This is a genomic window from Alteromonas sp. ABE4_545, from assembly GCF_056161325.1.
In genome coordinates, this window is sequence record NZ_JBSWYY010000007.1 from 1 (window position 1) to 57,462 (window position 57,462).

58 protein-coding genes (1 of these 58 only partly in view) are annotated in these 57,462 nt (G+C 46.2%); 20 read left to right on the forward strand and 38 right to left on the reverse strand.

Annotated elements, in window-relative coordinates; genetic code table 11:
• Positions 1–147: 147 nt before the first annotated feature.
• The 3 genes from ACXAH6_RS08540 to ACXAH6_RS08550 all read right to left on the reverse strand — a co-directional run bounded on the left by ACXAH6_RS08540 (position 148) and on the right by ACXAH6_RS08550 (position 2,100).
• Positions 148–831, reverse strand: a complete 684-nt coding sequence (locus ACXAH6_RS08540) for a ChrR family anti-sigma-E factor (RefSeq protein WP_474876243.1) — start codon at positions 829–831, stop codon at positions 148–150.
• Entirely contained in the window at positions 824–1,435 is a 612-nt protein-coding gene (locus ACXAH6_RS08545) for a sigma-70 family RNA polymerase sigma factor (RefSeq protein ID WP_474876244.1), read from the reverse strand. Before ACXAH6_RS08545 ends, ACXAH6_RS08540 begins: the two co-directional genes overlap by 8 nt.
• A gap of 89 nt (positions 1,436–1,524) precedes the next feature.
• A complete protein-coding gene (locus ACXAH6_RS08550) occupies positions 1,525–2,100 on the reverse strand; it encodes an LON peptidase substrate-binding domain-containing protein (protein WP_474876245.1) in 576 nt (191 codons plus the stop codon).
• 126 nt (positions 2,101–2,226) lie between these two features.
• On the opposite strand from ACXAH6_RS08550, the gene ACXAH6_RS08555 reads away from it, so the two are divergent.
• The 5 genes from ACXAH6_RS08555 to ACXAH6_RS08575 are packed head-to-tail and all read left to right on the forward strand — an operon-like array spanning position 2,227 to position 6,657.
• On the forward strand, positions 2,227–2,685 hold the full coding sequence (locus ACXAH6_RS08555; protein ID WP_474876246.1) for a nuclear transport factor 2 family protein: 459 nt from the start codon (positions 2,227–2,229) through the stop codon (positions 2,683–2,685).
• A complete protein-coding gene (locus ACXAH6_RS08560) occupies positions 2,682–3,392 on the forward strand; it encodes an SDR family NAD(P)-dependent oxidoreductase (RefSeq protein ID WP_474876247.1) in 711 nt (236 codons plus the stop codon). The genes ACXAH6_RS08555 and ACXAH6_RS08560 overlap by 4 nt, the downstream gene beginning before the upstream one ends.
• 18 nt (positions 3,393–3,410) lie before the next feature.
• Positions 3,411–4,673 (forward strand): NAD(P)/FAD-dependent oxidoreductase, encoded by a 1,263-nt coding sequence (locus tag ACXAH6_RS08565; protein WP_474876248.1) that lies wholly within the window; start codon positions 3,411–3,413, stop codon positions 4,671–4,673.
• Positions 4,673–5,392, forward strand: coding sequence for a DUF1365 domain-containing protein (locus ACXAH6_RS08570; RefSeq protein ID WP_474876249.1), 720 nt, complete (start codon positions 4,673–4,675; stop codon positions 5,390–5,392). Before ACXAH6_RS08565 ends, ACXAH6_RS08570 begins: the two co-directional genes overlap by 1 nt.
• 11 nt (positions 5,393–5,403) lie before the next feature.
• Entirely contained in the window at positions 5,404–6,657 is a 1,254-nt protein-coding gene (locus tag ACXAH6_RS08575; protein WP_474876250.1) for a class I SAM-dependent methyltransferase, read from the forward strand.
• A gap of 82 nt (positions 6,658–6,739) precedes the next feature.
• On the opposite strand, the gene ACXAH6_RS08580 is transcribed toward ACXAH6_RS08575, so the two are convergent.
• Both ACXAH6_RS08580 and pomA read right to left on the reverse strand, forming a co-directional pair.
• Complete coding sequence (locus tag ACXAH6_RS08580; protein WP_474876251.1) at positions 6,740–7,675, reverse strand: flagellar motor protein MotB; 936 nt, start codon at positions 7,673–7,675, stop codon at positions 6,740–6,742.
• 5 nt (positions 7,676–7,680) lie between these two features.
• Entirely contained in the window at positions 7,681–8,442 is a 762-nt protein-coding gene (gene pomA, locus ACXAH6_RS08585; protein ID WP_474876252.1) for a flagellar motor protein PomA, read from the reverse strand.
• Positions 8,443–8,731: 289 nt separating this feature from the next.
• Between pomA and xseB the strand changes: the two genes are divergently transcribed.
• The 4 genes from xseB (at position 8,732) to ACXAH6_RS08605 (ending at position 13,084) form a co-directional block, all read left to right on the forward strand.
• Positions 8,732–8,977: an exodeoxyribonuclease VII small subunit gene (xseB, locus tag ACXAH6_RS08590; RefSeq protein WP_474876253.1), complete on the forward strand. Its 246-nt coding sequence runs from the start codon at positions 8,732–8,734 to the stop codon at positions 8,975–8,977.
• Between the two features lies 1 nt (position 8,978).
• Positions 8,979–9,869, forward strand: coding sequence for a (2E,6E)-farnesyl diphosphate synthase (gene ispA, locus ACXAH6_RS08595; protein WP_474876254.1), 891 nt, complete (start codon positions 8,979–8,981; stop codon positions 9,867–9,869).
• A 36-nt stretch (positions 9,870–9,905) separates the two neighbouring features.
• Positions 9,906–11,792, forward strand: a complete 1,887-nt coding sequence (gene dxs, locus ACXAH6_RS08600; RefSeq protein WP_474876255.1) for a 1-deoxy-D-xylulose-5-phosphate synthase — start codon at positions 9,906–9,908, stop codon at positions 11,790–11,792.
• A gap of 65 nt (positions 11,793–11,857) precedes the next feature.
• Positions 11,858–13,084, forward strand: coding sequence for a GGDEF domain-containing protein (locus ACXAH6_RS08605; RefSeq protein WP_474876256.1), 1,227 nt, complete (start codon positions 11,858–11,860; stop codon positions 13,082–13,084).
• Between the two features lie 12 nt (positions 13,085–13,096).
• Here ACXAH6_RS08605 and ACXAH6_RS08610 read toward each other — a convergent pair whose 3' ends face one another.
• The 10 genes from ACXAH6_RS08610 to lpxD form a co-directional block, all read right to left on the reverse strand.
• On the reverse strand, positions 13,097–13,579 hold the full coding sequence (locus ACXAH6_RS08610; protein WP_474876257.1) for a phosphatidylglycerophosphatase A family protein: 483 nt from the start codon (positions 13,577–13,579) through the stop codon (positions 13,097–13,099).
• Positions 13,579–14,547 (reverse strand): thiamine-phosphate kinase, encoded by a 969-nt coding sequence (gene thiL, locus ACXAH6_RS08615; RefSeq protein WP_474876258.1) that lies wholly within the window; start codon positions 14,545–14,547, stop codon positions 13,579–13,581. The genes ACXAH6_RS08610 and thiL overlap by 1 nt, the downstream gene beginning before the upstream one ends.
• Before the next feature lie 57 nt (positions 14,548–14,604).
• Positions 14,605–15,024 (reverse strand): transcription antitermination factor NusB, encoded by a 420-nt coding sequence (gene nusB / locus ACXAH6_RS08620; protein ID WP_474876259.1) that lies wholly within the window; start codon positions 15,022–15,024, stop codon positions 14,605–14,607.
• 2 nt (positions 15,025–15,026) lie between these two features.
• Positions 15,027–15,509, reverse strand: a complete 483-nt coding sequence (gene ribH / locus ACXAH6_RS08625; protein ID WP_474876260.1) for a 6,7-dimethyl-8-ribityllumazine synthase — start codon at positions 15,507–15,509, stop codon at positions 15,027–15,029.
• Positions 15,510–15,571: 62 nt separating this feature from the next.
• Positions 15,572–16,672 (reverse strand): bifunctional 3,4-dihydroxy-2-butanone-4-phosphate synthase/GTP cyclohydrolase II, encoded by a 1,101-nt coding sequence (gene ribBA / locus ACXAH6_RS08630; RefSeq protein WP_474876261.1) that lies wholly within the window; start codon positions 16,670–16,672, stop codon positions 15,572–15,574.
• Between the two features lie 28 nt (positions 16,673–16,700).
• Positions 16,701–17,366 (reverse strand): riboflavin synthase, encoded by a 666-nt coding sequence (locus tag ACXAH6_RS08635; RefSeq protein WP_474876262.1) that lies wholly within the window; start codon positions 17,364–17,366, stop codon positions 16,701–16,703.
• 4 nt (positions 17,367–17,370) lie between these two features.
• On the reverse strand, positions 17,371–18,540 hold the full coding sequence (gene ribD / locus ACXAH6_RS08640) for a bifunctional diaminohydroxyphosphoribosylaminopyrimidine deaminase/5-amino-6-(5-phosphoribosylamino)uracil reductase RibD (protein WP_474876263.1): 1,170 nt from the start codon (positions 18,538–18,540) through the stop codon (positions 17,371–17,373).
• Between the two features lie 5 nt (positions 18,541–18,545).
• The gene (gene nrdR, locus ACXAH6_RS08645; RefSeq protein WP_474876264.1) at positions 18,546–18,995 is read right to left on the reverse strand and encodes a transcriptional regulator NrdR; all 450 of its coding nucleotides are present in this window, start codon (positions 18,993–18,995) and stop codon (positions 18,546–18,548) included.
• A gap of 61 nt (positions 18,996–19,056) precedes the next feature.
• Positions 19,057–20,313, reverse strand: coding sequence for a serine hydroxymethyltransferase (gene glyA / locus ACXAH6_RS08650; RefSeq protein ID WP_474876265.1), 1,257 nt, complete (start codon positions 20,311–20,313; stop codon positions 19,057–19,059).
• Between the two features lie 136 nt (positions 20,314–20,449).
• Positions 20,450–21,469 (reverse strand): UDP-3-O-(3-hydroxymyristoyl)glucosamine N-acyltransferase, encoded by a 1,020-nt coding sequence (gene lpxD / locus ACXAH6_RS08655; protein WP_474876266.1) that lies wholly within the window; start codon positions 21,467–21,469, stop codon positions 20,450–20,452.
• A 179-nt stretch (positions 21,470–21,648) separates the two neighbouring features.
• Here lpxD and ettA point away from each other — a divergent pair, with 179 nt between their 5' ends.
• The 3 genes from ettA (at position 21,649) to ACXAH6_RS08670 (ending at position 25,386) form a co-directional block, all read left to right on the forward strand.
• On the forward strand, positions 21,649–23,316 hold the full coding sequence (gene ettA / locus ACXAH6_RS08660; RefSeq protein WP_474876267.1) for an energy-dependent translational throttle protein EttA: 1,668 nt from the start codon (positions 21,649–21,651) through the stop codon (positions 23,314–23,316).
• A gap of 114 nt (positions 23,317–23,430) precedes the next feature.
• The gene (locus ACXAH6_RS08665; protein WP_474876268.1) at positions 23,431–23,835 is read left to right on the forward strand and encodes a PilZ domain-containing protein; all 405 of its coding nucleotides are present in this window, start codon (positions 23,431–23,433) and stop codon (positions 23,833–23,835) included.
• A 162-nt stretch (positions 23,836–23,997) separates the two neighbouring features.
• A complete protein-coding gene (locus ACXAH6_RS08670) occupies positions 23,998–25,386 on the forward strand; it encodes a hypothetical protein (protein WP_474876269.1) in 1,389 nt (462 codons plus the stop codon).
• A gap of 72 nt (positions 25,387–25,458) precedes the next feature.
• Here the strand turns inward: ACXAH6_RS08670 and radA are convergent, their stop codons facing one another.
• Positions 25,459–26,820 (reverse strand): DNA repair protein RadA, encoded by a 1,362-nt coding sequence (gene radA / locus ACXAH6_RS08675; protein WP_474876270.1) that lies wholly within the window; start codon positions 26,818–26,820, stop codon positions 25,459–25,461.
• A 192-nt stretch (positions 26,821–27,012) separates the two neighbouring features.
• Between radA and ACXAH6_RS08680 the strand changes: the two genes are divergently transcribed.
• The gene (locus ACXAH6_RS08680; protein WP_474876271.1) at positions 27,013–29,493 is read left to right on the forward strand and encodes a PilZ domain-containing protein; all 2,481 of its coding nucleotides are present in this window, start codon (positions 27,013–27,015) and stop codon (positions 29,491–29,493) included.
• A 61-nt stretch (positions 29,494–29,554) separates the two neighbouring features.
• Here ACXAH6_RS08680 and serB read toward each other — a convergent pair whose 3' ends face one another.
• Positions 29,555–30,574: a phosphoserine phosphatase SerB gene (gene serB, locus ACXAH6_RS08685; protein WP_474876272.1), complete on the reverse strand. Its 1,020-nt coding sequence runs from the start codon at positions 30,572–30,574 to the stop codon at positions 29,555–29,557.
• A gap of 182 nt (positions 30,575–30,756) precedes the next feature.
• On the opposite strand from serB, the gene ACXAH6_RS08690 reads away from it, so the two are divergent.
• Positions 30,757–31,374 carry an AhpA/YtjB family protein gene (locus ACXAH6_RS08690; RefSeq protein ID WP_474876273.1) on the forward strand — a complete coding sequence of 206 codons (618 nt, stop codon included), beginning with the start codon at positions 30,757–30,759 and terminating at the stop codon, positions 31,372–31,374.
• A gap of 158 nt (positions 31,375–31,532) precedes the next feature.
• On the opposite strand, the gene ACXAH6_RS08695 is transcribed toward ACXAH6_RS08690, so the two are convergent.
• The 11 genes from ACXAH6_RS08695 to rpoE all read right to left on the reverse strand — a co-directional run bounded on the left by ACXAH6_RS08695 (position 31,533) and on the right by rpoE (position 41,280).
• The gene (locus tag ACXAH6_RS08695; protein ID WP_474876274.1) at positions 31,533–32,096 is read right to left on the reverse strand and encodes a hypothetical protein; all 564 of its coding nucleotides are present in this window, start codon (positions 32,094–32,096) and stop codon (positions 31,533–31,535) included.
• 313 nt (positions 32,097–32,409) lie between these two features.
• On the reverse strand, positions 32,410–33,207 hold the full coding sequence (locus ACXAH6_RS08700; protein ID WP_474876275.1) for a TatD family hydrolase: 798 nt from the start codon (positions 33,205–33,207) through the stop codon (positions 32,410–32,412).
• Positions 33,208–33,229: 22 nt separating this feature from the next.
• Complete coding sequence (pdxH, locus tag ACXAH6_RS08705; protein WP_474876276.1) at positions 33,230–33,868, reverse strand: pyridoxamine 5'-phosphate oxidase; 639 nt, start codon at positions 33,866–33,868, stop codon at positions 33,230–33,232.
• Positions 33,869–33,901: 33 nt separating this feature from the next.
• Entirely contained in the window at positions 33,902–34,813 is a 912-nt protein-coding gene (gene era / locus ACXAH6_RS08710) for a GTPase Era (RefSeq protein WP_474876277.1), read from the reverse strand.
• Positions 34,803–35,489: a ribonuclease III gene (rnc, locus tag ACXAH6_RS08715; protein ID WP_474876278.1), complete on the reverse strand. Its 687-nt coding sequence runs from the start codon at positions 35,487–35,489 to the stop codon at positions 34,803–34,805. Before rnc ends, era begins: the two co-directional genes overlap by 11 nt.
• Positions 35,489–36,400, reverse strand: a complete 912-nt coding sequence (lepB, locus tag ACXAH6_RS08720) for a signal peptidase I (RefSeq protein WP_474876279.1) — start codon at positions 36,398–36,400, stop codon at positions 35,489–35,491. Before lepB ends, rnc begins: the two co-directional genes overlap by 1 nt.
• Entirely contained in the window at positions 36,400–38,196 is a 1,797-nt protein-coding gene (lepA, locus tag ACXAH6_RS08725; protein WP_474876280.1) for a translation elongation factor 4, read from the reverse strand. Before lepA ends, lepB begins: the two co-directional genes overlap by 1 nt.
• A gap of 194 nt (positions 38,197–38,390) precedes the next feature.
• Positions 38,391–38,855 carry a SoxR reducing system RseC family protein gene (locus tag ACXAH6_RS08730; protein WP_474876281.1) on the reverse strand — a complete coding sequence of 155 codons (465 nt, stop codon included), beginning with the start codon at positions 38,853–38,855 and terminating at the stop codon, positions 38,391–38,393.
• Positions 38,848–40,005 carry a MucB/RseB C-terminal domain-containing protein gene (locus ACXAH6_RS08735; RefSeq protein ID WP_474876282.1) on the reverse strand — a complete coding sequence of 386 codons (1,158 nt, stop codon included), beginning with the start codon at positions 40,003–40,005 and terminating at the stop codon, positions 38,848–38,850. The genes ACXAH6_RS08730 and ACXAH6_RS08735 overlap by 8 nt, the downstream gene beginning before the upstream one ends.
• The gene (locus ACXAH6_RS08740) at positions 40,002–40,607 is read right to left on the reverse strand and encodes a sigma-E factor negative regulatory protein (RefSeq protein WP_474876423.1); all 606 of its coding nucleotides are present in this window, start codon (positions 40,605–40,607) and stop codon (positions 40,002–40,004) included. Before ACXAH6_RS08740 ends, ACXAH6_RS08735 begins: the two co-directional genes overlap by 4 nt.
• A gap of 94 nt (positions 40,608–40,701) precedes the next feature.
• The gene (rpoE, locus tag ACXAH6_RS08745) at positions 40,702–41,280 is read right to left on the reverse strand and encodes an RNA polymerase sigma factor RpoE (protein WP_474876283.1); all 579 of its coding nucleotides are present in this window, start codon (positions 41,278–41,280) and stop codon (positions 40,702–40,704) included.
• A gap of 213 nt (positions 41,281–41,493) precedes the next feature.
• Between rpoE and nadB the strand changes: the two genes are divergently transcribed.
• Together nadB and ACXAH6_RS08755 are read left to right on the forward strand one after the other, a co-directional pair.
• Positions 41,494–43,158, forward strand: a complete 1,665-nt coding sequence (gene nadB / locus ACXAH6_RS08750; RefSeq protein WP_474876284.1) for an L-aspartate oxidase — start codon at positions 41,494–41,496, stop codon at positions 43,156–43,158.
• Positions 43,159–43,308: 150 nt separating this feature from the next.
• Positions 43,309–45,963 (forward strand): DUF2339 domain-containing protein, encoded by a 2,655-nt coding sequence (locus tag ACXAH6_RS08755; RefSeq protein ID WP_474876285.1) that lies wholly within the window; start codon positions 43,309–43,311, stop codon positions 45,961–45,963.
• A 29-nt stretch (positions 45,964–45,992) separates the two neighbouring features.
• On the opposite strand, the gene ACXAH6_RS08760 is transcribed toward ACXAH6_RS08755, so the two are convergent.
• The 5 genes from ACXAH6_RS08760 to ACXAH6_RS08780 all read right to left on the reverse strand — a co-directional run bounded on the left by ACXAH6_RS08760 (position 45,993) and on the right by ACXAH6_RS08780 (position 49,307).
• Positions 45,993–46,466, reverse strand: a complete 474-nt coding sequence (locus ACXAH6_RS08760) for an NADAR family protein (RefSeq protein ID WP_474876286.1) — start codon at positions 46,464–46,466, stop codon at positions 45,993–45,995.
• A 98-nt stretch (positions 46,467–46,564) separates the two neighbouring features.
• Positions 46,565–47,731, reverse strand: a complete 1,167-nt coding sequence (locus tag ACXAH6_RS08765) for an AAA family ATPase (protein ID WP_474876424.1) — start codon at positions 47,729–47,731, stop codon at positions 46,565–46,567.
• Positions 47,731–48,609 carry a MaoC/PaaZ C-terminal domain-containing protein gene (locus tag ACXAH6_RS08770; protein WP_474876287.1) on the reverse strand — a complete coding sequence of 293 codons (879 nt, stop codon included), beginning with the start codon at positions 48,607–48,609 and terminating at the stop codon, positions 47,731–47,733. The genes ACXAH6_RS08765 and ACXAH6_RS08770 overlap by 1 nt, the downstream gene beginning before the upstream one ends.
• Positions 48,610–48,625: 16 nt before the next feature.
• On the reverse strand, positions 48,626–48,907 hold the full coding sequence (locus tag ACXAH6_RS08775) for a hypothetical protein (protein ID WP_474876288.1): 282 nt from the start codon (positions 48,905–48,907) through the stop codon (positions 48,626–48,628).
• Between the two features lie 148 nt (positions 48,908–49,055).
• The gene (locus tag ACXAH6_RS08780) at positions 49,056–49,307 is read right to left on the reverse strand and encodes an FAD assembly factor SdhE (RefSeq protein WP_474876289.1); all 252 of its coding nucleotides are present in this window, start codon (positions 49,305–49,307) and stop codon (positions 49,056–49,058) included.
• A 170-nt stretch (positions 49,308–49,477) separates the two neighbouring features.
• On the opposite strand from ACXAH6_RS08780, the gene ygfZ reads away from it, so the two are divergent.
• Both ygfZ and ACXAH6_RS08790 read left to right on the forward strand, forming a co-directional pair.
• Positions 49,478–50,452 carry a tRNA-modifying protein YgfZ gene (ygfZ, locus tag ACXAH6_RS08785; RefSeq protein ID WP_474876290.1) on the forward strand — a complete coding sequence of 325 codons (975 nt, stop codon included), beginning with the start codon at positions 49,478–49,480 and terminating at the stop codon, positions 50,450–50,452.
• A 64-nt stretch (positions 50,453–50,516) separates the two neighbouring features.
• Complete coding sequence (locus ACXAH6_RS08790) at positions 50,517–51,002, forward strand: FKBP-type peptidyl-prolyl cis-trans isomerase (protein ID WP_474876291.1); 486 nt, start codon at positions 50,517–50,519, stop codon at positions 51,000–51,002.
• A 59-nt stretch (positions 51,003–51,061) separates the two neighbouring features.
• On the opposite strand, the gene ACXAH6_RS08795 is transcribed toward ACXAH6_RS08790, so the two are convergent.
• From ACXAH6_RS08795 to nadE, 3 genes are all read right to left on the reverse strand, one after another.
• On the reverse strand, positions 51,062–51,556 hold the full coding sequence (locus tag ACXAH6_RS08795) for an HAD family hydrolase (protein ID WP_474876292.1): 495 nt from the start codon (positions 51,554–51,556) through the stop codon (positions 51,062–51,064).
• Positions 51,557–51,622: 66 nt separating this feature from the next.
• Positions 51,623–51,961, reverse strand: a complete 339-nt coding sequence (locus ACXAH6_RS08800) for a P-II family nitrogen regulator (protein ID WP_474876293.1) — start codon at positions 51,959–51,961, stop codon at positions 51,623–51,625.
• Positions 51,962–51,967: 6 nt separating this feature from the next.
• Complete coding sequence (gene nadE, locus ACXAH6_RS08805; RefSeq protein WP_474876294.1) at positions 51,968–52,801, reverse strand: ammonia-dependent NAD(+) synthetase; 834 nt, start codon at positions 52,799–52,801, stop codon at positions 51,968–51,970.
• A gap of 293 nt (positions 52,802–53,094) precedes the next feature.
• Between nadE and ACXAH6_RS08810 the strand changes: the two genes are divergently transcribed.
• Together ACXAH6_RS08810 and ACXAH6_RS08815 are read left to right on the forward strand one after the other, a co-directional pair.
• A complete protein-coding gene (locus tag ACXAH6_RS08810; RefSeq protein WP_474876295.1) occupies positions 53,095–53,598 on the forward strand; it encodes a GspH/FimT family pseudopilin in 504 nt (167 codons plus the stop codon).
• 88 nt (positions 53,599–53,686) lie between these two features.
• Positions 53,687–54,235 (forward strand): GspH/FimT family pseudopilin, encoded by a 549-nt coding sequence (locus tag ACXAH6_RS08815; RefSeq protein ID WP_474876296.1) that lies wholly within the window; start codon positions 53,687–53,689, stop codon positions 54,233–54,235.
• A gap of 31 nt (positions 54,236–54,266) precedes the next feature.
• On the opposite strand, the gene ACXAH6_RS08820 is transcribed toward ACXAH6_RS08815, so the two are convergent.
• Positions 54,267–54,728: a type IV pilin protein gene (locus ACXAH6_RS08820; RefSeq protein WP_474876297.1), complete on the reverse strand. Its 462-nt coding sequence runs from the start codon at positions 54,726–54,728 to the stop codon at positions 54,267–54,269.
• A gap of 58 nt (positions 54,729–54,786) precedes the next feature.
• Positions 54,787–57,462 carry the 3' portion of a PilC/PilY family type IV pilus protein gene (locus ACXAH6_RS08825; RefSeq protein ID WP_474876425.1) on the reverse strand. Its footprint extends 1,398 nt past the window's final position, so only the last 2,676 of its 4,074 coding nucleotides appear in the window; its start codon lies beyond the right edge, outside the window — the gene reads right to left on this strand; its stop codon occupies positions 54,787–54,789.

Sequence of the window (57,462 nt, forward strand, 5' to 3'; positions counted from 1 at the left end):
ACCATGTGATGAGACTCGTACTTCCATCTTCGTAGCATACAGGCCTCGGACTCATTCATCCACGGGTAAACCCGTGGTGTTCTGTCGCTTCGCGACCGGTCACATAAAAAACCCGCGAAACGCGGGTTTTAAGCATTACCTATCAATTTATCGAAAGAAGAGATGACTAAAGGGGTTCAATAACCTTGCTAGCCCAGAAGTGAAATGCAAAGGTTGATCAACAATACTAAAAACCAAGCACCCTTCGTTTGAATCTGAACGTGGCGCATGGGTGTGCTCACCGTTCATATACAGAAAATCGCCGCTATCGTAGTTGTTCAGGCCATCGCTGAATTCACCGTTAATCACTAACGTCAGCTCAGAACCTCGATGTGTATGCTCCGGCACACCACCGCCCTGGCCCATGTAAATAAAATGCCCGACGCAGTCGTCACCAATTTCAACTGGGGCCTGCCACAGCTTGCCAACCATACTAGACCAATTGCCGGTTTTAGCCGCAAACCGTTGAAGTGTTCTTGGCAACGCGAATATTTTTCCGTCGAGCTCTATATGTTCGATACGCTGTGACGGCACAGCAATCGCTTCTGCCGCTGGCGTTTGTGTAATGTTGGCCATCATCACATCCAGCGCTTGCTTGTCGATAACGCTGTGATCAGGCACAACCTCTTCTTCAAATACGACCTTGGCTAATTGTTCGGTTTCTTGCTGCAAGCGATGGCTACAGTGACTACACATGTCGCAGTGCGCTGAAATAACCAACGACTCGGTCGCAGATAAACCCCCCATAGCAAAATGCTTGAGTTGCTCCGGTGTGGGATGAAACTTAATCATGGTCTTGCAACATACCTTTCAAACGTTGTAGGGCAAGTCGGGTCCGCGACTTCACCGTACCAAGAGGGATCGCCAGTTCGTCTGCGACTTCTTGTTGCGACTTACCGTCTATGTAAATCGCTTCTATCACCACTTTTTGTTTATCGGGAAGACTTTCAAACAAGTGCCCAATTTGCTCAAGCGTGACCTGTTCGTCCAAACTCGTCTCATTAGCGTCGGCTGTTTGTTCACACAATACTGGCCACAAATCGTCAGAAGCAATATCTTCCTTACGATTTTGCTGTTTGCGCAGCATATCAAAACGAATGTTCCGTGCAATCGTGAAAATCCATGTTGAAGGCGAACCTTTCTCCGCATTGAACAAATGCGCTTTCTGCCACACATTTGACATGGTGTCTTGCACTAGCTCCATCGCCAGTGCTTCGTTACCCATTTGCTTGAGAGCATAAGAGCGTAAACGAGGCGCGAAGTAACCAAAAACGCGTGCGAAGGCCACTTTACACCTGTCTTCTGCTACACGTACCAGATGCGCGGACATTTCGTCTGCACAGTCTTTAGGCTTGACTACACTGTTACTCTCTTCCAAAGGAATTCCAACTAGCATTTATTGAGTCCGTTTTGCCCGACATACACACTATTACGGGCCCTGTTGCAGTTTGGATCAGTTTTTTGCTAAAAAAGCGAATGAAACAACTAGTCGACCAAACTCAATAAGTAGTTTAGCACTTTGTGAGAGTCACTTTGCTGAAGAAATTCTTGTTTTAGGCCAGATTCAATCGGCACTAGCTCTAACCATCTATAAATAATCCACAGCGGGTCTTCAAACTGAGGGTGGTTGTGCAGTTTATTGAGTTCAGGATAACGTTCAAATATTTCCTTCAGTCGTTGTTGTAACAAACGAATATCGCCCAATGTGATATTGCAACACCAAGGAGGGATGGCTTCAATCCTACCAACCCGCAATTCATCGGCTTCAGTCTGAATGTGACTAATAGACACCGCATATTCGCCCGCCACTGTCACGCCAAGCAAGCCATCTTCCAGCAAATCGAAGTCTACGATAGTCGCATAGGTACCCACAGAGTGAATATGGGTATTGTGTGCTTTGCTGCCTTTTGCATTGAGCATACACATCACAAAGCCAGACCCGGCCGCACAGGCTTCTTTGATCATACGCGTGTAACGAGGTTCGAAAATACGCAATGCCATGCGGCCCCCCGGAAGGAGGTGCGCAGATAGTGGAAAAAGAGGTACGTTAGATTGCTGCATACTTCTCATGGTCTGACGGATAAAATCAATTATCAAACATTACGAATAAAAAAATGCATTGGATCTTCGTCTGTGAAATATTTATTTAATTCAATGTGATCTTCACAATTAGTAAAGGAGTACTGTATGAGAAACAACAATGCCACTTGCATTATGACTACAATCGAGCGCTTCTCTCTATTTTATCAAGAACTTGCCCACGCTGATTTGGACGAACTCAGTTCCATCTACGCCCAAGACGTAGAGCTTATCGACCCTGTTGGCACACACAAAGGCCTGCCCGCTTTACGCGCCTACTTCGAAAACTTACTCACCAATACAGAACAATGCCAATTTACTATTCATAACCTGCATCAAACCCAAATAGGAGTCGACACAGAGTCGGCGTTTTTGACCTGGACCATGAATGTACGTCACCCCAAATTTGCGCGACCTATCGTGTTAGACGGTTCCAGCGAACTTAGGTTGAGCAAAGATCGCATTGTATATCACCGAGACTATTATGATTTGGGTCAAATGGTTTATGAACACATTCCTCTGCTCGGCCGTATTATCAAAAAAATTAAAAGTAGGTTGAAAGGATGACGCGTTTATTGATCACAGGGGCAACCTCCGGAATTGGTAAAGCACTGGCAATAGCCGCTGCCCAGCAAGGCTACAGCGTGGTTGCTTGTGGTAGAAATGAAGCGGTGCTTAACGAACTTTGTGCGCACCCTCTGATTACATCGTTATGTTTTGACGTGACAAATAAGTCAGACACACAATCGGCACTGGCAACGGCCGATTGTGACGTAGTTGTGTTGAATGCGGGCACTTGTGAATATGTCGACACTGATAGTATTGAACCAGAAATGTTTGAACGCGTTTTTGCAACTAACTTTTTTGGCATTGTGAATTGTGTAGCCGCGCTGCTACCAAATTTGAAAAATGGATCACAACTTGTCATTGTAGACAGTATGGCAAGATTACTGCCGTTTACTCGCTCTCAGGCTTATGGCGCAAGCAAAGCCGCCCTGCATTATTTTACCAAGAGCATGGATGTAGACCTAAAAGCAAAGGGAATTATTGTGCAATCTGTATCTCCGGGTTTCGTAGAAACGCCATTGACCGACAAGAACGACTTTGAAATGCCGATGAAAATCTCTGTCGAACAAGCGGCGAATGCGATGCTTAAAGGCATACAACAAAAGCGTACGAGTATTTATTTCCCAATGCGATTTGGGCTAATGCTGCGTACCCTCAACCTTTTACCTGACGCGCTGAAAACCTGGCTTTCCAGTCGTATGATCTAGCTTGATTAGAGAGTAATAATGAAAAAAAACATCGCCATCATAGGGACGGGTATTTCAGGGTTAACCTGTGCGCACCTTCTCAGTAAAAAACATGCTGTTACTGTTTATGAAGCGAACGACTACATTGGAGGGCACACTGCCACCAAAGACGTGATCGTAGATGGAAAATCTTATGCTATCGACACGGGCTTTATCGTTTTTAATGACTGGACATACCCCAACTTCATTAAGCTCATGGAGCAACTCGGTGTAGCAAAACAAGCAACAGAAATGAGTTTTTCGGTGACTCACTTGGGCACCAACATCGAATACAACGGCCACAATATCAATACCTTGTTTTCCCAACGACGCAACTGGTTGCGCCCCCGTTTTTGGCGAATTGTGAAGGATATTCTAGCGTTCAACAAAGCCTGTAAGGCACTCGTTGATACCCATACCGAAGTGCCTGCCGTTACCCTCTATGAATTTATACAACAACAAAAGCTAAGCGAGGATTTCAGTCAACACTATATTTTGCCAATGTGTGCCGCCATATGGTCTGCAAGCATAGAGCAAACCAAACAATTCCCGTTGGCGTTTTTCTTGAAATTCTTCAACAACCACGGGCTTCTTAATATCAAAGACCGTCCACAATGGTATACGTTAATAGGCGGCTCTCGTAGCTATATTCAGCCCTTGGTCGCGAACTTTAAAGACAACATTCGCTTAAATACCGCGGTGACCAAAGTAAAACGTGTGAATGGCCAGCTTGAAGTGACTGATAACCAAGGTCAACAAACCCTATTCGACGAAGTGATTTTTGCGTGCCACAGTGACCAAGCTCTTGCAATGCTAGACTCACCTTCACCACAGCAACGCTCTATCCTCAGCGCTATTCCATACGCTCAAAACGACGTAGTACTGCACACAGATACCACACAACTACCAAAGCGTAAATTAGCGTGGGCGAGCTGGAATTACCGAATTAATGGCGCAAAAGATGAACAACAAAAACCCGCCACAGTCACGTATGACATGAACATATTACAATGTATCGATGCACCGGTTACCTTTTGTGTCAGTTTGAATAACGACGACATTGACAACAGCAAAGTGTTGGGCCGATATCAATATAGTCACCCCCAGTTCAGCGAAACGATGGTGGCGGCGCAACAAGCGCGCTCGCAAATTTGTGGTGTTGACCAACTGCATTTTTGCGGTGCTTATTGGTATAACGGCTTCCACGAAGACGGAGTACGCAGCGCGTTGGATGTATGTGCAAGGTTTGGGGTGAGCTTGTAATGGAAAGCGGTATATATACAGGCACCGTTTTTCATGAGCGGTTTTATCCAACCCAACACGCGTTTGATTACCGTATTGTGATGCTGTGGTTACACCTTGACGAGATAGATGAGGTGAACCAAAACGTTCGTGGTTTTTCGACATCGGGGTTTGCGCCTATTCAATTTAAACGCTCAGATTACCTTGGCCCCACCACTCTGCCGTTAAAAAAATGCGTTCTCGACAAGATGTCCGAACTCGATGGGACTACACTTGAAGGAGATGTGTTTTTTCTTGGTCAAGTACGTAACTTTGGTATTTATTTTAGTCCGGTGAACTTTTATTTTTTAAGACAACAGCACACTTTTACGCATATGCTCGCCGAAGTGAGCAACACGCCATGGAATGAGCGCCACTATTACTTGGTTGACTTAGACGCTCAGACAGATAGCGAAAAAGTCTTTCACGTATCACCGTTTAACCCCATCGACATGACCTATAAATGGCGTATTGCCCAGCCCTCGTCGCATTGCAACATAGCACTTGAATGCCATAAACAAGGCAAACATTTCTCCGCTGGCGTAAATTTAGTTCTGCAAGAAATGAACTCAACGAATTTAAAACGCGTAATAACACGCATACCCGTTATGACAGTAAAAACCATAGTGGGGATTTATTGGCAAGCCCTAAGACTATGGCTTAAACGCACACCAATTTATGCGCACCCGAAAAACAGCTAGGAATAAAAATAATGTCACACGGTGAAACCACGTTAACCACTACCTCACAAGCAGCAGGCTTAGACAAACTATGTCGCGCCCTTTTTATTCGACTAGTATCTCACCTTCCCGATGGTCACTTAATTATACGTGAGCAAGGTGACGTAATAGCAAAATGTGGCAACAGTCATAGCGAACTCGTAGCTGAGGTTAATGTGCTCTCGCCCTCCGCTTATAAACATTTGTTATTCGGGGGGAGCGTAGCTGCCGGTGAGAGTTTTACCAATGGATTATGGACAAGCCCCGAGTTAACAAACGTTATTCGATTATTTGCGCGTAATTTGCCCACGCTCGACCGCTGGGAAGCGCGCCTTAAATGGTTAACTTACCCCACCACCAAACTTCAACATTTGGCGCGACGCAATACCCAAGTACAAGCGAAAAAGAATATCTCGGCGCATTACGACCTTGGAAACAAGTTGTACACTCGCTTTCTCGACAATAGCATGATGTATTCATCTGCCATTTATCCCGATCCTAATTCTTCGCTTGCAGATGCCCAGTCACATAAATTAAAAACAATTTGTGACAAGCTACAATTAAACCCAAACGACCATTTGATGGAAATTGGCACCGGCTGGGGTGGGCTGGCAGTGTTTGCAGCGAAAAACTATGGCTGCAAAGTAACCACGACGACTATTTCTGAAGAGCAATTTGCTTATGCAAAAGCATGGGTAGAAAAAGAAAACTTGTCCGACAAAATCACCCTATTGAAAAAAGACTATCGCTTATTGGAAGGGCAATATTCAAAGTTAGTGTCTATCGAAATGATTGAAGCGGTTGGTAAGGAGTTTATGGGCAACTTCTTCCAAAAGTGTAACAGTTTACTCAAGCCCGATGGGCTAATGTTATTGCAGTCGATCACAATTGATGATCGCCGATACGACAAGTACGCACGCGGAGTCGACTTTATTCAGAAACACATTTTCCCCGGTGGTTTTTTACCCTCTCAACTGGTACTCAATCAGTCGTTGAAAAAACACACCAATATGATGATCCGAGATTTGCAGGATATAGGCCTCGACTATGCGCGAACATTACGAGATTGGTATGAGGCATTTGTGTCAGCGAAAGAGCCGTTATTGCACGATGGCTACGACGAACGTTTTATGAGAATGTGGGAATACTACTTAAAATATTGTGAAGGCGGGTTTTTAGAGCGGACAATCTCCACCGTGCAATTGCTTCTGAGCAAGCCACGTTTTATTCAAGATATTGTCAGATAACCCTTTACCTCGCTGAAGCACACATGCCAGTCAACCCGACTGGCATGATAATGTACGAAGTATTGAGGTTTAGTGTCGTTGATTACTCTTCTTCAACAACCGAGATAGGATTCGAGCGAATTGGCTCACCTTGATTGATGTTAATTTCAACCCTGCGATTACGCGCGCGCTCTTCGGCAGTTTGTGGATTTTCAACCAAAGGATCGGAAGACGCCTTACCCACCACAGACATACGACTTTCATCAAACCCTGGCGCTAGACGTAATTCTTCGGCCACCGCCACGGCTCGTTGAGCCGACAAGTCCCAATTGGAGCGATACAACTCATTTGAAATATTCTGACTGTCGCTATGGCCCGAGATTTCCAATTTTCCCGGCATATCGACGAGTAACTTCCCTATTTTAGCTAAAATGGGTTTGAATTGCGGCTGCAAAAACGCAGACCCCGCAGAAAACGAACCATTTTCTCTAATTCGAATCGTGATTTGTTGGCCTAACGATTCCATTTCAATTGAGCCATCGAGAATTTCTTTTTGCAGTTGTTGGGCGATCTTCTTCATCATTTCGTTGTCTTGCACTTGATCTGAGCTTTGCGAAGCTGAAGATGCTTGTTGCTGTGCCGTTTGTTGACTTTGCCCACCACGTTGTGTACCACGCTGTTTCTGACGCCCCCCAGCAGAGTCTTCGTCGCCGGCTTGAAACTCCAGCATTTGCTGGGTCATTTCTATTGTTTGTTGCTGAATCGTCTCGATAGGCGTTGGGTCTGGGCGACCAGGGCGAAACTCCATTGCGATAACACTTGTGCCTTTTGGAATGTCTTTTACTTCAATTTTATTTTGCACACCAAAGGCAAATTTCATCGACCCGGCTATCTGCTTAAATTTAAGCACATCCATTTCAGAGAAGGCGAGCAGAAGTACGAAGAAACACATCAATAGTGACATGAGATCCGCAAAGGTCCCCATCCAAGCAGGTAAGCCCTCTGGGGGGCACTTAGGACATTCTTCCTGTTGTGCCATTGCGATTACTCTTCTTCGCCTGTACCGCGTTTACTCGCAGCAAGGTAGTTTTTCAAAATCCCTTCAATAACACGGGGGTTTTGGCCATCTGCAATGCCCACGATGCCGTCGAGTACTAATGATTGATTTAACTTTTCTTGCTCTTTGCGATTGGCGAGTTTTGCCGCGATAGGCAAACAAATTACGTTGGCAAGAAAGGCACCATACAGCGTAGTTAACAAAGCAACTGCCATTGCTGGACCAATCGCCTTAGGGTCATCCATGTTTGACAACATCGCCACCAGACCAATCAAGGTGCCAATCATTCCCATTGCGGGCGCAACGTCACCAAAGCCTTTGAAAATGCCAATACCAAACTCGTGACGCTCTGTGGTCATAGTGATGTCTTTGTACAGAGTTTCGCGTACAACTTCTATGTCGTGGCCGTCAACCAACATGTCGACGCCTTTTTGCATAAACTCATTACTGATCTCGGCCTCTTCCAGTGCTAAAAAGCCACCTTTACGTGCCGCATCAGCCATTTCAACAATTTTGTCGATTAGCTCTTCTGGCCCTTCAATCTTAAACATGAAGGCTTTGCCAGCAATTTTACCTGCGCCGAAAAACTGCCCGAGGGTAAATTGAGAAAGTACGACGAATAAACTGCCGCAAAATACGATGAGTACTGATGGCACGTCGATAAACATGCCCATTTCACCACCCAGCATCATGGCCATGACAACAAAGCCTATCGCACCTAACATGCCTATGACGGTAGCTAAATCCACCTGTTCTTCCTCATCCTCTGTGTATCGCCAGTAACGTTAACGCTAGCGCAACGCGTTGATTTTCGCCAGATTAACCTACATTTACTTGCGAGTCATTGTAGTCTGTCTCACATTTTATCGACAATTTTTAAGATTTCTACAGCTTAAAAACACACTCGTCGCTATTCAACGTGCGGTTCTGCGCTATAAAACAGGGAAATTCAGGGGATAACCCACAAAGCATTTGACCCTGTTTACCCCCTCAGTTAATGTGCGACCATTCAAGAAATTCAAACTTAAAGAGAACTACGTGAGCGATAAATCAACTTCTGACACGCCCTCATTCGAAGCCTCTCTCGCCGAACTCGAAACCTTAGTTAGAGAAATGGAATCTGGCGATTTACCACTCAATGTTGCTTTAGAAAAATTTGAGCGCGGTATTAAACTCTCTCGAGTCAGCCAGCAAGCTTTGCAAGACGCAGAGCAAAAAGTAAAAATACTGCTCGAGCAAAATGGCCAAGCGAATTTAGAAGATTTCGTGAGCGACGAGGATTGATATGGACTTTACGTCCTTACACAACAGCATTAAACAAGACACAGATGCCGCACTGCTCGCGCTAGTAGAAAGTTTGCCTGATCATGCCTTGCGCTTAAAGCAGGCGATGCAACACGCATTATTAGCAGGTGGCAAACGAATGCGCCCATTGCTCGTACACCTAGTGGGCAATGCGTTGGATGTGCCTAAAAAAGATCAGCTGGCTATCGCCGTTGCCATTGAATGCATTCACGCTTACTCGCTGGTTCATGATGATCTGCCAGCAATGGATGACGACGATTTACGTCGCGGGCAACCCACTTGTCACATCGCATTTGACGAGGCCACAGCGATTCTTGCTGGCGATGCATTGCAAACACAAGCATTTACTGTACTTGCTGAATTCCCAATGAGTGATTTTGCTCATGGGCAGCGACTTGAGCTCGTTAAGATTCTGGCTAAAGCCAGTGGTTACCTAGGAATGTGTGGTGGCCAAGCGATTGATCTCGCCGCAACGGGTAAATCAATTGATGTTGATCGATTAACACAATTACACCGTTTAAAAACTGGCGCATTGCTAGAGGCGTGTGTGTCTATGTCTGCCGCGGTATGCCCAGATATTAGTGATAACGATTTGAACACGTTAAAAACATTCGCTCGTAGTATTGGGCTTGCGTTCCAAGTACAGGACGACATATTAGATGTAACCGCCAGTACCGCACAGCTAGGTAAACCAATGGGTTCAGATGAAGCTCAAGGTAAAAATACTTACCCCGCTTTACTCGGTTTAGACGGTGCGCGTGAAGAATTAACAAGATTACACACACAAGCGCTTCAAGCGCTGGCCGCTTTCCCCTACAATACGGAATATCTGATCGCATTTACCGATCTCATGGTCAATCGAGACCATTGATAGTGATATCGTAAAGAGAAAATAGAATAACAAGTAATGACTTTAGATTTAGCGCATTATCCCACATTGGCACTCGCGCAAACACCAGAAGACCTAAGGCAACTTCCTCAAGATAAGCTAAAAACCTTGTCTGATGAATTGCGCCAGTATTTACTGACTTGTGTGAGCCAAAGTAGCGGTCATTTCGCCTCGGGGTTGGGCACCGTTGAGCTGACCGTTGCTTTACATTATGTGTATAACACACCATTCGACCGTTTAATTTGGGATGTGGGGCATCAAGCCTACCCCCATAAGATTTTGACGGGTCGAGCCGAACGTATGGGCTCTATTCGCAAGAAAGAGGGCTTGCACCCGTTTCCTTGGCCGCCAGAAAGTGACTTTGATACCTTTGCGGTCGGTCACTCTTCTACATCTATCAGTGCTGCTCTCGGTATGGCTGTGGCAGCAGAAAAAGAAGCGGAAGGTCGAAAAGTCGTTGCCGTTATCGGCGATGGTGCAATGACAGCTGGCATGGCGTTTGAAGCCTTGAATCACGCTGGCGACATCAAGAAAGACATGGTCGTTGTGCTCAACGACAACGAAATGTCGATCTCTGAAAATGTGGGGGCGTTGAATAGTCACCTTGCCCGTCTTCTTACTGGCAATTTATTTAATAGCATCCGCGACGGCGGTAAAAAGCTGCTCAGTAACGTGCCACCGATAAAAGAATTTGCCAGCCGTGCAGAAGAGCACATCAAAGGCATGGTAGTACCGGGTACAATTTTTGAAGAATTAGGGTTTAATTACATTGGCCCTATTGACGGCCACGACGTGAATGGTGTGGTAGATACACTGCGAAATATGCGAAAAATAAAAGGCCCGCAAATTCTTCACGTTGTCACTAAAAAAGGTAAAGGTTACCCGCAGGCGGAAAAAGACCCAATTAAGTTCCACGCGGTGCCTAAGTTTAACCCTGAAGACGACACGCTTCCGGTTTCACCACCGTCGAAGCCCACTTTTTCTGCGATTTTCGGTCAATGGTTGTGTGACATGGCCGCGGTCGATCCAAAGCTCATGGCAGTGACTCCGGCCATGCGCGAAGGCTCAGGTATGGTGGCATTTTCGCAACAATACCCCGACCAGTATTTTGACGTTGCAATAGCCGAACAACACGCTGTGACCTTTGCTGCAGGTTTGGCAAAAGAAGGTTACAACGCCGTTGTAGCCATTTATTCCACGTTTTTGCAACGCGCCTACGATCAGTTAATTCACGATGTGGCACTGCAAAACCTTCCCGTGTTATTTGCCGTTGACCGTGCTGGTATTGTCGGCGCTGATGGCCCTACTCACCAAGGTGCATTTGATATTGCCTATCTTCGCTGCATCCCTAATTTAGTGATTATGGCGCCAGCGGATGAAAACGAATGTCGTCAAATGCTATACACGGGCCATAAGGCACAAGTACCAGCGGTGGTGCGCTATCCCAGAGGTACAGGTGACGGCACCGAAGCTCAGCAAACTATGAGCGCAATGACGATTGGTGAAAGCCGTACAATTAAGCAAGGCCGCAAAGTGGCGATCTTAAACTTCGGCACGTTACTTCCTTATGCCAAAGAAGCGGCTGAAACACTAGACGCCACAGTCATCGACATGCGTTTTGTGAAGCCGCTCGATACTGCAATTATCGATAAATTAGTATTTGACCACGACTATTTCGTTACCCTTGAAGACGGCTGTGTAATGGGCGGAGCGGGCTCGGTGGTCGGCGAATACCTGATGTCTAAACAGTATAGCAATAAGCTGCTACAGCTTGGTTTACCAGACAGCTTTATCGCGCAAGGAACGCAAACCGAAATGTATGCTGAGCACGGTTTGGACACTGCGGGAATTGTTGCACGTGTCAATGCATTTACCGGCAGTCAATCGAAAGACTCGCACAAATAATGCAAAAGGCGCGTACCCACTAGGTTCGCGCCTTTTTCGATTGAATCGCCTCATAAAAGGTCACTATGTTTGCGATTACCTCTTTTATTCGAGCCTTGTTAATTCCGCTGTTATTTGCCTTTCTCGGATTGGCTGCCACGTGGCTTCAACCGCCAATTTTGGCCCCCTTAGGGCTACATTTTGAGTCAGTATTAAGCTGTGCATGTATTCTGGCTATTTTGCTGTCAGCAGGGTTTGGGCGCGCTCGCGTCATATTACCCAATATGGGTTTACTTCTCTTAGTGTGGTTATTGCCACTTCTACCGTTTATTCAAGCAGACCAGAGCTATATCGCCCTTGCCGGAGCAATAACGGCATTGCTCGTACTACGCGAAAAAGGGTTAAGAATAACAAGCTTACTGCAACGAGTTGTGTTATTCGGTGCTATCGCCGCATTCATCTATACAGCGCTTAAATATGGCAACCCTTTGGCCAACCCAGTTTTGTCTCAGGTCTATGAAGGGTTGAATCAATTATCCTCAACGCTTGCCGCCTCATACACGGCATTAGAAGCAGTAGTAGTTGGCGTATTACTGTTTAGCAGTACCTTAATGGTGTTCATACGAACAACGGCCATTCATGTTAGTACACTGGCTTGCGTATGGGTGTTTGCACTTTCTCCAGCGTTTATGTACTGGGTAGACCATTATCACTATACCCCCTACTACTGGCTCATTGTGCCTGTGGTAGCATGCTTTGCCGTGGTAAAAGATGCATTTCATATGGCTTATCGAGACGAACTTACTGGTATTCCTTCGCGACGTGCATTAATGCAACTTGTTCAAGGGCTTGGCCGCAAGTACACCTTGGTTATGTGCGACGTAGACCACTTTAAAAAGTTTAACGACACCTGGGGCCATGATACAGGCGACGAAGTACTCAAGCTCGTTGCCAGTCGTTTAAGCCGTGTGTCTGGCGGTGGCAAGGCATATCGTTATGGCGGCGAAGAATTCACGCTTGTGTTTGCAGGAAAAACCCCCGACCAAGTATTGCCGTTTGTTGAACAAGTCAGAGAAGAATTAGCCAACTACCCGTTGGTGATTAGGAAGAAACCGCGCCCATCAAAAGCACCAAAGAAACAAGCCAATCCTAAAACCGAATTGAAGCGCGTGCATATTAGTTGTAGCTTCGGTATGGCACAGCGTACTGCTGATATTAAAACCTTTCCGGCTATCTTAAAACAGGCTGATATTGCGCTCTATGATGCAAAAAAAGCGGGAAGAAACTGTGTAAAGATATCGCGTTTTGCTTGAGTAATTACGCGATTACAGAATGCTGAAAAGCAACAGGTGCATAACGGCACAAGACATGATGCCTGCAATGATATCGTCAAGCATAATCCCTACGCCACCGTGAACATGCTTATCGACATAGCGTATGGGCCAGGGTTTGAGAATATCGAACAAGCGGAACAACACAAAGCCCACAACGAGGTTTGTCGCCGTTAACGGCACAAAACAAAATGTGATGAACATACCTGCGATCTCATCCCAAACAATAGAACCATGATCATGCACTTTCATATCGTTGGCGGTTACGTCACACAGGTAATTACCAATCCAGCTCGCTAAAACGGCTGCTACCACCAGTGCCCAAGGGCTTAATGGGATGAACAATAGCAACAACGGAATGGCAGCTAACGAACCAAACGTACCAGGCATCAAAGGAATAAGGCCACTACCGAAGCCCAGCGCTAAAAAGTGTATCGGGTTGCGTAGGCTTACCCGTTTCCTCAACGCGGCGTCCATTAAAAGTTATGCTCGTAGCCTTTACCCTCTCCCGGCAGTGTGTAGGGAGAATCATAAAGGCGAAAGTCGCACTGGCCATTGTAGCCATTCACTTGACCGATACAGGTAGCCTGTACATTGGCACTGGCAAGAGAGGTTTCTAAATTACCGCGTTGCTCTTCGCTCACGGTAAAAATTAACTCGTAATCGTCACCGGCGGTCAATGCCATTTCATACGCTTTTTTGGCGCCAACGGTTTTGAACAACTCAGTGGATATAGGTAAACGGTCGATATGGATTTGCGCACCACAGCCCGACGCTTTTAAGATATGACGAATATCAGAGGCCAAACCATCTGAAACATCGATACAGGCATTCGCAGTGCGTCGAAGCGCTGTGCCCGCCATCACTCGTGGCGTGGGATACAGGTGTCGGTTAACTAAAAACTCGCGATTTTCGTCGGCGACTTCAAGTTGGTTTTGCAAAATTGCCAATCCCGCACCAGCATCGCCTAATGTGCCTGTAACGTAAATCCAATCGCCTGGCTTTGCGCTGCTGCGTTTAAGTGCATTGTCTGGGGGGATAAAGCCTTGTGCCGTAATGGTTAACGACAACGGGCCAGAAACGGTATCGCCACCGATCAGTTGAACCGAATAGTACTCGGTGAGTTCATACAAGCCTTTGGCAAACTCACTTAACCAGGCTTCATCACAGAATGGCATCGATAGCGACAAGCTGATCCACGCAGGTTCGGCTCCCATGGCGGCGAGGTCGCTAAGGTTTACCGCTACAGCTTTGTAAGCAACCGAACGGGCCGGTGCTTGCTTTAAGAAGTGTACGCCTTCTACCAGCGTATCTGTGGTAATAGCGAGTTGTTGGTTCGCAGGCATCTGCGTCACCGCACAATCGTCACCTATGCCAACAAGTACATCTTTGCGATGATGCCCTCCCTGGGCAAAGTATCGACTTATTAGGTCAAATTCTTTCACGGTATACTTAACGCTTTACTCGTTGATCCACTACGCTGGTTGACTGTCGAAACGATATTAAGCTTCGTTTTGACGAAGTTTTCTCACGGCTTTGTCGAGCGCACCATTAACAAACTTGTGGCTTTCTTCAGCACCGAAAGATTTAGCTAGCTCAATGGCTTCGTTGATCACCACTTTAAACGGCACATCAATACAATGAACAAGCTCGTATGTTGCCAATCGAAGGATTGCTTTTTCGATAGGGTCTAGCTCTTCTGGCAAGCGGCCTAGATAAGGTTTAATTGCTGTATCAAGCTCGCTAGCGTTTTTAGCTACACCGCGCAATAAACTTTGGAACAACGACATATCAACGCCGTCCATGTTATTGCTTGTTGCCAATGCCAGTTCAACTTGAGCGATATCGTTACCGCTCATTTGCCAAGAGTAAATCCCTTGAACTGCTAGTTCTCTAGCACGATGTCTTGGAGATACCTTCACGCTTAGGCTCCGATTACTGAATCAAGCTCAGCCATTACGTTCACCATTTCTAGCGCACCTAATGCTGCTTCTGACCCTTTGTTACCGGCTTTTGTGCCAGAGCGCTCAATGGCTTGTTCGATAGAATCTGTGGTGATGACACCGAAAGAAACAGGGATAGAATATTCAAGTGATACTTGAGCTAGGCCTTTGTTGCATTCGCCAGCGACGAAATCGAAGTGAGGTGTACCACCGCGAATTACTGCACCCAATGCAATGATGGCATCAAATTTACCGCTTTCTGCCAATTTTTTCGCAGCAACCGGTAGCTCATAAGCTCCAGGTACACGTACCAAAGTGATATTCTCATCACTGACTTCGCCGTGTCTTTCCAACGTATCTAATGCGCCTTCTAACAGACTCTCAACAACAAAGCTGTTAAAACGAGACACTACAATTGCAAATTTTTTACCTGTGGCTCTGATATTGCCTTCAATTACCTGCATCACTTAAACCCTATTTTCAAAACGGCGCGAAGTATAGCACACCTTCAACGAAACCCAATGTATTAGTCGTGGATATACTCAACAACTTCCAGTCCAAAACCCGATAAAGCGTGATACTTAATCGGTTTGCTCAGCAAGCGCATCTGTTTAACGCCCAAGGTAGCCAAAATTTGACTACCAACACCCACTGTACGCGATGAACCCTGCCAGTTTTTACCTGTGGGTTGCTCGCCACGATCTTCCGCAGCAAAGCGTTGCACTTGCGTTTCAATGTCTTCGTCTTTGCCAAGCAGCACTAAAACTCCGCCTTCTTTCGCAATGCGCTCCATCGCTTGGGGAAGCGTCATAGACCGATTAATCGCACGCGTAGAGCCCAACAAATCACTCAGTGTATTTTGTAAGTGAACCCTAACTAATGTGGGTGAGTCCTGTTTAATCTCACCGCGCTTCAATGCAAAGTGTAGTTGATTGTCGATGACATCTTTGTAGGTGTGTAATTCAAATTCACCAAATTCTGTGGGCAAGGTACATTCGGCCACTTTTTCAATTGTGGTTTCATTGAGGTTACGGTATTCAATCAAATCGGCAATCGTACCAATTTTCAAATCGTGTTGTTTAGCAAACGACTCCAGTTGAGGGCGACGCGCCATAGAGCCGTCTTCATTCAGTATTTCCACGATAACCGCGGCCGGTTCGCAACCCGCTAACCGCGCTAGGTCAACGCCAGCTTCGGTATGACCGGCTCGGTTGAGTACACCACCGTCTTTGGCGATCAACGGGAAAATATGGCCCGGCTGAACGATGTCTTCCGCCTTCGCGTCTTTGTTAACGGCGGCTAAAATTGTGGTGGCTCGGTCGGCCGCCGAAATGCCTGTTGTCACGCCTTCTGCCGCTTCAATCGATACGGTAAAGTTCGTAGAAAACTGCGCTTGGTTTTTATCTACCATCAAGGGTAATTTCAACTTACGGCAGCGTTCTTGTGTCATAGGCAAACACACTAAACCGCGAGCGTGCGTTACCATAAAGTTGATCGCTTCAGGCGTCACGTGCTCAGCCGCCATGATTAGGTCGCCTTCATTTTCGCGGTCTTCATCATCCATCAGGATAACCATTTTACCCTGGCGAATATCTTCAATAATTTCTTGGCTTGTATTAAATGTCATATTTTCTTATTCAATCGTAGGGTGGGGTTTAACGTTTTAAAAAACCATTTTCGGCTAAAAAAGCCAAATCAATATTCGACGTTTTTTCTGCTTGAGCAGCTTTATCACCGAGCATTAAACGCTCTAAGTAGCGGGCGATAACATCAACTTCTAAATTGACCTTTGACCCCACTTTATATTCACTCATGATAGTTTCTTGCAAAGTATGCGGGATAATCCACAGCATAAACTCCGCACCATTCACTTTATTCACGGTTAAGCTAATACCGTCAACGGTAATACTGCCTTTGTGAGCAATATATTTAGCTAATTCGTCAGGCGCTTTAACCCAAAATTCGATGTAATCGGTATGATGAATAACTTGGGTGATTTTACCCACGCCGTCAACGTGGCCAGACACAATATGACCACCAAAACGGCTGTTAACCTGCATGGCTTTTTCCAGGTTAACAGGCATGCCCGGTTGATAATCGGCAAACCCCGTTAAACGAATGGTCTCTGCTGATACGTCAACACTGTAACTTGATTGGTCAAAATCCACCACGGTGAGACACACACCATTGGTCGCAATACTGTCTCCTAGCGCGACATCAGACATATCCAGCTTTCCTGCTGATACGGTTAATCGAATATCTTCGCCCCGGCGATCCATCGATTTGATGGTACCCAAGGCTTCAATAATGCCGGTAAACATACGTCTACTCCGGTTGAGAAATATGTTGGTGAGCGTGAGGGGTTAAGTAGGTCATTTTTATATCTTGCCCTACCTGTACAACCGTTTGAAGCGACAGTGACAGGACACTATCCATGGTTTCACGCTTATCAATTAAAAACATGTCTTGTGCATCAGGCCCCATTATCTTGGCCGCTTGATACACAATCACTTCATCCACTAACCCTTGCTCCAGCAAGGCGCCAGTGAGGCCTGAACCTGCTTCTACCCACACTTCATTATGGCTAGCACGGCCGAGTTCATCCAATAATGCTGAAAGAGAAATGTGGGCGTGTTCGTCAGAATCAAGCGCTAAATGCTTCACCGACGGGGAAAATACCTGATTAGGTGGCTGATTCGACACTAGGGTAACGGGATGACCGTCGTTGAACATCTTCAATGTGGGTGACAATACCCCCTTGCTATCTATTACCACACGCTCGGGTTGTCGCAATTCGGTTAGGGGATAATCGGTTAGATCAAATTCTGTGGCGCGAACTAACAAGCTTGGATTGTCATACTTCGCCGTACCACTGCCAGTTAACACGACACATGACGCTGCGCGATGACGTTGCACATCTTTTCGGGCAGCAGGGCCTGTAATCCATTGGCTCACACCATTTTGCAATGCCACCTTGCCATCAACTGAGCTTGCCATCTTCACCGTCACCCACGGTTGTCCTTGGACCATGCGCTTGATAAAGCCTCGATTGAGCGCTATTGCCTCTTGCTCCATCACCTGCGTAGTAACGGCAATACCCGCATCTGTTAGCATTTTAAGGCCTCGACCACTCACTTGAGGATTGGGGTCGGTCATGGCGACCACCACACGAGCAACCTTAGCTTTAATCAGCGCTTCGGCACACGGAGGTGTGCGGCCATAATGGCTACAAGGTTCTAAAGTGACGTAGGCGGTTGCACCTTGTGAGTGTGATTTTGCTTGCGCCAAAGCATGGACTTCAGCGTGCGGAGTGCCAGCTTGAATGTGAAAACCTTGGCCCACTATTTCATTATTGGGCGCTACAATCACGCACCCTACTCGTGGATTAGGCGAAGTGGTATACCGGCCTTTACTGGCAAGTTGAATGGCCAATGCCATATAGCGGTAATCTTGCGCACTGGCGGTTTGACTACCCACCAAAAACGATGCTGTCATGGTGATTAATCACCTAATTTTGCTATTTCTTCACCGAACTCGCGAATATCTTCAAATGAACGATAAACCGATGCAAAGCGCACATAGGCAACTTTGTCGAGTTCCTTGAGGGCATCCATAATGAGGCTGCCGAGCAATTCACTCTCTACTTCTCGCTCTCCGGTGGCACGGAGTTTAGACTTCAGAGAAAGAATGCATTGCTCGACACTTTCTGTATTTACAGGGCGTTTTTCTAACGCACGCTGTAAACCTGCGCGGAGCTTTTCTTCGTTGAAAGGTTCGATAGTGCCGTCGCGTTTGATCACTCTTGGCATGACCAGCTCGGCACTTTCAAACGTGGTAAAACGTTCATGGCACTGAGCACATTCGCGACGGCGACGCACCTGATGCCCTTCCGCCACCAACCTAGAGTCGATAACTTTTGTTTCCTGTGCGGAGCAAAATGGGCAAAACATAGTGAGTCCTCTCTATCTGTGGCCTGTGGTATCACAGGCCATGTCCTGTATTAACTAGTGCTTATGGGTATACAGGGAAGCGTGAGCAAAGCTCAATTACTTCGTTCTTAACGCGTTCTACAACGCTTTCGTCACCCATGTTGTCCAAGATATCACAAATCCAGTTTGCAACTTGTTGCGCTTCAGCTTCGTTGAAACCACGGCGTGTGATTGCTGGAGTACCGATGCGCAGACCGCTAGTAACAAATGGAGAGCGTGGATCTTTTGGCACTGAGTTTTTGTTTACTGTGATGTTGGCGCGGCCAAGGGCAGCATCAGCATCTTTACCAGTAATATCTTTATCAATAAGGTCTAACAAAAACAAGTGGTTGTCAGTACCGCCAGACACGATTTTGTAACCGCGTTCTTGCATTACTTTGCACATGGCTTTTGCGTTGGTCACAACCTGTTGTTGATAAACTTTAAATTCTGGCTCAAGTGCTTCTTTGAACGCCACCGCTTTTGCAGCAATAACATGACACAAAGGACCACCCTGATTACCAGGGAATACTGAGCTATTGAATTTCTTGTACAGATCTTCATCGCCACAGGCAGACAAGATCAAGCCGCCACGAGGGCCTGCAAGGGTTTTGTGCGTAGTGGTTGTAACAACGTGCGCGTGAGGTAGAGGGTTAGGATAAACGCCCGCCGCTACCAAGCCAGCAACGTGCGCCATGTCTACCATCAGGTAAGCGCCTACTTTGTCCGCGATAGCGCGGAAGCGTTGCCAGTCAACAATACCAGAGTAAGCAGAGAATCCACCAATGATCATTTTTGGCTTGTGCTCTTCAGCCAAAGCTTCTACTTGATCATAATCGATTTCCCCCGTCTCTTCGTTCAAACCGTACTGTACCGCATTGTAGGTTTTACCAGAGAAGTTAACGTGAGAACCGTGTGTTAAGTGACCACCTTCAGACAAGCTCATGCCCAATACCGTATCACCTGCGTTAAGCAAGGCCATAAATACAGCTGAGTTGGCTTGTGAACCCGAGTGAGGCTGCACGTTTGCGTAATCTGCACCGAAAAGCTGCTTAGCGCGTTCGATGGCTAAATCTTCGGCAATGTCTACATACTCACAACCGCCATAATAGCGCTTGCCCGGATATCCTTCCGCGTACTTGTTGGTTAACTGAGAACCCTGCGCTTCCATTACACGTGGGCTACAGTAGTTTTCAGATGCAATAAGTTCGATGTGTTGTTCCTGACGCTGCGTTTCTTTATCAATAGCGGCGGCTAATTCAGGATCGAAATCGGCTATGTTCATTTCGCGGGGTAACATGAAGGCTCCTTAACTGCGTTTCTATGGCGATAACGAGTCGCATATTCTAGTCATTTTGGGCGCTATGTATACTGCTTTATCGCAGAATTGTCATAATTGTGTACAGCAAACAAAACGAATCGCGCCCAAGCTGTGTTTATTCACCTTTCTCCAGTGCTTTCACACGTGAATACAGGCTATCTAACTGTTTATTTCTGACTACGTTTTTACGCCACTCTCGGTTCTTCATGGCGGGTTGGCCAGACGAATAAACGCCAGGTTCGGTGATATCTGTCACCACCATTGTGTATCCTGTCACCTGCACGCCATCACAAATGCTCAAGTGCCCGCTTATACCGCATCCACCTGCAATAATGACATATTTACCGATGGTAGCACTGCCTGCAATACCCGTGGCGCCGCAGATACAAGAATGGTCGCCAATGACACAGTTGTGGCCAATTTGCACTTGGTTATCAATGATCACATTTTTACCAATGCGTGTGTCATCTAATGCGCCGCGATCAATCGTCGTCGACGACCCAATTTGGCTGTCGTCGCCAATCACCACTGAACCGGTTTGAGGGATCGGCAACCAAGTGCCTTGGTCATTAGCATACCCGAAGCCGTCAGCACCAATCACGGTTTGACTGTGTACTCTCACGCGCTTACCAATACGAACGCGATGATAAATTGTGGTGTTGGGATGAATGACACTGCCATCGCCTATTACAGCACCTTCACCGATGTACACATTTGCCCCGATAACCACATTGTTACCCAAGATGACATTTTTCTCGATAACAGCATGTGGGCCAATGGCGACGTTGTCACCCAGTGTTGCACTATCGTCAATCACCGCGGTCGCGTGTTTTGACGTAGCCACAGGAGGTGTGGTGTCAAACAATTGGGCAATGCGCGCAAAGGCCGCATGCGGGTTGCTATGCAGCAAACTGGCACCCGTGTATTCGTCTGCGTATTTAGGGTGGATAATCACCGCCCCAGCATCGGTAGAATCGAGTTGTGGTTTATACTTAATATTAGTCAGAAACGATACTTGGCTGTTTGTGGCTTTTTCTAAGGTGTTCACACCGTTCAATTCCACACTGCCGTCGCCCTTTACATCACCGCCAACTTGTTCGGCTAGCTCTGTCAGGGTAAAAGAAGACTTGGTCATAAAAATACTATCCCTATGCCTGAATTGGTTGTCATCCTACTTGATTTTCGGCTCATCGTCGCCTTTCCTTTTACTCAGCCTAGATAAATGTTCAGTTTTCCACCGGTTACGGTGAAAGTTATAGTCAATACTGGCTGATATTGATTACAATAACCCTTTATTTTTGCCAAGGACATGACATGTCTCAATACGTATATTCGATGCACAGAGTGGGTAAAATAGTCCCACCAAATCGACAAATTTTAAAAGATATCTCTCTGAGCTTTTTCCCTGGCGCCAAAATTGGTGTACTCGGTCTAAACGGCGCTGGTAAATCAACCTTACTGCGCATCATGGCAGGTATTGATACCGAAATTGAAGGTGAAGCTCGCCCACAGCCCGGCTTGAAAATTGGTTACCTTCCTCAAGAACCTCAATTAAATGAAGACAAAGACGTACGCGGTAACATTGAAGAAGCCGTCGCTGATGTCGCTCATGCCCTTAAGCGTTTGGATGAAGTATACGCCGCTTATGCTGACCCTGATGCAGATTTCGATGCATTGGCAAAAGAACAAGGTGAATTAGAAGCCATCATTCAAACCAAAGACGGTCACAACTTAGAAAATGCCCTTGAGCGTGCAGCCGATGCCTTGCGCCTACCGCCTTGGGATGCCGACGTAACCAAGCTCTCTGGTGGTGAGCGTCGACGCGTAGCCCTGTGTAAGCTATTGCTTGAAAAACCAGAAATGTTGTTACTCGACGAACCAACCAACCACTTGGATGCAGAATCAGTAGCCTGGTTAGAGCGCTTCCTACACGATTATGAAGGCACAGTGGTAGCCATTACCCACGACCGTTATTTCTTGGATAACGTAGCGGGCTGGATATTAGAACTTGACCGTGGCTACGGTATTCCATGGGAAGGCAACTACTCTTCATGGCTTGATCAAAAAGACAAGCGTCTTGAGCAAGAAGAACGCGCTGAGAACGCTCGTCAAAAATCAATCAAGCAAGAACTTGAGTGGGTACGCACCAACCCTAAAGGTCGTCAAGCCAAGAGCAAGGCACGTATGGCACGATTTGAAGAGTTGTCGAGTGGCGATTACCAAAAACGCAACGAGACTAACGAACTATTTATTCCGCCAGGTGAGCGATTAGGTGACAAGGTCATTGAAGTAGAAGGCTTGGGTAAATCATACGGCGACCGCCTGTTGATCGACGACCTCACCTTTAAAGTGCCTAAAGGCGCAATCGTGGGCATTATTGGTCCGAACGGCGCTGGTAAATCAACCCTATTCCGTATGCTTTCTGGCAAGGAAGAAGCGGACAAAGGTTCTATCACTGTGGGTGAAACGGTACAGCTTGCTAGCGTTGAGCAGTTCCGCGACCACATGGACGAGAACAACACGGTTTACAAAGAAATTTCCGACGACCAAGACATCATCCGTATTGGCAACTTTGAAATTAATAGCCGCGCATATTGTAGCCGCTTTAACTTTAAAGGTACTGACCAATCAAAATTCATCAAAGATTTGTCGGGCGGTGAGCGCAACCGTGTGCATTTAGCGAAGCTATTAAAAGCTGGCGGTAACGTGTTGCTACTGGATGAGCCCACCAACGACCTTGACGTTGAAACACTGCGAGCACTGGAAAATGCGCTGCTTGAGTTCCCGGGTTGCGCCATGGTTATATCGCACGACCGTTGGTTCTTAGACCGCGTAGCCACGCATATTATGGACTACCGCGATGAAGGTAAGATTAATTTCTACGAAGGCAACTACACCGACTACGAAGCTTGGCTAAAAGACACTTATGGTCAAGATGTGGTTGAGCCACACCGTTTGAAATACAAGAAAATCGCCAAATAATCTGGTAGAACCCTCATTGATAAAAGTCGGGAAAGTATTCGTACTCTCCCGACTTTTTTGTTGGTGAAAATAGCGCTACACTAAACGTGATAACATCTTCAGTGGTGAGAGATAATGCGTCAAGAACAACGGCAATTTACACGTATTCCAATCAACTTCAATGGCACGCTCTCCGCGCAGCAAAACACGTGGCCGGTGACCATACTCGACGTATCGATTCAAGGCTTTAAAGTGCAAGTGCCTCAAGCGGCATTGGGCCATGCACATTCACAATTCACCCTTACGTTAAAACCAAATGATGAAAGTCCGGCCATTGCCTGCGCTGTGTTACTAACATACACCGCTGACGCTCCCAACCACCAAAATTCGACCACTATTGATACCGGCATGAAAATTGTGAATACCGACGTTAATTCAATGGCCGATTTACGGCGTTTATTATTGCTCAATAGCGGCAAACAGACTTTGGAACAACAAGAATTAACCGCCCTACTGGATCATATTTTCGCGTCGGCGTAGCTCTCGCCCACCCAAACTGACACTAACTGACATTTAATAACACTACCTTATTGTTTTTGCTAAACATTTACAGCATGACACATAGGGGTTACTGAACATCTTCGATAAGCTCTTGCTCTAACTGTCAACTCAATGACCCACAACTAAAAGCAAGAGAATGCCATGACATTTACGCGTAAGTTTTTACTCGCCACACTTTGCCTGCCCGGTTTAGTAGCATGCGGAGGCTCAAGCTCATCGTCTGATGATGAGTCTGAAACCAGCACAGACACCACTATTACCGTTATGGACGGATACCTTACTGCCGCTCAAGTCTATATAGACAGCAATCAAGATGGCGTGGCAGACAGCGACGAATACATTGGTGATACTGACGAGAATGGCGAAATCGTGATCACTGAAGCGCAATCTGCTTATGCCATTATTGCTAACGTCGTTGCGGGCGAAGCGTTTGATGCAGACAGAGTGGGTGTTGTGACTCGTTCATATACCCTGGCTGCCGAGGCGGGTAACGTTGTGGTGACGCCTTATACTACCCTCGCATTCCATTCTGATTATACGTTAACAGATATCGCCAACGAATTAGATCTAAACAGTAACAATTTGTCTGGCAACTACATTTCTTTGAAGTCGACGTCTTCTCGAAAGAATTCATCTACTAAAATTCACGCCGTCGCCCGTGGGTTAGCGGATGATATGGCTATTTATGGCAGTGATTACGATACCGACGCCTTAATGACTTTGTTAAAGACGCAAATTACCGCAGTGGAAAGCTACATTAATACCTACGGCTATGACGCGGTAGATTTAGTCACACCGCGGATCATTGATGATAGTGTCACTATTGTGAACAATTACACTACGCTCAGTGATTACTTGGGCGCTGGCGAAACATGGTATGTCAACCACACCAATAGCGCTGTACAAGCCTCTGACGGCGAGACAGCGCTGACCTTTGACGTAGAAAACAAGCAATTTGAAGTGTACGATCAAAACGACACTTACACGGAAACACGAGATTATCTGATCGATGACACCAGTCTGGTATCAACCGGCAGTCAAACCGACACCTTTATGGCATTAATGCCATCAATCGCATTGAATTTTGATACCCTTTCTGGCGAATTGGAAATCTGGAGTGAATCCAGCATCGACTACCCTTTCGAGGCCCAGTTACTTACCAGCACGGCATTCTCTGGCCAGACGTGGTATATGTTAGTAGACAGCAGTAGCACATCTACGCCGAGCCTGTTAAATGTCACTTTAGACTTTTCTGAGTTGTCAGACTCGCCTACTGGCACCGTTACTGCCACTGACGACGACGGCACCGTTGAAGGTAGTTATTATGTTACCACCATCACTCATGATGACCTGGGCGTAGTAGCCCCACTTTACCTTCAATTTGATTCAGGGCTAGACAGCCTAGCGCTAACCAAAGTCACTAGCATGGAAGACATAGAAATTTACTATGATTTAAATGCAAGCAAGTATGTTATTTTCACGACCAATCCTGATTTGGCGGCGTATCTAGCCGACACGATTAACGGTTAAGGTAAACCGCAAACAGCGCGGTTGTTCATAAGCAAAGAACAACCGCTTTATCATCTCGTATCACGCGAAACATTAAAGGGCGTCTAACGCCTCACTCAATTGACTTACCCCAATCACTGACAATCCCTCGATAGCTTGTTTAGGGGCGTTGGATTTTGGCACAATGGCACGTTTAAAACCGTGTTTCGCTGCTTCAATCAAGCGCTCAGTGCCATTGGGAACCGGGCGAATTTCACCAGCCAGCCCCACTTCGCCAAATACAATAAGCTCCCGTGGCAAAGCGTTATTGCGAAAGCTCGAAACCATCGCCAATAGCAGAGCTAAGTCAGCACTGGTTTCCGCGACTTTCACGCCGCCAACCACATTCACAAATACATCTTGGTCGTTCATCTGAATATTACCGTGGCGGTGCAACACAGCCAGTAACATGGCCAATCTGTTTTGCTCCAACCCCACGGCGATACGGCGAGGATGACCCACTTGGGAGTAGTCAACCAAGGCTTGAATTTCAACAAGCAATGGCCGAGTGCCTTCCCAAATCACCATAACACTGGATCCCGGCGCCTGATTGTCGCCACGGCTTAAGAAAATAGCTGAGGGGTTATTCACTTCTTTCAGCCCCTTTTCGGTCATCGCAAACACGCCAAGTTCATTAACGGCGCCAAAACGGTTTTTGTGGCTACGCAGGGTGCGATACCGACCGTCGCTGTCTCCCTCCAGCATCATGGAACAATCGATACAGTGCTCTAGCACTTTCGGGCCAGCTAGATTACCGTCTTTGGTCACATGACCTACGATAAACATAGCAATGTGATGTTGTTTAGCGAAACGCGTGAGGTAAGCTGCGCTCTCTCTTACTTGCGACACACTGCCGGGCGCCGACTGCACATCAGATACATGCATTACCTGTATAGAGTCAATAACCATGACTTGAGGTTTAACGGTTAACGCCAACTGACAAATCGTCTCCACATTGGTTTCCGCAAGCATTTTCAATTTGTCGTTCGGTAAGCCCAAACGATTAGCTCGCATTGCCACTTGTTGCAGTGACTCTTCCCCTGTAACGTACAAAGCAGTATTGACTGCCGCTTGTTTACACATCACCTGTAGTAACAGGGTGCTTTTCCCTGCTCCCGGCGAGCCACCAATCAACATGGCCGAGCCGGGTACAATACCGCCACCTAATACTCTATCCAATTCTTTAAAGCTAGAGCCGATACGCGGTAGCGCCGCTAAATCAATTTCATTCAGGGTTTCGATCTTACTTGCGGTTTGGCCTGCATAACCGGTTAAATTTTCTCTGCTTCTGGCAGCTGGACTCACGACAAATTCAGAAATCGTGTTCCATGCCTTACATTCGGTACACTGCCCCTGCCAGCGGGGAAACTCGGCGCCGCAGTCAGAACAGACATAAGCGGTTTTACGTTTTGCCATAAATTCATTTTCTCATCGCACTTTTACCGCTATTCTATCTTAATAAGCGATAAGTGGTAGAGCGTCAGCCTGAATCAGTGCCTTAGGCTAGATTTTGATGATAAACCCATCAAATTTGGTCTAACATTCAACTGATTGGATTTCCTGCCGATACCCCTAATAGTCACAAACCGACGAGATATGCAGTAGCACATGAGCCAAGATTTGCAGCGATACGCGCACATTATTGAAAAACTAAAACCCCTGGCTCGGGAACCTGAGTTCAATCAGGCGCTTTTAAAGATCGCCAAAGACCTGCCGCGTGAAAAACAATTTCTGATAAAAATGGAAATTAAGCGCTTGGCTCGTCCGTGTTTGCGTTCTGTGGATTTGCGTGGTCAAGTTGACGGCGAATGCCGTTTGCATGAACACGAAGGTATTCAACATTATCTCGACGATGTCGCAATTGAAGAGTTTGAGAAACAAATCCGTATTTTTGGGCGTTATTGTTTTGGTGTGTATGAAGCGATGCTTCGTACCGAGAACAATTTTAAGGTCATGCGAGACAGGCAAGACAGCCAAGCTGACGTCGAAGAAGACCGACAACAGCAAAGTTTGATCAAGTTCGATGTACCTGAAGTAAGTTTATTGCGCTACATCCGGCGCGGTGAAGAACGGATGAACTTTGCGATTGCACTTGAAGTCTTCACCAAAAATGGTACCAGCGTACGGGCAACCAGTGTAGATATCTCCTCTCACGGCGTGCGAATGAAATTGGTAAATAACAATTATGACTTTACCAAAGATGAAAAAGTCTCTGTTCATTTTAGGGGCTTAGAAAGTGAGTTTTCATTAGATAAGCACACTGGTATTGCCTACATTGTGCTTAAGGTTGTCGAAGAGCGAGACAAAACGTATGTCATGCTCAAACGCAACGAAGATATGCCCAATGGTGAATTTGATCACTTTTTAGAAAACTTTATCCACGGCAATAAACGCCGTTACAAAGTGAATTTGATTAACACCATAGACGCCATCATTAACAAAACCTGTGAGCAGTATTTTTCACCCAGCTTCCCTACACTGCCTATTTTTGTCGACTGGATTGACGATGGCCCAATACCTCGATTTGCCATGGCCAACGAAATTAACCGCAGTGTCATTTCGTACTGGTCTGATGAAGAGGAAAATATTCGCTTAGGGTATCTGGTTAACCGCGCTCGGTTGAGTTATCTCATTGGTGAATATCGCAAAGGCCAAGAAGCGGCCATGTACGTTTACGCGTTTAACCATCTGCAAAAAGGTAAAGTCTATTTTTATTCTGCGTCTAACATCGATCTGAAAAAAAATGATGCATTAAGAACACTCTTCCTAGGTTTTGGCGCCAAAAAGGTCAGTTGGCGCGTATTTAAAATTACCATCGCAGAAATAGACCCAGAAGATGCTCATGCGCCCTTGTCACTTCCCGACTCAGTAGGGAACAAAATAAAACGCCAAAACACGCCGCCCGCGCCGCGTTTAATGGCAAAACTGAAGAATTTAAAATACGTAGCGCAAGTGACAGATATTACCTCTGAGTATGGTCAACAGGTGTATTATCACTTTAAGGTTAACAAGCAAGAACTCAAACAGCTGCGTTTATTTGGTCACCCGCGCAACCGTTTGCCTGCAGAAATCAAAGCATTTAAATATAAATTTCACGATCAACGCATGGAAGCGCGGTACTTATTGCGCTCGGTTGTCAGAGTAGAGATTCTTGATGACTTAATCATGGGGGTGAGCGAAGACATTTCAGTCAGTGGCCTGCGCCTTGAGTTAGAAGGTGAATACCACGGCGATTTAGACGTTCGTGTGATTATTGGCTTCCCGCGTTTACAAGAAATTACCAAAAAACACAACGTAATGAATTTGCATTACAAAGTGGTGAACGTGAGTGAAGACGGAAAAATATTACACCTTAGAGCGGTATCAGGTGATGAAGGACGATCCGCTCGCGCATTTTTTGACGAGCTAATAAAGAAAAACCGTAACCACTTAGAAACCTACCCTGATGAGGAAGAAATCCCGGGTATTGGGCATGCATTACGCTGTATCAACGCGAGAAACATACCTACCCTGTCTTTTATTTTAAGTAAAGAAGGGGCCAGATATCACCCGCAGGTCGCGGCGATTTCTCCAAACGAAAACAGAATAAAACGCCTGTTGACCACGTTTGCATCGGAGCAAAAAATAAATTTAGAATCGTTTTTCAGAGACAGAAACCACGACTCTCAGCAAATACAGCAAAGCATTAAGCAAATTAAAGTTGAACACCAACCCTTACACCACGAACTGTATTTGGCGTTCAACCCTACAAAACGCGATCCGAGGTTGGCAATTACGCCCCGCTATAGCAATACCTTCCGCACCCATGAAGCGAGACTACAGTTTATTCGTGAAGCAATACAACAAGGGCAGTTTATCGCCTTGAGTGTGCACTTATCTACCACCACGAAACCAGACCTCGACATGTTACAGGCCGAGATCAATTACATTAGTGTTTATGCGCTACACCGGGCGAAAGAGCTCGAAGAAAAGTTATGGGCTATTGGCGCCTGCGTACACGCCGTAGATATTACGGAAGAAGTACTTAGCCGCTACAATATCCCAAATGACATTATTGAAGCCAACCAAACACAATTTAAAGACAAGTAATGCTATTTATACCACGGTTCACCGTACCAAAGGCAGACGCCTCGGGTACGGATGACCAGTGTTATTCTGCGGCTAAATAATACAGTAAACTATCTAACCCACCGAACCTAATGGCTACATCAGCTTTGTCGTTAACGATAGGTTTAGCATGAAACGCGCATCCTAGCCCCGCAACTTCCATCATTTTCAGGTCGTTGGCACCATCACCCATCGCGATGGTTTGCGCTTCACTAATGCCCCATTTTTCGGCCAGTTGCTGCACGACTTTTGCTTTAACATCAGCATCGACAATGTCACCCACAACTTCACCGGTTAATATCTCACTCTCTTCGGCCAAAGTATTGGCAAAGGCGGCATCCAAAGATAGTCGCTCTTTTAGGTAGTTCGCAAAATAGGTAAATCCACCAGAAGCAATGGCGATCTTCCAGCCGTGAGATTGCAAGGTTTTTACTAGCTTGAGTAGACCCGGCATTAAGGGAATTCCGTCTCGTATCTGTGCCAACTGACTCACTGGTACGCCTTTCAAACACGCAACCCGAGTAATTAAACTTTCACTGAACGCCAACTCACCTTGCATCGCTCGCTCAGTCACAGCCGCTACTTGCTCGCCTAACCCTGCAAGTTTGGCAATTTCATCAATACACTCAATGCCGATCACTGTGCTGTCCATGTCCATCACCAACAGTCCCGGTTTGGTCAATACGGGCTGCGAATTCTGAAAAGCAATTTCTGCATGAAACTGCTTGGCAACTTCGTTAATTAACTCATTTAGGGTGGTTTGTGTAATTCCTGTGACTTCAGCCACAGCGACCATATGACGGGTCTTATCATTTAGTGGGTGAGCGCGCCAATTCAATACATCTAAATGACTCGAAAGTGCATGTTGTATGCCTGACAGTTGCGCCAGCGTTAGCGCTTGTGATGAGACAGTGAGGCGACCACTACTTTGCGAATAGGCACGCTTTTGAGCAGTAGACCATTGATTACCATCAAATATGAGCTGTTGTTCAGGGTTATCCAACAGAGAGGCCAAATAGGAAGATTGATTGTAACTTAATGCTTGGTCTACGAGCTGACTCACGGGTTTTCCAAATAGTAAAAATGAGGGTTTCAATCCTAACCAAAGACGCCCTTAGATAAAATACCGATTATTGAAATTTTAAGTCTATTCTATTGAGTAATAGGCAAACTTGGCATAAGCGATAAACTCATGCAAACTTAACTGATGTTTTTCAGCACCATTAAACCTCAGAGTGAGAAAGCATGAGCGATAGCTTATCATCAACAAAAGCGGAGCAAAGCATAGTTCCTCCTCAACACGTTCATACTTTCTACGCCGTTATCAAACGCGTCATCAACTTCATCATTATCCTATCCTTCACGCTACTACTGGGTTATTGGGTGTTTGAGACCAATCAATTTTATCAAAACTGGTTAAACCCGCGAACCGAAAATCCAAATGAAGCAGTTATTCAACACTACAGTCGGCTACTTGCACCTACGACCTTTGCTAACGACAGCACAAAAATAGCACCCGTTTTGGCATCTTTAGCTAATGACGAAAGAGTAATACAAGCAAGTGTTTATCGCTTTGACGCTACGCCAATTGCTCAAACAACGGATTACCAGCCCTTACTCTCATTATTACAAAGCGAACAATATGTCAGCTTGTCGGCGCACATAGGTGAGATTTTGTATGATGAACACTTGGTGGGTTTTTTGCGTGTTGTCATCAACAATGAAAAACAACAAGCCAAACGCGAGGAGCAAAGTACGACCTTAACTCATCAATTTTTACTATTAGGTTTATTGGGCTTTATATTGGGAGGCTACGCGGTAAAAGGTTTCTATTCGTTGAGAAGACGCATTATTCGCAAATAATTATGAGACGTCTGTATCTAATAACACCAATGCATCTAGTAGCACAGAACTTAGCGCCTGCTATTTCTGTGCCCGTTCATACGTAATTGTACAACCTTTACTTAAGTCACTCTCTGTATCTAAATAAGGATGATACAAAATAGTAAGTAGATTTAACGCTATCTTTTTAGTATTCGACGTATATAAACCATTAAAAAAATTGCAAAAATAGTAAATATAGGAGGCTCAGAAGCATCAGTTACACTTATGTCGGCGATAGTCGTAATTCCTGTCAATACATCCAGCCCAGAATCTGTTTTATAACCAAGAGAACTCGCACTAGCACGACCATCGCAGTTTGCTCCGGAACTATTTAAACACCAATATGTCACATTAGAAGAACTTTCCCCAATAAACCAAAATATCGTGTAAATACCATTACCACCTCCGGTAAAGTCAAAAGTTAACTCAGTTTCTGATGCAGTAAACAACGAACCGCTAGTATTTACAGAAGTAAATAACTGCAATTCGTTATTATCAATATTTGTTGACTGCATTGATAAATCAATATTGAGAATATTAGCTGATGTTAACTCACCAAATGAACCATCAGTCTCGATAGTACCAAACACACTACCAGTATCATGAACGAGATTTACAACATAAATTAATCCGGCGTTTGCTATTCCACTAATAGAAACAGAAAACGATATAAATAGTAATTTTATTATTTTACTTTTCATTACAATAACTCCTTCCGATTTTTCTACCGCTATTGACTGGATTTCGACTATTAAAAGCATAATTCATACCAACTAATAAAAAACTACAATTCAACCACTTAAATAAAATTTCAAGTTAAAGAATCTATTACTGTAAATTTATATGACATATTAGTACGCGATTATGTCGTTATCATGTTGACTTAAACTAAACTTGGGCAAGTCACATTTAAAAACAAAATAACCAGAATGATTTCAGTGAAACAATAACCCAATTACTTGGGCTATTATGCATTTTGGGGTTCACCTTTGGAGGCTACGCGGTAAAAGGTTTCTATTCGTTGAGAAGACGCATTATTCGCAAATAATTATGAGACGTCTGTTTGGCAATGACGTTACGCTCTTGCTTACGTATTTCAGATAACACAGTGACCACATTGGTCAATCGCTCTGGCTCATTGCGCTGTCCTTGATAGCCTGCTACCGGCATATCGGGCGAGTCTGTTTCTAACACCAAAGCTTCGAGTGGCACAGTACTTAACGCTTGTTTTGTTCTCTGTGCACGCTCGTAGGTAATAGTGCCGCCTACGCCTAAACAAAACCCCATGTCTACGTAGGCGTTCGCGACATCCGTACTGCCAGAGAAAGCATGTACAACACCGCCGTTGGTGAACTTAGCTTGTTTAAGTAAGCCTATAATCCTGTGGTGGGTTTTGCGATGATGAACAATCACGGGTAACCCAAGCGCCTTTGCCATACTCAATTGGGCTAAAAACATCTGCTCTTGCGATTTCGCAGGTATATCAATGGCAGCATCTAAACCGATTTCGCCCACCGCGACAATCCGATCGCGGTGCTGGCCCAAACTGGATTCAAGCTGTTCTAATAAAAGCTCCGAGTGACTGGACAAAAAATACGGATGAAGCCCGAAAGAAAGGTCAATACATGGGTGTTGAGATTGTATCTCTAGTTGTCTTGCCCAACCCTCTGGCGTTGTACCAGGAATGTGCCATCGATTAACCCCTTGCGCTTGGCTGCGCGCCAGCACGGCCGGTAAATCGGCCGAAAAGGCTGGCAAGTCAAGGTGACAGTGAGAATCGATCAGCGAAAAGGCTTGGGTATCTGCATTCATACAGTGAGTGCAAACGGTTAGATTAAGGCATTAATCGCTGCGTAGCCCAAGTACCGTCAGCTTGTATGTTGTATTCAAAGCGATCGTGAAGACGGTTCTCGCCACCTTGCCAAAACTCTATTTGGTGTGGCTTGACTCTAAAACCGCCCCAAAAATCCGGTACGGGTACTTCTTTTTTAGCAAACTTCTCTTTGAGTTGATGAAACTGAGTCATCAATAGTTCACGATTGGAAATCGGTTGGCTTTGCTGTGAAGCCCAAGCCGCTAACTGGCTGTCTTTAGGGCGTGACAAAAAGTAGCGAGACACTTCAGACAACGATAATTTTTCTACTTCGCCGCAAACCCGTACTTGGCGCTCCATAAAATACCACGGGAAATGCAGTGACACTTTGGGGTTAACCGATAGCTCTTTGGCTTTGCGGCTACCCAAATTGGTGTAAAACACAAATCCGCGCTCGTCCATATCTTTAAGCAAGACAATACGTTGAGACGGCTGACCATTAGCGTCAACCGTAGCTACAGTCATTGCAGTTGGGTCTGGAGACTTGGCATCAATTGCATCTTGTAACCAAGTCTTAAATAGCGTCAGAGGATGTTCGGTGAGGGCATCGGCATCCAAGTGCCCCATTGAATATTGACGACGAATATCGGAAAGACTCATAACATAAACCTCTTGTACTAAGACGAGTAAAAGTTAGTCTTCGCCATAACCCAACGAACGCAATGCACGCTCATCGTCGGCCCAACCTTGTTTCACTTTTACCCACAGCTCTAAAAACACCTTATTTTCGAACAGGTTTTCCATATCAATACGCGCCTGTTCGCCCATGGTTTTTAAGTGCTTACCGCCTTTTCCGATCACCATGCGTTTTTGTGTCTCCCGCTCGACCAAAATCAAACCACTGATACGATAAACACCATTATCAGCCATTTTAAATTGTTCAATTTCTACGGTCGTTGCATAGGGTAATTCGTCACCCGTAAAACGCATGAGCTTTTCACGAATAATTTCCGCAGCCATAAAACGGCTTGAACGATCAGTGATGTAATCATCGGGGAAATAAAATTCACTTTCAGGTTGTCGACTTTGTACCAACTCGCGCACTGTCTCAACCTGTTTGCCCTGCTTCGCACTCACGGGGATAATTTCATCGAAATTAAACTTTTTGTTTAATACTTGCAGGTGCAGCATCAAATCTTGACGCTCAGGCACTTTGTCAACTTTATTAACGATCAAAAAGCACGGTAACTTACTGTCTTTTATACGGTTGAGTACCGCTTCATCTTCTTCTGTCCAGCGTGTGCCTTCAACCACAAACAACACCAAATTCACTTCGCTTAATGTGGTTGCAGCGGCGCGGTTCATCAACTTATTGATGGCACGCTTTTCGTCTTGGTGCAAACCCGGTGTGTCCACATAAATAGTTTGGCAATTGTTTTCGGTATCTATGCCTAAAATACGATGACGCGTGGTTTGTGGTTTACGCGAAGTAATACTGACTTTTTGGCCAAGCAAGCGATTTAGTAGCGTTGATTTGCCAACGTTAGGTCGGCCGACAATGGCAACAAGCCCGCAACGGGTGATGTCTTGATGATCATTTGCCATCTTCTAATTTCTCCAGGGTCAATCTTGCGGCTTCCTGCTCGGCTTTTCGACGGCTGCTCCCTGAGCCTCGAATACTTTTGGGAAGCGCTTCAACTTTACAGCTAACCACAAAGGTTTGTGCGTGATCTTTCCCCGACACTTCAACCACCTCATAAATTGGCAGTGAAGCTCGCTGTGCTTGTAAATACTCTTGAAGGCGTGTTTTGCTATCTTTCGGGTGTTCTTCAGGATCTAGTTGAACAATCCGGCTTTGCCACAAACGCAAAATAACCTGCTCAACTGTGTCTAACCCCGCTTCTAAATAAATCGCCCCCAATATGGCTTCAACCGCGTCAGCCAATATAGAACTGCGGCGAAACCCACCGCTTTTCAATTCGCCTTGACCAAGCTTTAACAAGTCACCGATACCCGTTTCACGAGCAAGTTCTGCAAGTGTTTCACCTTTAACCAAGGTAGAACGCATGCGTGTTAACTTGCCTTCTGGTACGGTAGGAAACTTGTTGAATAAGGCCTTGGCAACAACCACACCGAGTACTGCGTCGCCTAAAAACTCCAACCTTTCGTTGTGCTTTTTCGACGCACTACGATGGGTAAGTGCAAGCGTTAATAAACTTTTATCATCAAACGTATAACCCAGTGTTTTACTGAGCTTGGCATATGTGTCGATACCTTGCATTACTCAATGCCACCCACTCGATTAAAGCGAACATTTGACGGGATCCACGTGGGTAAGAAATCATTTGGGCTGCGTTCAAACTCAAAACTAATCCAGATAGCAACCGCTTGCCCTACTAAGTTCTCTTCTGGCACAAAACCCCAAAAACGGCTATCTCGGCTGTTATCACGGTTGTCACCTAGCACAAAATAATGGCCTTGTGGCACAATCCATTCATTCATGCGCGTTCCCGGCTGGCTGTCAAACACCGCAGGGTTAGCTTCTAGCTTAGGGTTGGTCAATATATCGTGGTTCGCTTCGCCCAACTGTTCAACAAAACGCTTTAGTGGCTCTCTATTTTGCGTATAGTCGCCCGTGCTCTTGTAAGTAAGTGGTACCGCTTCCAACGATGGACAGCTATCGCCACCTTGCTCACAGTAAGGCTTAATGAAAACTTGTTCGTTTTGATAAATAACCGTATCGCCGGGCAACCCTACCACGCGCTTGATGTAATCAACATTTGGGTCTTCAGGGTATTTGAACACCACAACATCGCCACGCTCGGGTTCACTGGTTTCTAAAAACTTCTTTCTAAACAGTGGATCTCGCAAGCCATATGCGTATTTTTCTACCAGGATAAAATCACCCACTAACAAGGTGGGCATCATAGAGCCTGACGGAATTTGGAACGGCTCATACAAAAATGAACGCAGCACCAAAACAAAGGCAATAACCGGAAATATCTGTTGTGCCGTATCAACAAGATACGGCGGAATATCTTCAATTTTCCCCGTTTGTTCAGCGCCAACTGCTGCGTTTATTTCAGCCAGCTTTTCTCGGCGTTTTGGACGATAAACGAGGCTGTCCACTAACCAAATCAGGCCTGAGCCTAGGGTGAGAACAACGAGGAAAATAGAAAAATAATTTGCCATTACTTACTTACCTTAAGCACGGCAAGGAAAGCGTCTTGTGGCAGTTCCACGTTACCTACTTGCTTCATGCGTTTTTTACCTTCTTTCTGCTTCTGCAACAGCTTTTTCTTACGGCTTACGTCACCGCCATAACATTTGGCGATTACGTTTTTGCGTAACTGTTTCACTGTGCTCCTTGCGATAACGTGGTTACCAATCGCTGCTTGAATCGCAATATCGAACATTTGACGAGGAATTAGCTCTCTGAGTTTTTCAACCAAGTCACGTCCACGATATGGGGCGTTTTCTTTGTGCGTAATCACGGCTAATGCGTCAACGCGTTCACCGTTAATCAAAATGTCCAAACGCACCATGTCGGCTGCTTGGAATTTTTTGAAGTTGTAATCCAGTGATGCGAACCCGCGACTGGTAGACTTCAAACGGTCAAAGAAGTCGAGAACCACTTCAGCCATTGGTATTTCATAGGTTACCGCGACCTGCTTGCCATGGTAAGCCATATTCGTTTGTACACCACGCTTTTCAACGCACAGAGTAATCACGTTACCGAGGAATTCCTGTGGTACTAAGATATTGGCCTCTACAATAGGCTCGTGGATCATGGCAATATCATTAACTGGCGGTAACTTAGACGGGTTATCGACTTCTAAAAACTCACCTTTGGTGGTTTCAACTTGATAGATTACCGTCGGTGCTGTGGTAATAAGATCGAGATCGTATTCACGCTCCAAACGCTCCTGAATGATTTCCATGTGCAACATGCCCAAGAAACCAATACGGAAACCAAAGCCCAATGCGGCAGAGCTTTCTGGCTCGTAAAATAACGAGGCATCGTTCAAGCTCAATTTTGCCAACGCATCACGAAAATCTTCATAGTCGTCAGAACTGACGGGGAATACACCGGCGTAAACCTGAGGCTTCACCTTTTTAAATCCAGGCAGCATTTCCTTAGCAGGGTCACGTGCCAAGGTGATGGTGTCGCCCACGGGTGCACCGTGAATCTCTTTAATACCGGCGATGATGTAACCTACTTCACCTGCGCGAAGTACACCAGTGTCTAGGGGCTTAGGTGTGAAGATACCCACTTTATCAGCTTGGTGAGTTTGTCCGTTCGACATGATTTGAATCTTGTCTTTAACGTTTAACTCACCTTCCATGATACGGACCAAAGACACAACACCTTGGTAGTTATCGAACCATGAATCGACAATAAGAGCGCGTAGTGGCTTAGTGCGATCACCTTCTGGTGGCGGTACTTTATTTACGATTTCTTCGAGTACGTCTTCAATACCGACACCTGTTTTCGCAGAACAACGCACAGCGTCTATCGCGTCAATACCAACGATATCTTCTATCTCTTCCGCCACACGCTCGGGTTCGGCCTGTGGCAAGTCAATTTTATTTAGTACAGGAACTACTTCCATATCCATGTCGATGGCGGTGTAACAGTTTGCCAAGGTCTGCGCTTCTACGCCCTGACCAGCATCAACAACCAACAATGCCCCTTCACAAGCGGCAAGGGAACGAGATACTTCATAAGTAAAGTCAACGTGCCCTGGGGTATCGATAAAGTTTAACTGATAAGTTTCACCGTCACGTGCTTGATAGTTCAATGTCACGCTTTGCGCTTTGATCGTAATACCGCGCTCACGCTCAAGGTCCATGGAGTCCAGCACCTGCTCAGCCATTTCCCGATCACTCAGGCCTCCACAATGTTGAATCAAACGGTCTGACAAGGTGGATTTACCGTGGTCGATGTGGGCAATAATACTAAAGTTTCGAATGTGCTTATGTTGCATAATGCTGGAAATTACCTGCAAGAAAATCAAAAATTAAAACGAACATCGCTGAAACAACTAATTTGCTTCATTGTTATTTCTTTGGTTCTTCGCCCTTAGGCAGAGAACGAGCGTGCGGATTTTACCCATTATCGCGCAAGAAAGCGAATTAAGGTAAAGAATGTTTGTTGATTTCACCGCTTATCGTTGGAAAGTTAAGCGGACTTGTCCACGGCCGTGGTTTGAGAGAGGAAAATCACTGGCTGATATCGGTGATCTTGGTGTTTTTTCAAATAACCAGACACCAATACAAAAGTTCCCAAGGTTGTAACAACACTCGCCAGTAATACCCATAATTCACTGGCTAAACCTATGCGTGGTAACACAGCGCTAAACCCAAGAGCCGAGAACAGCATTGCCAGTAAAGGCACCACATACAACCACAGTGAAGCCGATACCACACCACTTTCGGGGATCCCCACATCAACTTGTTGACCAACGCGCAAGGCCAGCGGTGTTTTCACACGAAGTTGTTGTACACGAGGTGCAAGTGCACGAGCGACCACCCCAGTACCGCAGTCTGACTGTACCTGACAGGCATTACAGGTAGATTTTACCGCGGCTTCCAAAACTGCAGTATCTCCCTCTAATGCGACCACGGTTGCTTTTTCTTTAATCACGATTGTTCTCAACAATACGCAGTGAGTTAGCGATCACTTGGGCTGTCTCAAGGGGAATCTCGCCCACTACCGTTACTTGAACCTGACCATCGGTAAGAGTAAGAAAAGTGTTCAATTCACGACGCGCTGCGAGGTTTTCACCCAAGGCATTAGAGGCTGACTGCACATATACCGACACATCAACCATACCGTCACTGAAAAGTTTATATTCAACCATTTGCCCAGTAATCGGTAAACGTCGTACTTCGCGTTTTACTTCTTTCATACCCGCAGGTAAATATTCTACCTCCCAGCTATGTTGATGCTCTTGATGGGTAAGTACGGTTACTTTAGGTAGCATAGCCTGATTGATACGTGAGAAGTACGCGGGTGCGTCTGTGAGCAAATTCATGGCCGTCACCTGAATTTGTTCCATTAGTGCCCCTTTCATATCAACCATGTTGTACTTCAACAGCAAGCCGGTTTCTTCGTCTAGCCAAATTTGATAGCTATACCTGCTGTCGTCTTTACTCACAATACGGATTAATTGCGCAGTACGCCCAGAAACGCGCGCTCGCCCTAACTTTAAAAAGTGGTAGCTACGATGCAAACGTTCAGGGTGATATAAAAGTTCACTGGGAATGGGGCCATCAATGGCATCACCATGAATACTGAAAGGCGCCGAATCTGGCTCGAACACGCTAACGATATTCCCCACTCGAATCAGTTCCTGCCCTGGCCCATTTTGCACATTCAACTGCTCCATGGATGTACCATCGGGCATAACGGCATGTCGCCACAAGTAAGGCGTTATTTCACGCCCTGTGGTTGTGACCACATAGGAAATTTCAAAATTAATTGTGGAAGTTGCATGTGCTAGCCGCTGTAACCACAGTTCCGCGCTCATCCCCTGTTGAGCCAAGGCCTCTTCAACACCATTAGCCGCAGTTTGAGCTGCTGATTCTGTTGTATTTTGAGGTTCGGCAGGTGTAGCCACTTGCGGTTGGGAAGCAGGCTGTTCTTGAGGGTCGCTGGGAGTAGTTTGGCCATGAGCGGCAAACGCAACCAGAAAACAGGTTGAAAATAAAAACAGACGAACTTTCTTAAACGGGTTTGGGAGCGCACAAATTAGGCGCGCTTTGCGCGCACCTAACGGGGGATAAATATTCAAGGCTTGTCGATTTCCTCTGCCTCGGTCTCTGCAGCATCGCTTTGTTGTTGTGCGTTTTTAAGCTTAACTTGCTGCTCGTGATCGGCAATTAACGCATTCAGCTGACGACGCTTTTGAATCAAAATTTCCATTTCTTCACGTGTCAACGCTTGGTTAGATTCCATACTCACAGGCTGCTGAAGACTCACTGGCGCCAAATTGGCTGCTTGAGACACCATCGTCTGTGCTGTAGCAAAAGGTTCAGTAGGCGCTGGCGTATTGTAAGTTTGGAAACCCAAAATTACCGCTGCCGCAACTGACGCTGCTACTGCGTATTGCCCACCCTGTTTGATGAAAGGTACAACCTTATTCACCAATGGAAGGCGGCTTAAGCGAGACTTCGGCGCCATTACTGTAGGCTCGTCAGCAAGCGCTGCCGCAACCTGAGCAGTAATATCAAATTCAGGCATAACCGACGCTTCTTTACGCAAGCCACTACGAATGACATGGTAACTACGCCACTTATCTTGCAACTCGCGGTCATTTTTTATCGCATTGATAATGGCTTCGTCTTCAACTTCGCCATCCATAAACGCGGATAAATTTTCATGTTGTTGCGTCATAAAACTCATTTCCTGCATTAACGCCAATTTTGTACCAGAGTGCATCGACACTCTCAAGTACTTCATGCTCATTCGCGACCAACGACATTTGGAGTTAGTTCTCCAAAAGTGGTTGAATCACTTTATCAATGGCTTCCCTCGCTCGGAAGATTCGAGAACGAACCGTACCAACCGGGCAATCCATCACGTTTGCGATTTCTTCGTAACTCAACCCTTCGATTTCTCGCAGCGTAATCGCCATACGTAAATCGTCGGGTAGCTTTTCAACAACTCTAAACAGTGTTGCTTGAAGCTCGTCAGACAGTAGACTCCGTTCAGGGGTAGATTGTTCCTTTAACGAGTCACTTCCTTCGTAATAATCTGCTTCTTGCGCGTCAACATCACTTGCCGGTGGCTTTCGCCCTTGCGCAACCAAATAATTTTTGGCGCTGTTTACGGCAATGCGATACAACCAAGTATAAAAGGCGCTTTCGCCTCGGAAATTTGGCAATGCGCGGTACGCTTTGATAAAGGCTTCTTGCGTAACGTCTGCCACATCTCCCGAGTTCTTCACATAACGACTTACTAGGTGCATCACTTTGTGTTGATAACGGGTAACCAGCAGATTAAATGCGTTCTTATCGCCTTGCTGGACTTTTTCAACCAGCTGCTGGTCTGTAATTTGCTCGCTCATTCGAGCCATTTCTCCTAAACAACAAAACTCATAGCTCATGCAAGCAAAATAGTAGACTGCATGATTGAGAGAAAGTTCGGCGGAATATTGATCTTTTTTTACAATTTATCGCTAGGCCCTGAAAATCCGCAGTCTCGCACTTACATTTTGAGTTTTGCGGGACATCCAGTAGACTTGCCGAACATTTGATTTATTCAATACCCGATAACATACATGAATTCTGTCTTATCTTCATCTAGTAACGACGCTTCCCATGCAATTGAACACGCCTGTGACGTATTGATTATTGGTAGCGGTGCCGCAGGTTTAAGCCTCGCCCTCACTTTGGCCGATCACTGTCAGGTGATTGTATTGAGTAAAAGCGACCGCAACGAAGGGTCTACGCGCTATGCCCAAGGCGGTATCGCAGCCGTTATAGATGAACAAGACTCAGTTGATGACCACGTTGCTGACACACTCGATGCTGGTGCGGGTTTGTGTGACGAGCATGTAGTGCGATTTACTGCAGAAAATGCCAAATCTGCTATGAAGTGGTTAATTAATCACGGTGTACCGTTTGATACAGAAACAGACGCCAGCGGTGAGCAGCGCTATCACTTAACCCGCGAAGGCGGGCACAGTTTCCGCCGTATTTTACATGCCGCCGATGCCACCGGTGAGGCGCTACAAGTCACCCTCAACGATGCCGCTTCGAATCACCCCAACATTCATATATTTGAACGTTACAATGCCATTGACCTGATCAGCAGCAAGGAAAATGACAAGCGCACGATTGGAGCTTACGTGTGGAATCGCCAACGCGAACACGTCGAAGTGATTCGCTCCCGCTTTGTCGCTTTGGCATCGGGCGGCGCCAGTAAAGTGTATCAGTACACCTCAAACCCAGACGTATCCAGTGGTGACGGTGTGGCCATTGCCTGGCGAGCGGGTTGTCGTGTTGCCAACATGGAGTTTAATCAATTTCACCCCACTTGTTTGTACCACCCACAAGCACAAAACTTTTTGATCACCGAAGCGCTGCGTGGTGAAGGGGCGCAATTGTGTCATGCTGATGGCACGCGCTTTATGCACAAATTCGACAAACGTGCAGACCTCGCTCCACGAGATATCGTGGCCCGCGCCATCGATTATGAAATGAAACGCCTCGGTGCTGATTGTATGTATTTGGATATCAGTCATAAACCGGCTGATTTTATTGTTAAGCACTTCCCTAATATCTACCGCAAATGTCGTTCATTAGGCATCGATATCACACGCCAACCGATTCCGGTGGTCCCAGCAGCACATTATAGTTGTGGTGGCGTGATCACCGACCTTAATGCCAAAACCGACTTAGATAACGTTTATGCTATTGGTGAAGTGGCTTACACGGGATTGCACGGCGCTAACCGCATGGCGTCGAATTCGTTGCTTGAATGTATTGTATTTGCCCGTTCAGCAGCCGAACACATTACACAACGACTCAATGAAAATGCGCCACAAGAGCACATTGCGCCTTGGGATGAAAGCCAGGTGAGTAACTCGGACGAAGAGGTTATTATTCAGCACAACTGGCATGAATTGCGTTTATTCATGTGGGACTACGTGGGCATTGTACGAACCAACAAACGCTTAGAACGCGCTTTCCGCCGTATTCAATTACTCGAACAGGAAATTCAAGAATATTACGCACACTTTAGAGTCAGTAATAACTTGTTGGAGCTGCGCAACCTTGTAACCGTAGCAGAATTGATCGTTCGTTGCGCTATGAGCCGAAAAGAAAGTCGCGGGCTTCACTACAATTTAGATTACCCTGATAAGCTTGATAATTCAGGCCCGAGTATTCTGGCACCAACAGCGAGCCAGATGCATCCAGAACCTGGAACACTAACGACTTAAGCCCGTTATTCTTCGCATCACAAACAGCAAGCTTTTGCTTGCTGTTTACTCCTACGCGACGCCCTTGCATTGACTATGCAGCACAAAAAGCGCATGGTATGAACCTGATGGAAAGTGGTAAATAATATCGGTCACTCTCAGGGAAAGAATATGGAGATGGTATTGCTAGTTGTGGCATTTGTTGTGTTCCTGCTAGCGGGCGCAATCATTGCTTTTTCTAATCGCTCAACTATTGCTGCGTTAAAAATAGAGCTGAGTAGCTTACACAACAAAGTTAATTTACAAGCCAAGCAAATTAGTCGGCTGCAAGCATTATTGTCGTCATCCTCGCCAGTCGCTGAAGAAACACCGCCGAGTACCACTCCTAACGTTACACCTATTCAGGCTACCACAGCGAGTAAAGCCGCTTCTGAACAAACCGAAAAGCCAGCAGTAAAAGCACAACAAATTGCAAAGTCACGCCCTACCGGCAAGCCTTCGCCACGTTTACATAAAGTACCGCCACAGCGTTTCTCACTTGAATCCTTTCTCAAAGGCAATGGGTTATTGTGGCTTGGTGGATTGGTACTCGCATTGGGCGGTATTTTTCTGGCCCGTTACTCCATTGAAGCGGGTTTACTGCCCCCTGAACTTCGGGTGTTGATGGGTTGTGTATTTGGTTGCGGTTTAGTGGTTGCCGCAGAATATTTGGCAAGAAACAAACAACGCTTTCAGATCCATTCTCCCCACGTATGCGCGGCGTTAGCCAGTGGTGGGGTGATAACCTGCTATGCGATGGGCCTGGTTGCTTTTGACTTCTATCATTTCATTAATGCCCACATCGCTTTTGGATTATTAGCGCTAGTCTCGTTAGTGTCGACCTCTCTGTCTCTTCGGTTTGGTCCTTTATTAGCGTGGATAGGTGTAATTGGAGCGTATACGGTGCCATTTCTTGTATCTACAGGCTCCAACAACGTTAATGCACTATTGCTTTACACGGCCTTTGTATCGGTTTCGGCTATCTGGATTGCACAAACGGTAAACCAAACAAAGCTCTGGTGGCTGAGTTTTGCAGCCAATAGTTTGTGGTTGTCTTTAAGTATTAGTATGGCAAACGGCTCTCACTTTTACGCCATTGCATTATTCTGCCTGTTCAGTATCTACCTTTATGTGCTGTCTGATATGATGGGCTGGAAGTTAACCCAGCACATGACAAAGGTTCTACCCACCAAAACCCTGTTAATGCCCAGAAAAGAACATCTGGGTTTACTCATCCCTGTTGTCGCACTAGCAATATTTTTAACATTCGTTGGCACCAGTCTATACGTTGTGCTGGGCTGCGTAATGATTGGAGCGCTACTTTGCACGGTGCCCGCACGCTACAGTGCTTTCGACTCCTGGCCATTCATTGCCCTGCTCTTCGCACTTTACGGTTACACCTTGATGCCAGAGCCAAAAGATTACAGCGATTATCTATTCCCCATGCGCCAAAGTTACTTATTCGCGCAAGTGGGCGCTTGGTTCGTACTTGCATACAGTGCTGTGATGTATCGTCGTTGGCAACGCCCTGCGTATTTGCTGTTACTCGTTATCGGGCCGACCTCATTCTACGCTGTCAGCTACGCTCTCTCACCTAATGCAGCAAGTGATAATTTGTATCCACTTTGGCTTGCAGAATTACTCATCATTGCCATCTCAAGCGCCGTCATATCATTAAAAGCGAAAACGGGTTTAGTTAAACTTACGTTAAGCGTGCTGGCCAATACCTGTATCACATTGTGTTGCACTATGTTGCTTGACGCTGCCACACTAACATTGGCGATTGCCATGCAAATCGGCGTAATGAGCTATCTTAGTTGGAAAAACAAAGTTCCACTGCCAGATTGGCTGTACAAACTGGCATTATTGGTAGTCACCACGCGTTTAACCCTCGCGCCTTGGTTAGATAGTTACCAGGCTGAGCATATACTCGGCATCCATTGGACAATAGTGATATACCCTATCGTGTTGGGCGTTATTCTATTCAGTCGAACCTATCACTCGTCTGAGAGCTTCAAGCGTTGGCTTGAAGGTGCGTTCATTCATATTTTGGCTTTGTTGGTCACAACTGAAACCAGCTATTGGTTGGTCGGGCACTACCCTAATTTCTTCGTCCTTGAATTCAAAGAAGCTGCACTACTGGCTATGAATTGGTTTGCGTTATCTGGTGTGTATTTATGGCGAGCAACACTCACACCTTGCTATACACTCCTTTGTCGCGGCTTTGGCCTGTTCTTACTTGTTATTGCCGGGTTGATCCACCTCGACATATCAATTGTTCGTAACCCATTCATAGTGCACACAGACACAGGACAAGGGCTTTTAATCAACTGGTTACTGATTTTGTGGGCAATACCCGCACTTATAGTCACGGCAATAAAACGCCTCCAAATAACGGATGAAAACCTGCGTTTATTTTTAAGTGTTGTCAGTGGTGTATGGTTGTGTTTTTACGTAAATGGTTTAATTCGAGGCGCTTTCCACGACGGTTTACTGGTGCTGAATGGGCAACTTACTCAGGCCGAGCTGTATACCTATTCCATTGTCTGGCTGCTCATCGCTACTGCCACTGTTTTTGTCGGTCAGCATAAAAAGCAGCTCGTCTTGCAAAACATTGGTTTTGGTGTTTTGGCGCTGGTATTGCTAAAAGCATTCATCGTCGACATGGCACATTTGGAAGGGTTATTACGCGCCATGTCGTTTATTGGTTTGGGTTTAAGCCTAGTGGGAATTGGCTGGTTGTTTCAACGATTCAACCAAGAGCCACCAGAACAAAAGTGCGCGTGAAGAAGATAAGGTGTAATGGCGACGCCCCCTTAGCCTTGCGATTGTGACCCGCGTAATTTATCTCTGATATTCATCCAGACTTTCCCGAGGTGATTTTCGCCTCGCTGGTCTCGGCCAATTCCCCAAAAATAATCGTATTGAGAGCCTTCAACAATTAGCTTGTCTTCGGTTGCTAGCAAGGCTTCTCTCACTTCCTCGTACATCTGCACTTTTGTGTAACACGCTCGAGTCATGAGTGTAGGCGCTAATTTTTTATAATCTTTAACTTTGCGCCGATACCAAGGCTTAGTATAAGCAACGGCCTGTTCTCCACTCGCGAATTTATCAATGATATCGGCGTCGGCCGGAGCACGAACAATGCTTGCCTGAACGTAATGTTCGCAAGTCGTCCAGTTATGATCTTCCAAAACGATTGGATGTCGGCTGCAACTCGCGAGCAGGTTGTCGACATCGAAACGAGAAAAACGGTAGGCGTTTTCCATCTGAGTGTTGGGTTGAAACACTATATCCTTCCTGTAGTTGTGGAGTATTTTTACCTCAAAGTTCTTTTGCTACCCAACATACTACCTGCTTTTTGCAAGGCTTTCAGCGCGCTATACCATTAAACAGGCCAATGCCAACTCGGTGTAGTCAGTAGGTCTTGGCCTTTGATTGTGGTTTGCCCAAAATGCTTGTTGAGGTGGATAGCATTACAGCCTTCTGCTTTAGTCAATGCAGCAATTAACGGTTTGGCGTGAGAGACCACCCACACCTGCGTAGAGTGAGAAGCTTTGATGATTAAATTAGCCAAGGCTGGTAGTAAGTCAGGATGTAAGCTGGTTTCAGGTTCGTTTATTACCATCAATGATGGAGGACGTGGCGTTAATAAAGCCGCCACCCAGAGTAAAAAGCGCAAGGTTCCATCCGACAACTCTTTACCTGTCAGTGGGCGTAACAGTCCATGTTGATTAAACAACAAACTGAAATGTCCATCTTCTGATACATGTACTTTCAGTGTCGCACCGGGAAAGGCTTCATCGATCGCGTCGGCCAACCCCGACTCATCACCAATTTCTATGATTGTTTGCAACGCTGCAGCGAGATCCGAACCATCATGACTCATCACCAAGGTACGTGTTCCCAATTGGGGTAACCGCGCCGGCGCATCAGCATCAGTACGAAAGTGATCATAGAAGCGCCAGTGCTTAATAAATTCGCGCATGGCTAACACTTCAGGGGCTTGTGATGGGTCGGCCACCTGAGTAAACATACTTTCGTACATGGGCATATGCTGATTAATCACACGCCATCGCCGACCATCGCGTACCTTCACCAGAGTGTCTTTACGCTCCACCAGCGAAGATGCAGGACGATAGCTGGGGCCCTGCCAAATTGCTTCACGCTTAATTTCTGGGTCGAGATTAAAAGCACTGGGGTATGGCACTGGCGGAGTAATGCCCAAAGCAACCGAATAACTAAAATCATCCCCGGAAAAACCAAGCATAAGGCGTTTAGCGCTGTTGTTGTGGGTGCCTTGTACCTTTACGTCTCCGCGGCTCATCGCGGCGGTAATTTCTTTAGGGCCAGCCCAAAAAGTGGAATCTAACCCGCCTTCTCGTGCCAATGCGTTGACTACGCCACCCCGCGCCGTTTCTGCCAACAAACGCAGCGCTTTATAAATATTAGACTTTCCACTGCCATTTGGCCCCGTTACCACGTTCAGGTTGCCTAGGGGCATCACAAGATCCTGAAGTGAACGGTAGTTTTTTATTGCTAGCGTATGAAGCACTAATAAATACTGCCGAATAAATGACAATGTTGCGCACTTGGCTCGTCACACTCTGGCACTAGCGCGAATGAAAGGGTGTCACGAACCTCATTTTCTCCATCGCCTTTTATCGATTGGTACGTCACTTGCGTTTTCGCGGGCAAGAAAACCGGCTTTTTAAACACACAATCAATACCATGTATTTGGCTTAACGCTACAATGTCGCTGGCACAAAGCTGTGAAATACTCGAAGCCAATGTCCACATTCCATGAGCTATCGCTTGCTTAAAACCCAATACCTTGGCGGTCAAATCAAACAAATGAATAGGGTTATAATCACCCGAAACTTTTGCGTAACGACGACCTTGTGAACGCGCTACAACTTGTGGTTCCAGCGTGTTTTCTAAGTAAATGTCCGCCTCTACTGATGGTGTTTTTGGGGCTTCGCTAACAAGAGAGCGAGTGCCTCTGGCTAAATAAGTGCTCACCGCGCGATAGACCAATTGCCCTCGCTGTACTCCGCGTACTTCTACGTCGAATTCCCATCCCTTTGCATGTTCGCGAATTTCACCAAATTTGGCGGTGAGTTCTATCGGAATATCAACACGTTGGGAGTGAACTAAGTCAATGTGATTGCGAATGTGTACTAAGCCCATTGGCGCAAAGGGAAAAGTGCGGTGTAGCAACAGAGCCAGTTGCAGATGCATTGAACGGGTTTGCCAATAGCATGGGTGAACACTGTCACCTTGCCAGCCCACACAGTCGTGATATTGTTGGATTGCGGCTTTGTCCGGTAAGAGTGTTTCACATCGCGTAATTTGGTTAGGTAACGCAATTCTCTGTGCCGACTTATGCTTAGCTGGCTGTTTAATTAGAGCACGAAAATACAGTCCAATCATGTGTTGTTGAATCCTTTTAACGGGTTACCGGCGCTGAACGACGCAGCCCAATAATTATTCTGGAAAGCCGTCTAAAATCAGCTTCCGGAATCTCTCCTTTAATAACCCAAACCTTCACGGCTTGCCGCGTACCCACTTGCGTTAAAAGTAAATACAACGCCAGCGGCGATGACAAACTCCCTTGGGCCAATGCACCTTGTGTGGTAGATGAGCTAGACGTAATTGTTATTTGTCCGTTCAACTCATAAACCACCTGTTGATAGCAACGCTCATTGTTACCACCAAGCGGCAGACACATTATGCCAATCACCCCAATTATGGCTACAGTATGCCAAACACCGAGATGCGAGCTTAAATGTTCAGATAAACAGAGCAACGCAACCAAAAAAGCGATGCAAACGCCGAAATGTCGGTAGCGTCGCAATGTCGATGGTGTAATAACTACACTATACTTTGACACGATTTAATATAGTGGCCACCATCTTGGCAAGTTCTGGATCATCACATTCTTGATGCCCCATAAACCAAGCAAACAAATCAGGGTCATCGCACGTGAGCAAACGCTCAAACGTTTCTTTGTCTTCATCTGACAAATCGTCGAATGCTTCTTCTACGAAAGGTAGAAAAAGTACGTCCAGCTCTAACATACCACGACGACAGGCCCACTTTAGACGAGCAGTTCTTTTCTTTGTAAACATACGGATCTTCACGTTACGACTTTGTAGTAATCATACCACGTAGGGCAAGGTTGGATCACTGCTCTTTTGACTAGCCTGCCCCACGCTGGCAACTTACTTACAACCCGCGCCCTTGTTTCTGGCAAAAAATGCCCCATGTTCAGCAAATAGATCGCAAATGAGGTTATGTTATGGGCTTACCCGCAACGTTGGCGTCGCTGCCAACGGATTTTGTCGTACCACTGAGTCATATGGGCGTAGTGCAATGTGTTGGTGAACAATCAGCCGACTACCTACATGGTCAAATTACCATTGATGTAAAGTCTTTCGCGCAAGACGCTATCAGACGCACAGCCCACTGTGATTTCAAAGGCAAAGCATGGGCACTACCCTATTTGTGTCGTCACGCAGAAAACTATTGGCTACTAACACACAAAGGCGCGCTTGAGGCGTCGTTGGCACAGCTACAAAAGTATGGCGTTTTCTCAAAAATTAGCCTGTCTGATGAGTCTGACAATATCGCGCTCTTTTTCGCCCGCGGCGAACACGTCGACAGTTTTATCAAAGATACCTTCGGCGCATGCCCCGATGTAGATCACACGCAAACGTCGGAACACGGTTTAGTTGCAAAGTTAGCGTTACCAGCAGGGTACTTATTGGCATTAACCGCACAAGGGCAGACAGCGTGGGCAAACTGGTGTGAAAAATCAGCCATTGCCACTTTCGACACGGCAGTGTTTGAAGCACTTTGTATCGCCGCTGGTGTGCCTGATGTTGCTGGCCAAAACGTGAATCAATTTGTGCCGCAAATGATGAACTTGCAGTTGATCGATGGCATTGACTTCAAAAAAGGCTGTTATATGGGGCAAGAGGTTGTTGCAAGAACTCGCTATCTGGGGAGAAACAAACGCGCGGCTTACGCGCTTAAAGCCACGACACAGAGTTTACCCGCGACATCATTAGACATCGGTGTTAAGGTGGACAAACAATTGGGGGAAAATTGGCGTTCTGGTGGCACAGTTTTACGCTCTGCTATACTTGGCGAAGAAGTATGGGTGCTCGCGGTGTTGGCAAATGACACTGAAGCAAGTGCGGTCTTTAGGCTGTCAGGCACAGAACAACCCGAATTCCACGTTGAGCCGCTACCTTACGTGCTCAACGAATAATTTACGAAAAGAAATGTAAGACGGCGAGCCAGTTGCCGCAATTTAACACTCTTAAGGTTTATTTATGCAAATTGCACAAAACAGCGTTGTTACTCTTCACTACACCGTGAGCACGGAAGATGGTACTGAGTTAGATTCATCAGTAGGCAAAGATCCGTTGACGGTATTACAAGGTAATCGCTTTTTGATTTTAGGCTTGGAAAATGCCTTGGAAGGAAAAACAGCTGGAGACAAGTTCTCTGTTGATGTTGCTCCTGAAGAAGCCTACGGCGAACGCCTTGACCAATTGGTACAAACAGTGCCTAAGTCTATGTTCGACGGTTTAGATGTAGAAGTGGGTATGTCATTTCGCGCGACAACAGAACAAGGTGAGCAGTCGGTTATCGTTATCGAAGCCACTGACGACGAAGTCGTTGTCGATGGTAATCACCCGCTTGCAGGCATGCCGTTGTCATTCGAAGTAGAAATCGTCGCTGTGCGCGAAGCCACCGCTGACGAACTCGCTCACGGCCATGTTCACGGGCCTGGCGGCTGTGGGCACGATCACTAATTAAAATACTCTATGCCGATAATGCTCATTATCGGCATTTTTTCTGTTTTAGCTCTACGCTAAACCAGTAGCCACTCATCAATATTCTGTAACTCACTGAGATGATGAATCACTTTTAGGCCTGGGTGACCGTCTGAAACTGTGCCAGCTGGCGCCAACCACACCGCCCACAAACCAGCCTCAAGAGCAGGAAGAATATCTTTGTTGTAGTTGTCTCCCACCATAACTAGATCTCGCGGTGATACAGTCAGCTTTGTTGCAATCGTTAAATAGAACTCAATGCTCCCCTTAGCAACGCCGACATTGTCTTCACTAAAGTAGCCACATAGCCATTTATCCATATCCACCCGCGAAAACGCTTTGCGAATATCATCGGCATTGGACTCTTTCGCTCCCGTTGCGATGTAAAGAGGAAATTGAGCAGATAACGCAGCCAGAGTGTCAGCAGCACCGTCGACGGCCTGCACTTTATTCCACTCGCACATTTTCCCTTGCTCATCAGGAAAATCGACCATGAGCGTGTCGCCCCAATCGAATAAAAAGCTTTTTGCCATTATTTCCCCCTTAAACAAAAAAGCAGCCTGTTATTCGGCTGCTTTCATTACGCTAAAACACGTGTTTTAGATTGCATCTTCGTTTTGTTCTTCAGTACGAATACGAATAGCGCTTTCTACTGGATAAACAAAAATTTTGCCATCACCGATCTTGCCTGTTTTCGCCGCTTTAATTACGGCTTCAACACACTGCTCCACCAGCTCATCAGTCACAACCACTTCAATCTTTACTTTGGGCAAAAAGTCGACCTGATATTCCGCCCCACGATAAAGCTCAGTATGCCCTTTTTGACGGCCAAAGCCTTTAACTTCAGAAACCGTCATTCCCGTTACACCCACTTCTGCGAGTGCTTCTCGTACTTCGTCCATTTTGAATGGTTTGATGATTGCTTCAATTTTCTTCATCGTCGTCTACTCGTCGTAAATGGTAGGAATAGGAACGCGCTTGTGCTGCGTTCTATGATAAATGCCCAACAACTTTTCTTCTACGTCAGCGGTAACGTCTTTACCTTCCAGAAAATCGTCGATTTGATCGTAGGTTAACCCTAGCGCTTGTTCATCGGCTTTCTGCGGCGTTAGCGTTTCTAGGTCTGCCGTAGGCGCTTTGTCGATAATGTTGCTCGGCGCACCAAGATGCGCGGCTACCTGACGCACTTGACGTTTGCTCAAACCGAAAAGTGGCGCTAAGTCACAGGCTCCATCACCATACTTAGTATAAAAGCCCGTAATGTTCTCAGCAGAATGGTCCGTGCCGAGCACCAAACCATCGACCATACCGGCAATTTCATACTGAATCACCATACGCGAACGCGCTTTTACATTCCCTTTGACAAAGTCTTGCTTGGCTTCGCTGTCTGGCAACAACCCTGAACCCTGCAACGCCTGAGTAGTTTCGGCGTGAATAGCATCGGCACCGGGCTGCACATTCACGGTCACGGCGTGAGAGGGTTGAATGAAGTCAATTGACAACTGAGCATCATCTTCATCCGCCTGAACATTGTATGGTAAACGAACGGCAATAAACTGATATTGCCCATCACCTGATGCGTTTAATTCGTCTACTGCTAATTGTGCCAAACGCCCAAGGGTGCAGGAATCGATACCACCGCTGATCCCCAACACCAAGGCTTTCATACCTGACTGCGTTAACTGTTGCTTGATGAAACCAACGCGTCGCGCTACCTCAACTTGTGGGTCGATGGTAGGCTGCACTTTCATTTCTTCAATAACTGCCTGTTTATTCATTACTAATTCCGAGATTTGCGAAAGTGTTTACGACTAAAGTGTACGCCACTTTAGGCACAGTTGTCAGTAGCCGTCGTCGAGAAAATACCAAGCTCTGACCGAAAGGAGGCAATTGTTTGATTCTGTTTATATCACGCTCAATTTAGCACAACATTACTGCGCATTCTATGTGCAGTGTTGTCACAACAACGCTCTTTTTTACCCTTCAGCGCTAAAATCTGTACTTTTGCCCCGCTGACGCCGTCGCTGAGTGGCGCTAAGGTAACGTCATTTCTATACGGGATATAAATTAAGTGAAGCATCAGGGTTACACTTGGCTTGAGCTGATCGCAGTATTGTCGATTATCACTCTAGTCTCTGCACAGGCTCTGCCTTCCTTCGTCGCGTATCAACAGCAACAAGCAGTGTTATCTGCATCCCGAGTTATAGTCACTACGTTAGAATCTGCCCGCCGCCACGCATTGTTCACCGGCGTTGAACAAATTGCGAACCTAAAAACGGGCCAACATTGGTGCCTTAGTTTTGTGTTGTCGTGTGATTGCCAAACTCAAAACTGTGTAACGCCCGGTATAGAAACCGTGTCATATCAGGATTTTTCGCAAGTCAGCCTGGTCCAATCGACCTTTTCATCCCACGGCCCACCCGCGTTCGACGGCGTGCGAGGGCTTTCCATGGGGCACAACGGCAAACTTACTTTGCAGGCCGGTAACGCTTCTCTGAGTGTGGTGGTCAGTGCGCTTGGACGAGTGCGGCTATGTGAAGAAAGCGATACTTTTGCGTCGATAGAAGCATGCTAAGCAATACACACTTATTAGCTTTAATATCTCCCATTTAGGCTTTATCTATTACACTAGAATGAGTAATCACTGCGTGAGAAAGACCTGAATGATGAGAAAACACAAAGGCATGACGCTATTAGAACTCATGATCGGCATTGCAATTGTGTCGCTGCTGATTACAGTTGTCGCGCCTGGCGCCAGTGACTTAGTGAAGCAATCTCGTGTAGTCGTTGACCTCAATAATTTTAGTGCCGTTGCACAGTTTGCTCGGTTTAAGGCGGTAAATGAACAAGCCAATGTGACCCTCTGCCCCACCACTGACTACACCAGCTGCACCACGAATTGGCGACATGCGAAAATGGTTTTCATTGATACAGACGAAGACGGCGCAAGAGGAAACAATGAAGCGCTGATAGCCACCGCCGATGCACTCGGCCCAAATAATACCTTCTCCGGCATAACTAGCGCGCTGTATTTTGATGCCAACGGCGGCGTAAGTGAAAACGTAACGATTACCATCTGCCCTTACCCGGGAAAAGACAGCGATGCAGCTGGCCTAAGTATTACCACATACGGCCACATCGCCACAGCCATCGATTATGATGGCGATGGTGTTAAACAAGCCTTATCTGGCACAGCATTGAGTTGTTCTTAAATTCACGCCTTGTGTATCTGGCCTTGATTTACTAACAAGACCAACAATATTCGCTGGCAGAGAGCGCGCCGTCGTTATTCTGGTCCCAGCCTTTTCTCCCATCACTAAAATAAAACAGCGTTCCGTCAGACTCAACACCCGAGCCAGATACAGGTACCGCCCTGACCTCAAAGGTACTGCCATCATCTGACACGTTTGCAATGGTAAGGTTATACCGCTTGTTTGCCTCGCTCTCGCTAGATGGTGAAAACGAAGCAAAAACCGTAGGCGACCCTGTATCTGCGCCGCCAGATGCCGCCCCCTCGTAACTAAACTGCGCACTGTAATGACGCTCCATTGCACTGGCTAACCCCATAAGGTCAGCTTGTGCTGTACTGCGATAGCCACTGGCAAGTACCGATTGATACGCCGGATACCCAATAGCAGTGACAATCGCAATAATGCCAACCACAATCATTAATTCGATCAACGAAAAGCCACGATGACTCGACATAGCGCAATTACCTCTCGATCTAATACAAATTCAAATCAAACGGCACCAACCCAAGAGACTAGTCTTGTTCTGTATCAGAAGACCAGCTACCTCGTTGTACCCGTTCAAACTCACCAAAGATATTTTCACTTAAACAACTAAACGCCGTGGTGCATGTTCGTCCGTCGCCGTCTTCATCATCATCAACCACCGTGGACACGCATTCTGTGCCTAAACAAACAACTGGGTTGATAATATCTTCGATAAGAATCTTAGTGTCGGGCGCAATCCCGGTTTGTTGTAAATCCGCATAGCGGTCACTGTTGTCGGTATCACCGTCGTTATCCAGATCATCAACCGCATTCCCATTAATTAAATTGACCAAGTACGCGCGACTGTTTCCGGTTGGAGGGGCACATTCACTGGTCGAACTGCTGGCAGGAATATACGTGGTAAAGAATATTTTGTAGTTAATGATCACCGCTCTCGCCAGTACTTTTTCACCTGCAGTGGCAAAATTGATCATCCATCCTCGTTTTTCACTAAAGGTTGTTGAGGCTAACTCTCTGGTGGCATTGTCGGTGCTGGTTAAGAGATGCTGGGTAGCATCATACATGTCAGATTCATAGGCGACGTCTTCAAACACATATTCGCCATCTTCGTCGAATTGAAAGACGCCATGGTCTTTTATCATGTAAAACTTGTCATCTACTTCTGTATTTAAGGGAGAAGCACGCCAACCACTGCCAACAGCAACGGCATAATACACCTCGTCATTTAGGCTAATTTCAGAGACATCAGGCGCGTAATAAAAGTGCCGGTTATCCGCTTCGGCGGTACCGCCGAAATCAGCAATACGCGCGCCTTTAATAAAGTCAGCGCCAGATTTACCGTTATAAATATCAAACCGGAAGAGTTGCCCTCCCACATCACTCGCATACATATGATCAGCAAAACCGTCATTATCTCTGTCTATAATTGAAATCTGACTCGGAATACCGTACTGAAGCTCACTTAAGGTAAGGTCGGCATCGCTGCTATTACTCGCCTGCCACAGTAAATCACCTGTATCGGCATTAAAAATGAATACTGCATTGCCCGTACTGTCTGCGGTGCGTACGGTATTGGTATCTTGAGTATCATCGTAACCTCCTCCTACAACCATAACGTTGTAAGCGGTGCCACCAACCCGCATTTTAGTAATGGTCGGCGCTGACCATGTTTGACCCAACTGCTCCAGCCCAGCGCTGCCACCTTTGATAGAAAACACCAGTTTTGGTGTTGTTTTCGCGGTCACATCAAAAACGTAGTAGTTTCTGCCACCACGGCGCATACCAACATAGAGGTAAGTTTTACTGCCAACCGCCCGAAGAATCATATCGCCATCAAGCCCATACAAATGCGTATAACTGGTATTGTCCTGATAAAAATCATGTAGGTTGATCAACAGTTCACGCGGGATGACGGCAAAATTCTCTTCTCCCGTTTGTGCATCAAAAGAGTGTAAGAAGCCATGATTGGTCGCAACAAATATGGCGGAATCGGTTGTACCATAGTTCACAATAACTGGTTGAGAATGGATCGGGTCGCCCATTTGCAGCCGAGCTTCCGTGCTATCGCCATCACCATCGCTGTCTCTTACATCAATACCTCGCGCCCACTTTAACAGTGTTTCTCTTGCGCCGGCAGGGTCACTTTCATCGTCCAAGCCCAATTCAGTCGACGTGATCGCACTGTTACTTTCGTGCAGTCGATTATTGGTTTGTATTATCGAACCCGCCGAATCAAACCAATATATGTTGCGAGTCGTATCCAGTAAGCTCGCCGCTCCCCCCTCTCGAACATCACTACCGTCGGCAAACACCGACCAATAGCTGTGTGAGCCGTCTGCGAAAAAGCCCGTGTTGTTATCAACGGCACTCAACCCGTTCTTGTCCACTACCGTGTCGCTATCGAGGCGATAGCGCTTTAAGTTCCCGGGCCAGAGCGTACCTTCAGCAGGTTTAAACAATGCGTAATAAAGTTCGTCGTTATGGGTCAAACGGTTAAGTTGATTCACCGCGACCCCTGGTGATACGAACGTGGCGTTGACATCTTTCACTGAGCGTAAAATGGTTTGGAACGCCTCCAATAGCTGCGCGCTATCATCTGCTTGGTAAAAGCCTCCGCCACTTTGTATCGCCAATTTGTTTAGAAAGTTATTTGCAGTATTATTCGCGGCAAAGCCAATGGTATGTGTGATCACCCGCGAATTAATGGCTGACGTGGATGTTTTACTGATATTACTCACCAACTCCAACCCGCACTGCTCGCCCCCACTGCCAGAACACGACTGACCAATTAGGTTTTGAATTTTACTCACACTGTGGTTGTAGTTTGCTTCACCGTCGGAAAGTAGCACAATATGATTGTTGGTTTGACATTGTAGGTCGCTTACAGGGCTGATATAGGTCGCCCCAGAGGGAATATACTCGTTGATACAGTCTGTGTCGCTGAGGTTGTCTTCACTACAGCCATAAGGTAAAACCGAATCATCACCTAAGTATGAATCTCGGTGACTCACTCGGGTATTTTTACGCACTGTACTGGAAGTACCGGAAGACCCTCTGTTGCGTCCATAATCAACATCCAAGCCACCATAATACAAAGAGGCTTCATACAGTGTATCGACAATCGGCGTATAACCACTCGCCGAAAGTTCGTCCACTTTACTGAGAAGTAAGTCTCTTACCGTGGTCGATGCACCTGCCGTGGC

Excerpts from the sequence above, each read along its gene's own strand:
- lepA (WP_474876280.1), bottom strand. The coding sequence starts at position 38,196 with ATGCAACATAAGCACATTCGAAACTTTAGTATTATTGCCCACATCGAC.
- ACXAH6_RS08575 (WP_474876250.1), top strand. The coding sequence starts at position 5,404 with ATGTCACACGGTGAAACCACGTTAACCACTACCTCACAAGCAGCAGGC.
- ACXAH6_RS08570 (WP_474876249.1), top strand. The coding sequence starts at position 4,673 with ATGGAAAGCGGTATATATACAGGCACCGTTTTTCATGAGCGGTTTTAT.
- ACXAH6_RS08670 (WP_474876269.1), top strand. The coding sequence starts at position 23,998 with ATGACATTTACGCGTAAGTTTTTACTCGCCACACTTTGCCTGCCCGGT.
- ribD (WP_474876263.1), bottom strand. The coding sequence starts at position 18,540 with ATGACAGCATCGTTTTTGGTGGGTAGTCAAACCGCCAGTGCGCAAGAT.
- ACXAH6_RS08580 (WP_474876251.1), bottom strand. The coding sequence starts at position 7,675 with ATGGCACAACAGGAAGAATGTCCTAAGTGCCCCCCAGAGGGCTTACCT.
- ACXAH6_RS08610 (WP_474876257.1), bottom strand. The coding sequence starts at position 13,579 with ATGGACGCCGCGTTGAGGAAACGGGTAAGCCTACGCAACCCGATACAC.
- pdxH (WP_474876276.1), bottom strand. The coding sequence starts at position 33,868 with ATGAGTCTTTCCGATATTCGTCGTCAATATTCAATGGGGCACTTGGAT.
- ACXAH6_RS08560 (WP_474876247.1), top strand. The coding sequence starts at position 2,682 with ATGACGCGTTTATTGATCACAGGGGCAACCTCCGGAATTGGTAAAGCA.
- ACXAH6_RS08680 (WP_474876271.1), top strand. The coding sequence starts at position 27,013 with ATGAGCCAAGATTTGCAGCGATACGCGCACATTATTGAAAAACTAAAA.
- ACXAH6_RS08540 (WP_474876243.1), bottom strand. The coding sequence starts at position 831 with ATGATTAAGTTTCATCCCACACCGGAGCAACTCAAGCATTTTGCTATG.
- ACXAH6_RS08565 (WP_474876248.1), top strand. The coding sequence starts at position 3,411 with ATGAAAAAAAACATCGCCATCATAGGGACGGGTATTTCAGGGTTAACC.
- lepB (WP_474876279.1), bottom strand. The coding sequence starts at position 36,400 with ATGGCAAATTATTTTTCTATTTTCCTCGTTGTTCTCACCCTAGGCTCA.
- ACXAH6_RS08635 (WP_474876262.1), bottom strand. The coding sequence starts at position 17,366 with ATGTTTACCGGCATTATTGAAGCCTTGGGTACCATCAAATCGATGGAT.
- ACXAH6_RS08545 (WP_474876244.1), bottom strand. The coding sequence starts at position 1,435 with ATGCTAGTTGGAATTCCTTTGGAAGAGAGTAACAGTGTAGTCAAGCCT.
- ACXAH6_RS08695 (WP_474876274.1), bottom strand. The coding sequence starts at position 32,096 with ATGAAAAGTAAAATAATAAAATTACTATTTATATCGTTTTCTGTTTCT.
- ettA (WP_474876267.1), top strand. The coding sequence starts at position 21,649 with ATGTCTCAATACGTATATTCGATGCACAGAGTGGGTAAAATAGTCCCA.
- era (WP_474876277.1), bottom strand. The coding sequence starts at position 34,813 with ATGGCAAATGATCATCAAGACATCACCCGTTGCGGGCTTGTTGCCATT.
- ACXAH6_RS08665 (WP_474876268.1), top strand. The coding sequence starts at position 23,431 with ATGCGTCAAGAACAACGGCAATTTACACGTATTCCAATCAACTTCAAT.
- rpoE (WP_474876283.1), bottom strand. The coding sequence starts at position 41,280 with ATGAGCGAGCAAATTACAGACCAGCAGCTGGTTGAAAAAGTCCAGCAA.
- ygfZ (WP_474876290.1), top strand. The coding sequence starts at position 49,478 with ATGGGCTTACCCGCAACGTTGGCGTCGCTGCCAACGGATTTTGTCGTA.
- radA (WP_474876270.1), bottom strand. The coding sequence starts at position 26,820 with ATGGCAAAACGTAAAACCGCTTATGTCTGTTCTGACTGCGGCGCCGAG.
- ACXAH6_RS08555 (WP_474876246.1), top strand. The coding sequence starts at position 2,227 with ATGAGAAACAACAATGCCACTTGCATTATGACTACAATCGAGCGCTTC.
- ACXAH6_RS08740 (WP_474876423.1), bottom strand. The coding sequence starts at position 40,607 with ATGACGCAACAACATGAAAATTTATCCGCGTTTATGGATGGCGAAGTT.
- nadE (WP_474876294.1), bottom strand. The coding sequence starts at position 52,801 with ATGAATAAACAGGCAGTTATTGAAGAAATGAAAGTGCAGCCTACCATC.
- lpxD (WP_474876266.1), bottom strand. The coding sequence starts at position 21,469 with ATGACCAAGTCTTCTTTTACCCTGACAGAGCTAGCCGAACAAGTTGGC.
- ACXAH6_RS08795 (WP_474876292.1), bottom strand. The coding sequence starts at position 51,556 with ATGGCAAAAAGCTTTTTATTCGATTGGGGCGACACGCTCATGGTCGAT.
- ACXAH6_RS08800 (WP_474876293.1), bottom strand. The coding sequence starts at position 51,961 with ATGAAGAAAATTGAAGCAATCATCAAACCATTCAAAATGGACGAAGTA.
- ACXAH6_RS08780 (WP_474876289.1), bottom strand. The coding sequence starts at position 49,307 with ATGTTTACAAAGAAAAGAACTGCTCGTCTAAAGTGGGCCTGTCGTCGT.
- glyA (WP_474876265.1), bottom strand. The coding sequence starts at position 20,313 with ATGTTACCCCGCGAAATGAACATAGCCGATTTCGATCCTGAATTAGCC.
- ACXAH6_RS08550 (WP_474876245.1), bottom strand. The coding sequence starts at position 2,100 with ATGCAGCAATCTAACGTACCTCTTTTTCCACTATCTGCGCACCTCCTT.
- ACXAH6_RS08815 (WP_474876296.1), top strand. The coding sequence starts at position 53,687 with ATGATGAGAAAACACAAAGGCATGACGCTATTAGAACTCATGATCGGC.
- ACXAH6_RS08790 (WP_474876291.1), top strand. The coding sequence starts at position 50,517 with ATGCAAATTGCACAAAACAGCGTTGTTACTCTTCACTACACCGTGAGC.
- rnc (WP_474876278.1), bottom strand. The coding sequence starts at position 35,489 with ATGCAAGGTATCGACACATATGCCAAGCTCAGTAAAACACTGGGTTAT.
- ACXAH6_RS08755 (WP_474876285.1), top strand. The coding sequence starts at position 43,309 with ATGGAGATGGTATTGCTAGTTGTGGCATTTGTTGTGTTCCTGCTAGCG.
- ribH (WP_474876260.1), bottom strand. The coding sequence starts at position 15,509 with ATGCAGGTAATTGAAGGCAATATCAGAGCCACAGGTAAAAAATTTGCA.
- ACXAH6_RS08700 (WP_474876275.1), bottom strand. The coding sequence starts at position 33,207 with ATGAATGCAGATACCCAAGCCTTTTCGCTGATCGATTCTCACTGTCAC.
- ACXAH6_RS08605 (WP_474876256.1), top strand. The coding sequence starts at position 11,858 with ATGTTTGCGATTACCTCTTTTATTCGAGCCTTGTTAATTCCGCTGTTA.
- nadB (WP_474876284.1), top strand. The coding sequence starts at position 41,494 with ATGAATTCTGTCTTATCTTCATCTAGTAACGACGCTTCCCATGCAATT.
- ispA (WP_474876254.1), top strand. The coding sequence starts at position 8,979 with ATGGACTTTACGTCCTTACACAACAGCATTAAACAAGACACAGATGCC.
- ACXAH6_RS08820 (WP_474876297.1), bottom strand. The coding sequence starts at position 54,728 with ATGTCGAGTCATCGTGGCTTTTCGTTGATCGAATTAATGATTGTGGTT.
- dxs (WP_474876255.1), top strand. The coding sequence starts at position 9,906 with ATGACTTTAGATTTAGCGCATTATCCCACATTGGCACTCGCGCAAACA.
- ribBA (WP_474876261.1), bottom strand. The coding sequence starts at position 16,672 with ATGACATTTAATACAAGCCAAGAAATTATTGAAGATATTCGCCAGGGT.
- ACXAH6_RS08770 (WP_474876287.1), bottom strand. The coding sequence starts at position 48,609 with ATGATTGGACTGTATTTTCGTGCTCTAATTAAACAGCCAGCTAAGCAT.
- ACXAH6_RS08690 (WP_474876273.1), top strand. The coding sequence starts at position 30,757 with ATGAGCGATAGCTTATCATCAACAAAAGCGGAGCAAAGCATAGTTCCT.
- ACXAH6_RS08775 (WP_474876288.1), bottom strand. The coding sequence starts at position 48,907 with ATGTGTCTGCCGCTTGGTGGTAACAATGAGCGTTGCTATCAACAGGTG.
- nrdR (WP_474876264.1), bottom strand. The coding sequence starts at position 18,995 with ATGTTTTGCCCATTTTGCTCCGCACAGGAAACAAAAGTTATCGACTCT.